Source organism: Actinoplanes sp. NPDC049118, assembly GCF_040648555.1.
Taxonomy (GTDB): Bacteria; Actinomycetota; Actinomycetes; order Mycobacteriales; family Micromonosporaceae; genus Actinoplanes.
Map to the genome: position 1 here is coordinate 1 of NZ_JBEZDY010000045.1, position 40,731 is coordinate 40,731.

Below are 40,731 nucleotides of genomic sequence, written 5' to 3' on the forward strand. Positions count from 1 at the left end.
GCCCTGCGTGCCCGCCCTGCGTGCCCGCCCTGCGTGCCCGCCCTGCGTGCCCGCCCTGCGTGCCCGCCCTGCGTGCCCGCCCTGCGTGCCCGCCCTGCGTGCCCGCCCGCTCTGCGCGGGCTGGTTGCACGCCTCACCGGTTTGGTTTGGGTGGGTGGGGCGGTGGGGTCGTTATTGCGGGCGGCCGGGCGTGCGCGTCGGTAGCTCCCGGCTGAGCCGGCCCGGTGGCATCCGGCGTCCACAGAGGACCAGCAGCAGGTCCTGCGCCATCCCCCGGACCGGTGTTCCGCTGCCGTGGCCCCAGTCGAGGTCCGTCGCCCGCAGGGCGATGCCGTCCAGGTCCGCGCCGAAGAACGCGATGTTCCTCGGGCTCAGCCCGGCCAGTACCAGGGCGACCCGCTCCGGCGGCACCCTTCGGTCCAGGCCCAGCCCGACCGTGATGTCGAGGCCGTGGATGACGTCGTGCGAGAGCGCTCCGCGGACACCGCCGCCCGGTGGCGTCCACGGGTGGTCGATGTTGTCGCGCAGCGAGGCCAGCAGCTCCGCCGCCGACAGCCGGGCGGCGTCGCGGCGTGCGCAGCGGTCCGCCATGCGGTTGACGTTGCCGCGTGCCCGCGCCAGTTCCAGCATGGTCCGGCCGAGGGTGGCCCGGAACGGCATGGTGGTGTGTGCGACGACCTCCCGGACCCGCCAGCCCGCGCACAGGGTCGGCGCGTCCCACTGGTCCGGCCGCAGGCCGGCGAGCAGGTCGGCCTGCTCGGCGCGTTCGGCGGCCACCGCTTCCCGAAGTTCTCTGAGCTGGTTCATGCGGGGTATACGCGGCGGGGGCCGGAAACTGATCGGGTACGCGGTCACCAGAGCGGGCGCACGCGCCCGGGGGTGGCCAGCCTCGACAGGTCCGCGCGCAGCGCCGCCAGGCGTTGGGGTCCCAGGGTGTCCGCCCACGGGCGCAGCACCTCGGTCGCGGCCTCGTCGGCCGCGCGGGTGCAGGCCCAGCCCTTCGGGGTCAGCACGACGAGCCGCGCGCGGGCGTCGTCGGGGTGCGGGCGCCGGGTCACGTAGCCCTTGGTCACCAGTTCCTCGATCATCTGGCTGGCCGCCTGCTTGGTCACGTTCAGGTGCTCGGCGAGCTGGCCGACCGTCGCGCCGTCGCCGGAGAGGCGTACGAATGCGAAGCCGTGTGCCGGGCGCAGGTCGGCGAAGCCGCGGGCTCGTACGCCGGCGTCGATGCCGTCGACCAGTGCGCGGGCGGCGCTCAGCAGCAGCACCGGGAGGTCGAGGAGGTCACGTTCCACGAAAAGGAGTTTGACAGCTTGGTCAGGCTCCTGGACTATTTCGTCAAGCAGCTTGACTACCTTCCCGAAGGGATCATCATGCCAGTGGTTCGCGAGCACGACGCCGTCGAGCACCAGCTGCACGGCGTCACCTTCAACTCCTTCGTCGCGCCGTCGTCGGGCAGCACCGAGCTCTGTGCCTGGCGGCTCGAGGTGGCGCCCGGCACGACCGGTGTCCCGCACCGGGTGAGCCACGAGGAGGTGCTTCTCATCATGTCCGGCGAGGTCACCGTGACCATCGACGGCACCGTCACCGCGTTGCGGCCCGGGGAGGTCGCGTTCGTGCCCGCGGGCGCGATGTTCGGCCTCGACAACACGTCCGGCGCCCCGGCCACCGCCTGGGTCACCACCAGCGTCGGACTCGAGGCCACCCTTCCCGACGGCTCCTCGATCAGCCCACCCTGGGTGCGGTAGCCACCCCGGGCTGACCCGGGGACACCGCGTACGAGCCCTTGCCGTCGCGTTTCACCGCGTACATCGCGTGGTCCGCCTCGCGCAGCAGGGCCTCCCCGTCGGGGAGGCATCCTGCCGCGCCGGGGCGGGCGAACGCGACGCCGACGCTGGCGCCCACCCGCGCCGAGCCGCCGTCGACCGGCACCGGTGCCTCGATCTCGCGGACGATGCGGGCGGCGATCTCCAGCGGGTCGTCGCCGGGCAGCGACGACAGCAGCACCGCGAACTCGTCGCCGCCGATGCGGGACACCGTGTCCGAACTCCTCACGCAGGCACGCATCCGGTCGGCGATCACCTTCAGCAGGCGGTCGCCGGCCGCGTGGCCGTGCGCGTCGTTGACCAGTTTGAAGTCGTCCAGGTCGATCAGCATGACCACGGCCGGCCCGCCGGCGGCGAGCGCCGCGTCCAGCCGTTGCGAATACAGCTGGCGGTTCGGCAGGCCGGTGAGGCCGTCGTGGAAGGCCTGGTGCTGCAGGCGGGCCGCGAGGGTCTCGCGCTGATCGAGGGAGCGGTGCAGCTCGGCCAGCAGTTGCGCGTTCTCCCGGAACGCGTCCAGCTGGCGAAGCACCACCAGCAGCGTGCTGACCGCCGCGCCGGTCAGCGCGATCGGAACGGAGGCCGCCTCGTGCCGCCAGATCGCCACCGTCAGCAGGCCGTACGTGACCACGATCGCCCCGTAGGGCAGCAGGCTGTACGGCCGCTGCCGGGTCCGCCGCTCGAGCGCGAGGGGATTGCGGGCGAGCTGCATCTGGGTGACGCGCACGGCGATCGTCAGCATCGCGTTGGCGGCGATCGTCAGGGCCAGGAACCAGTGCAGCCGCCCGGCGTCGAGGCCGTCGCCGATTAGCAGGTCCGCGCCCGACTTCATCGCCGCGGCGGCGGTGCCGATCACGGCGCAGGCGCGGGTGAACAGCGTCGTGCCCGACATCGTCAGCTTGGCGACGACGAAGACGCACAGCAGCAGGATCACCGGGCCCGACAGGACCGGGGCCGCGGCGTCCAGCAGCGCGGCGGGTCGGTCGGGTACCACCAGGTACCAGCCGACGACGACGGCCGCGACCATCACCGTGGCGACGTCCAGCCAGAAGCGCAGGCGCTCGCGGCGGGTGGTGAGGCCCAGCGGGGCCGCGAGCAGGGCGAGCATCAGCCAGGCGCTGCCGGCCGACAGGGTCGCGATCCGCACGGCGCCGCCGGTCGCGGCGCAGGCGAGGCCCGGCTGGGTCGCCGCCAGCACCAGCTGGGCCACGTCGCCGACGAGGTAGGCGACCCCTCCCACCAGGACGGCGCGCCAGAAGCGCCGGGCCACGACCGGCAGTCCGGGTGTGCGCGTGAACGACCGGGTGATCCAGATCAGGCAGGCGTGCATCGAGGCGACGAAAACCCAGGCCGTGACGACCTGGGCGGTGCGGCTCTGCGGCGCGGTCGCGTACCAGAGGAACAGGCCGGCGGTGGCGGCGAGCAGGGTGAGCAGCAGCGGGTCGGAGCGCACCACGCGGAACCCACGTCGCATCATGGCCGCTGCCCGGGCGGAGGCAACGGTGCCGCCGCTCTCACACGAGCGGCGGCACCTGCGTGGGACGACACAGCGCCGGGCACCCAGTCAGGCTAGGCGCAATATCCACGCCGATCTACTTCGACGGCTCCGGGATGTCGCACGTGATTTTCGGGTTGACGCCCAGCCAGTTGAGCGGGCCGGCGACCACGGTGACGATGACAGTGCCGGCCTCCGCGCAACTGGCGTCGCCGCTGTCCTTGAAATAGCCGCGCTCGACCGCGGCGATGACGCCGAGGACGAGCCAGATGACGACGATGACGCCGCCGATTGATCCTGCGCGCATCGGGGGGCTCCTAGGTCGTTGGGGGACTGGACGCCAGATACCCCGAACCCGTCGATCTTTAAACCGCGGTGCGGACCGCCTGCAGCGTGTAGGTGTGCGGCAGCCGCTCGGGGCGGTCGGTGAGCTGCCATTCGTCGTTGCCGACCCGGCGCATGTGGCCGCGCAGCGCCTCCCACGGCACCGAGTCGTGCTCGGCGAGCCCGGTCACCGTCATCCCGGCGTCGATCAGCGCGGTGACGATCTCGCCGAGGCCGTGGTTCCACTCGTGTGTGGTGTTGTGGGTGAACTCGGCGTCGGTCTCGACGTAGGTGCCGCCCTCGTTCCAGACCAGCGGTTCGGCCTGCTCGAAGTACGGGTACTCGAGCGTCAGCGCCCCGCCTTCGGGCAGCGGGTCGGCGAGAGCCCACAGGACGGGATGGCCCTCCCTGAGGAACAGCCGGCCGCCGGGGCGCAACAGGTCCGCGACGACGCGCGCCCAGCGGCGGATGTCGGGCAACCAGCACAGGGCGCCGATTCCGGTGTACACCAGGTCGAAGCCGCCCCTGCCGAGCCGGTCGGCCGCGTCGTAGACGTCCGATTCGACGAACTCGACCGGATTGCCCGCCAGCGCGGAGACGCGCCGCGCCTCCGCGAGCGAGGCCGGGGAGAAGTCGACGCCCGTCATCGTCGCGCCGAGCCGGGCGAGCGACACCGTGTCGGTGCCGATGTGGCATTGCAGGTGCACGCCGCGCAGGCCGTTGACGTCGCCGAGCAGCGGCAGGTCGAAGCGGACCACGTCGCTCAGGTGTGCGGGGTCGGCGGCGAACGAGCTCACCCGGTAACCGGCGGACGCGGCGTGTGCCGGGGCCCGATCGTCCCAACTGGCACGGTTGAGCGCTCGATAGTCGGTCACGGCGCGACGGTAACGCAGGTACGCCCCGGGTGCGCGTGGTGGTTTCCGTGTCAGTAACACATGATGTCAGTGGCATAGCGTTAGACGGCAGCTCGACGGGGCTGAATGCGAAGGCGGTAGCGGTTTGGAGACCAGGCGTACGACGGTGCGGGATGTCCGCCGCGCGAACCGGGCCAGCCTGCTCACGGACCTGTTCCACGGCGGCCGGCAGAGCCGCCAGCAACTCGGCGAGACGACCGCACTGAGCCAGGCGAGCGTGAGCAACCTGATCGGCGAGATGATCGACGAGGGTCTTGTCGAGGAGGCCGGCCTGGTCGGTTCGGACGGCGGCCGGCCGCGTGCGCTGCTGCGCGTGGCTCCCGGGTACGGCTACGTGGTCGGCGCCGACGTCGGCGAGACCCGGGTCCTGGTCGAGCTCTACGACCTGGCGATGTCCCGGCTCGCCGTGGCGCAGTACTCGCTCGGCGCCGAGGGCTCGGACCCCGCGGTGGCGGTGGCGAAGCTGCTGCAGGGCCTGGCGGCGGTCATCACGGAGGCCGGCATCCGGTGCTCCGAGGTGCTCGGCTTCGGGGTGGGCGTCGCCGGCGTGGTCGACCAGTCCGGCGGCTCGCCGGTCGTCCATTCCCAGACCACCGGCTGGGACGCGGTGCCGCTGGGCGAGTTGCTGCGGGCTGGCACCGACGTGCCGGTATTCGTGGAGAACGGCGCGAAGGCGGTCGGCCAGGCGGAGATGTGGTTCGGTGCGGGCCGGGGCGCGCGGCACGCGGTGATAGTGCTGGTCGGCACCGGGGTCGGCGCGGCCGTGGTCCTGGACGGGCGCAGCTATCGCGGCGCGTTCAGCAACGCGGGGGAGTGGGGGCACACCACGATCGTCTACGACGGGGACCTGTGCCGGTGTGGCGCGCGCGGGTGCCTGGAGGCTTACATCGGGTCGGCGAAGGTCATCGCCCGGATCGCCGCGGCGACCGGCCAGGAGCCGGAGCCCAAGCTGCTCGGCAGGGTGCTGGCGGCCGACGGTGCCCTGGAGGGCGCGGCGGCCGACATCATCGCGGAGACCATCGGCTATCTGGGCGCGGGCATCGGGGGGCTGATCAATCTCTTCTCCCCGGAGCGCATCGTGCTGGGCGGGCCGCAGGGCTTGGCGCTGGGAGAGCGCTTTCTTCCCGACATTCGGGCCGCAGCCGCACGAAACGCGCTGAAGCAGCCGTACTCCCGTACCCGGATCGATCTCTGTCAGCTGGGGCCCGACGCCGTCGCGATGGGCGCGGCCACGCTGCCGATCGCGCGGCTGCTCGCCGACGGCGGCCTGCCGCCGGCGTCGGACCCGTCGGCGCCGCCGTCGCGCGCCGCCCACCGCCGCTCCACGGCCCGGGGCCGCGGCTGAGGGCCCGCCGGCACCGGCCGGCGGGCCCACCCTGACGGGAGCGCGTTATGCGGGCACGGTCCACTTCTGGTTGGCGCCGCCCGTGCAGCTCCAGAGCTGGAGTTTCGCGCCGTCGGCGAGGTTGTTGTCCTTGATGTCGAGGCACTTGCCGGATGCGGCGTTCACCAGGTCGCGGCCCGCCGTCGCCTGCCACTGCTGGCTGGCCACGCCGGCGATGCAGGACCACAGGTGCACGGTGGCGCCGTCGTTGGTGGCGTTGTTCTGCACGTCGAGGCACTTGCCGAGGCCGCGGACCGTGCCGTCCGACGCCCGCTGCCAGGTCTGGTTCGCCGAGCCGGCGTAGCAGGTCCACATCTGCGGCAGGTTGCCGTCCGCGGTCGAGCCGTCCGTGACGTCGAGGCACTTGTTGTTGGCCGCGCTGACGATGGCGCCCGAGCCGCCGCCCGGCGGCGGCGTCGTGGGCCCGCCGGTGCCCGGGGTGCCGCTCCAGGTGAACGTCGCCGTGGTGCGGGCCGGCAGGCTGTAGGTGAACGACTGGTTGCCCCACACCACCTTCACCGACTGCGCGGAGGTGCCGCCGTTGTGCGCGATCAGGGCCTTGGACCCGTCGGCGTTGCGGTAGGCCACGTTCGGCACGGTGCCGCTCGCGGTCGAGTCGATGCGGTACGCGCCCGGCCGCACGAACTTCGTCAGATGCCCGGTCGTGAAGTACTCGACCGTGTAGTCGACCTGCCCGGCCCGGGAGCCTCCGTTCTGCACGGTGATGAGCCCGGTGCAGGTGCCGCAGCCGCCGTTGTGCGGGCCCATGGACTGGTCGACGGCCAGGCTCCACTTGACGAGGCTGCCGCTCCAGTTCCGCGCGTAGTTCACGATGTCGGCGAGGTCCTCGTTGTGCTGGTTGGAGATCCAGGTGCCGCCCGAGTGCTCGGTCGAGAACTGCGGCACGTTCGGGTACTGGTTGTGCACCTGGGTGCCGACCGCCGGGTCACCGAAGTAGCCGTGCCACGCGATGCCGCCGAAGAGCGGGTCGTTGCGCACCCCGGCGTCGGCCAGGATCGCCGCGCCCATGCCGGCGTAGTCGCCGTAGTTCCAGTCGTGGATGAGCACCTTGGTGGTGATGCCGGCGGCCCGGAACGCGGGGTAGACGAAGTTCTTGGTGAACTCGACCAGCCCGGAGGAGTTCCAGTTCATCCCCGGGTACGTCTGGTTCACGGGGTTGTTCGCGTTGCAGCAGTTGGGCTCGTTCTGCACCGAGATGTAGTTCACCGGCACGCCGGCGGCCTGATAGGACTGGACGTACTTCACCAGGTACTGCGCGTAGGTGGGGTAGTACTCCCACTTCAGCCAGCCCATCTGGTCCATCCGGCCGTTGTCCTTCATCCAGCCCGGCGAGCTCCACGGCACGCCCTTGACCCGCAGTGCCGGGTTGAGCGACCGGGCCTGCTGGGTCAGCAGCCGCACGTTGGTGTCGTAGCCGTTGGACCCGAAGTCGTTGAGGTCGCAGCAGGTGTCGTCGAGCGACACGTTGCCGGGCCGCGACAGGTCGGAGGCGCCGATCGGGTTGCGCACGAAGGACAGGCCGATGCCGTCGGCCGGGCTGAACAGCTTGCGCATCACGGCGTCGCGGGTGGCGGCGCTGACCGGGCCGCCGCGCAGCAGATAGGCGGTGGTGTCCGTGATGGACGCGCCGCCGCCCTGAAACTGCTGATATTGCGTGCCCTCGTTGACGGTGACCGTGACATTCGCGCCGGCGCTGGTGGACGCGAAACCGATCGGGGTCTGCTGCTGCAGGCCGCGGGTGACATTGACGCCGCGGGAGTCGTTGGTGGTGGTCAGGTAGATGTTGACGGCTTCGGCAGCAGCCTCGGCGGGGGGTCCGAGGAGCACGGCTGCGCCGGTCGCGACGAGCATCGCGGTGGCGGTTGCGGCCACGGAGACTTTCCGGGGAGTGGTCACGGAACAGATTTTCCCGCCGCCGGAACAACCGGTAAAGCTTGTTACATAATTTACATGGATTAATGAAAGGCCCGGCCCCGGCCGGGCCTTTCCATTCCCCGATCAGGCCCCGCGGATGCGGCCGATCGTGTCGCGGAACCAGAGCGCGGACTGCTTCGGCGTACGCACCTGGGTCTCGTAGTCGACGTGCACGATGCCGAACCGCTTCGCGTAGCCCTCGGCCCACTCGAAGTTGTCCATCAACGACCAGGCGAAGTAGCCCTGGATGTCGGCGCCCTGCTCGCGGGCCGCCGCCACCGCCGCGATGTGTTCGGCCAGGTACGCGGTCCGGTCGTCGTCGGCGACGAAGCCGGAGGCGTCGGCGGTGTCGTCGAACGCGGCGCCGTTCTCGGTGACGACCAGCGGCAGGCCCGGGTAGTCGCGGTGCAGCCGGACCAGCAGCTGGGTGAAGCGCTCCGGCGTGATCGGCCAGTCCATCGCCGTCCGCGGCCGGTCCGGCAGGACCACGCGCACGATCGGGTGCCCGTCGGCGTCGTGCGTGTTGCCCTGCTCGTCGGTGCCGCTGAAGTCCTGTCCGAAGTAGAAGTTCACGCCCAGCAGGTCGAACGGCGTCGAGATGATCTCCAGGTCGCCGTCGTGCACCGGGAACGCCGAGCCGCGCGCAGCCAGATCCTCGATCATGTCCGCCGGGTACTCGCCCTTGCACAGCGGGTCGAGGTAGACCCGCAGGCCCATCCCGTCCGCGCGGCGCGCCGCGTCGCGGTCCGCCGGCGACTCGGTGGCCGGGTCGGCCGTACCCATGTTGAGCGTGATGCCGAACTTCATGTCCCGCGTCGCCGCGGCCTGCATCCGCCGGGTGGCCAGGCCGTGGCCGAGCAGCAGGTGGTGCACGGCGGAGATGGCGGCGTCGAAGTCCCTGCGGCCCGGGGCGTGCACGCCGACGCAGTAGCCCAGCCAGGCCGAGCACCACGGCTCGTTCAGCGTCGTCCAGGTGTCCACCCGGTCGCTGAGCCGGTCGAAGACCAGCATCGAGTAGTCGGCGAACCGGTACGCCGTGTCGCGGTTCGGCCAGCCGCCCGCGTCCTCCAGCTCCTGCGGCAGGTCCCAGTGGTACAGGGTGACCCACGGGTCGATGCCGGCGGCCAGCAGCTCGTCGGTGAGCCGGTCGTAGAACGCCAGGCCGGCCTCGTTGACCGGGCCCCTCCCGCCCGGCTGCACGCGCGGCCACGCCACCGAGAAGCGGTAGGCGTCGACGCCGAGGCTCTTGATCAGTGCGACGTCCTGCGGCATCCGGTGGTAGTGGTCGCACGCGACGTCGCCGTTGTCGCCGTCCACCACGGCGCCGGGTACGCGGCAGAACGTGTCCCAGATGGACGGCGTGCGGCCGTCGTCGGCGACGGCGCCCTCGATCTGGTACGAGGAGGTGGCGACGCCCCAGGTGAACGACGGGGGCAGGGCGACGGTGGGCAGGAGCAGGCCGGGTGCTCCGGTGGCGGTGGGGTTCATGGTTCTCCTGGCAGAACTCGGCGATGGGGATGGATATGAAGACGGCCCCGGCTGGTGGGCCGGGGCCGTCGGCGTCGATCTCTCAGCCGACCGGCTGCTTGACCGGGTGCAGCCAGCAGGCGACCGTGCGGGTCGCCCCGTCGGGGGTGCCGGGGTTGCCGAGCACGGGGATGTTCTCCGCGCACGGCTCGAAGACCTTCGGGCAGCGCGGGTGGAAGGAGCATCCGGTCGGCATGCCCTTGAGGTCGGGCGGGGAGCCCGGGATGCCGGCCAGCTCGCGGCGCGGCCCGCGCAGGGCGGGGAAGGAGCCGAGCAGGCCCGCGCTGTACGGGTGGAGCGAGTCCCGGTACAGCGCCGACGCCTGTGCCTCCTCGACGATCCGGCCGCCGTACATGATGGCGATGCGGTTCGAGAACTCCACGAGCAGCGACAGGTCGTGCGTGATGAAGATGACCGAGAAGCCGAGCCGCTCGCGCAGCTCGATGAGCTGACCCAGGATCTGCCGCTGCATCACCACGTCGAGCGCCGTCGTCGGCTCGTCCATGATGACCACCTGCGGCTGCAGGATCAGCGCCATGCCGATCATCACGCGCTGGCGCATGCCGCCGGAGAGCTGGTGCGGGTAGGCGTCCATCCGGTCCGGCGAGATGCCGACCAGCTTGAGCATCTCGCGGGCCCGGGCGTTGCGGCTGTGCGCGGACATCTGTGGCTCGTGCGCCGCCAGCACGTCGGTCAGCTGGGTGGAGATCTTGTGCACCGGGTTGAGCGAGTTCATCGCGCCCTGGAACACGATCGCCGTCTCGGCCCAGCGGAACGCCTGCAACTGCTTGTCGCTCAGCCCCAGGACGTCGTACGGCTCGGCGTTCTCCGGGTGGTAGATGACCTCGCCGCCGGTCACCACGCCCGGCGGGGCGAGCAGCCGGGTCAGGCCGTACGCCAGGGTGGACTTGCCGCTGCCGGACTCGCCGGCCAGGCCGAGTACCTCGCCGCGGTGCAGGGTCAGGTTCACGTCCCGGACGGCGTGCACCGCCTCGTCGCCGAGCCCGTAGTCCACATTGAGGTTCTTGATCTCCAACACGGGCCGGCTCATGCCATCGCCTCCGCTGGCGCTCCGGCGATGTCATGGGTCAGACCCTGAGTTGATGATTCGCTCGCAAGCTCGCTCATCGGGTGACCTCCTTGCGGTTCACCGGGGTCGGCTTGCCGCCGATGACCGGGATCGGGCTGGCGTGGGTGTGCGGCGTGGACGAGTTGTCGAGGACCGGCGTGAAGCCGACCCGCATCCGCACGGTGCGCCCGGACGCGGTCTTGAGCTTCGTCTTGCCCATGCTGCGCAGGCGCGGGCTGACGAACTCGTCGATGCCGAAGTTGATCAGCGAGAGGGCGGTGCCGAGGAACGCGATCGCGAGACCGGCCGGTACGAACCACCACCACGCGCCCTGCGCCAGCGCCTGCTGGCTCTGCGCCCAGAACAGGATCGTGCCCCAGTTCCACGAGGAGACCGAGCCGATGCCGATGAAGGCCAGGGTGATCTCCGAGGTGACCGCGAAGATGACCGTGCCGACGAAGCCGGACGCGATGATCGCGGTGAGGTTCGGCAGGATCTCGAAGATGATGATCCGCCAGGTCGACTCGCCGTTGGCCCGGGAGGCCTCGACGTAGTCGCGTCTGCGCAGCGACAGGGTCTGCGCCCGCAGGATCCGGGCGCCCCAGGCCCACGACGTGAAGCCGATGATCAGGGCGACCAGGGTGTCGCCGCCCTCCGGAACGGCCGCCGTCACGATGATGATCAGAGGAAGCGCCGGGATCACCAGGAAGACGTTGGAGAGCGCGGAGAGGCTGTCGTCCCAGCCGCCGCCGAGGTAGCCCGCGGTGACGCCGATGAGCACGGACAACAGCGTGGCGATGACGCCGGCGGCCAGGCCGACGACCATGACGGCCCGGGTGCCGACCAGGATCTGGCTGAACACGTCCTGGCCCAGGTGCGTGGTGCCGAACCAGTGTTCCGCCGACGGCGGCTGCACGAGCTGGTCGCCGCGCGCGTCCGGGTCGTACGGCGCGACCCATGGGCCGATGATCGCGAACAGCAGGTAGAGGCCGAGGACGATGAGGCCGGTCATGGCCTTGCCGTTGGAGACGAACCGGAACCGGCGTCGTTTCGCCCGGGCGGGCGTCGGCGGCTCCAACTGGGCGTTCGCGCCCTGGCCGAGGATGACCTGGTCGATGCTGGAGGTGGGTATGGTCACCTGTCAGCCCTCCTTGCGGGTGCGCGGGTCGAGCAGCAGGTACGCGATGTCCGCGATCAGGTTCGCGACCAGCACGGAGATCGTGATGACCAGGAAGATGCCCTGCATCAGCGGATAGTCCTTGGCGCCGACCGCCCGGAAGAGCAGGTAGCCCAGGCCGGGATAGGAGAAGACGATCTCCACCAGCAGGGTGCCGCCGACGATGAAGCCCAGCGCCAGCGCGAAGCCCGAGACGTTGGGCAGCAGGGCGTTGCGGGCCGCGTAGTTCAGCGCCACCCGCCGGTCGGAGAGGCCCTTGGCGTGCGCGACCGTGATGTAGTCCTCCGCCGCGACGGTGACCATCATGTTGCGCATGCTCAGGATCCAGCCGCTCACCGACGAGATCAGGATCGTCAGCGCGGGCAGCAGGCTGTGCTTGATGGCGCTGGGGATGAAGTACATGTCCCAGGCCGGCACGTAGGCGCTGTCGTATCCGCCGGACGACGGGAAGAAGCTGTCCGGCCCGGCCAGCAGGTAGATCGCCAGCAGGCCCAGCCAGAAGTACGGCACCGAGGACAGGAACGTCGTCACCGGCAGCAGGCCGTCGATCCACGAGCCGCGCCGCCAGCCGGCGAGTACGCCGAGGCTGGTGCCGATGGAGAAGCTGATGATGGTCGTGATGCCGACCAGCGCCACGGTCCACGGCAGGGCGCTGCCGATGATCTCGGAGACCGGCGTCGGGAACGCGGTGAACGACAGCCCCAGGTCGCCGTGCAGGAGTTGCTTCCAGTAGTCGATGTACTGGTCCCAGAGGCTGGCGTCCTTGTCGAGGCCGAACAGGACGTAGAGCGAGGCGATCGCGTCGGTGCTCATCTGCCCCTGGAAGCGGGCCAGCAGCGACTTGACCGGGTCGCCGGGGATCATCCGGGGGATGAAGAAGTTGATGGTGATGGCGGCCCACGCCGTGAACAGGTAGAACAGGGTCCGCTGGAGCAGGAATTTCATCGGACCTCCTCCGGGTGCGCGTTCTCGGCGACCGCGACGGCCTCGGGGGAGTAGTCGACCGCGGCGGAGCCGGGGGTCTCGGCCGCGACGGTCGCCGGGTCGTAGAGCCAGCAGGCGGCCCAGTGGCCGGGCTTGTCGCCGATCTCGAGGCGCGCGGGCAGGTCCCGCGAGCAGCGCGGCATGGCCATCGGGCAGCGCGGGTGGAAGCGGCAGCCGCTCGGCGGCTTGATCAGGCTGGGCGGCTCGCCGTTGCCCCGGTCGGCGTGGTCGCCGAGCAGGTTCTCGATCCGGTCCGGGTCCGGCGCGGAGTCGATCAACAGCTGGGTGTACGGGTGTGCCGGCGACTGCGTCACGGTCTCGCTGTCGCCGCCCTCGACCATGCGGCCCGCGTACATCACCATCGTGTCGTCGGCGAAGTAGCGCGCCGAGGCGATGTCGTGGGTGATGTAGAGGATGGCGAGGTTCAGCCGCTCCTTGAGGTCGCGCAGCAGGTTGAGCACGCCGAGGCGGATGGAGACGTCCAGCATGGACACCGGCTCGTCGGCGAGCAGCGCCTCCGGGTCCGCGCCCAGCGCCCGGGCGATCGCGACCCGCTGCCGCTGGCCGCCGGAGAGCTCGTGCGGGAACTTGTCGAAGTACCGCTCCGGCGGCGTCAGGCTGACCCGGTTGAGCAGGCTGCCCAGGGCCGCCTCGAGCTCCTCGGCGGTGTTACCGGCATTGCCGTGGATCTTCAGCGACCGGGTCAGGTGGTACCGGATCGTGTGCACCGGGTTCAGCGACGCGAACGGGTCCTGGAAGATCATCTGGACCCGGGCGGCGTACCGGCGGAACTGCCTGCCGCCCTTGACCTTCGTGCTCAGGCCGTGCAGCTGGATGTCCCCGGCGGTACGGGGATAGAGCTGCGCGAGCAGCCGGGCCACCGTGGACTTGCCGGAACCGGACTCGCCGACGAGGGCGGTCACGTGGCCCCGCCGGAGGGTGAGGTGTACGTCATCAACGGCGTGCACGGCGTCGTGCGTGCGGTTGAAAAGGTCGCGCAGCTTCCGGCGGACGGGGAAGTGCTTGGTCAGGCCGATCGCCTCAAGCACCACCTCGTTGGCCGGCGCCTCGGCCTCTTGGCTCAACGTCATGCCGAGTTCCTTCGCAGGGGTGTCGGAACTGCCGCGTGCCGTGCCCCGGACGGGATGGCCCCCGTCCGGGGCACGGCGGTGCGGATCAGGAGGTGGCGGACTTGAGGTGCAGGACGACGTCCAGGGCGTTGGCCTGCGTGGGCTGGCCGGCGCTGTAGGGGTTGGTGTCGTCGGGCCAGCCGACCCAGTTCTTCGTGCTGTACGCCATGCCGATGTTGTCCGCGCCGACCGGGATCATCGGGGTCTGCTCCACGAAGATCTTCTGGATCGTGTTGAGCGCGGTGGTGCGGGCGGCGTCGTCGGAGGCGTTCGCGTACGCCGCCAGCGCCGCGGTCGCCTCGGGGCTGTTGAAGCGGCCGAAGTTGCCGCCCGGAGACGCCGTGCCGACCGGCTTGAGCAGCTTGCCGTCCATCACCGTCTGGTAGATGTCGTACGGCGTCGAGCCGCCGTTGGTCCAGCGGAAGGTGGCGTCGAACTTGCCCTCCTCGACGTTGCGGAACCAGGCGTCCTGGTTCGCCTTGTCGACGGTGGCGGCGATGCCGATCTGGGCGAGGTTGTCCTTCACGATCTCGAGCGAGGTCTGGTAGTCGGACCAGCCGCTCGGGTCGGTCAGGGTCAGCTTGACGGGCTTGCCGCTCGGGTCGGTCAGCGTGGTGCCGTTGAGCTTGAAGCCGGCCTCGGTGAGGACCTTCTTGGCGCCGTCGACGTCCACGGACTGGTTCTGGCCCTTGTACTCCGGCGCGACGTACGCGTCACCGGCCGGCGACGGCAGGCCGGTCACGCTGGTGATCAGCGGGTGGAAGTAGCCGGCCTCGGCCTGGTTGAAGATGTCCTCGCGGTTGACGACCATGTTCATCGCCTTGCGCAGGGCCGGGTTGTCGAACGGCTTCTTGGTGGTGTTGATGTAGAGGCCGTGGATGCCGAGGACCGGCGGCGCCCAGACCTTGTAGTGCGCCGGGTCCTTGTCGATGAAGACCGTCTTGTAGTTCGGGATGAAGACGAAGCTCCACTCGTTCGAACCGTCCGACAGGGCGGTGGTCTGCGCGTTGTTGTCGGTGTACGACGTGTAGCGCAGCTCCTTGACCTGCGGCAGGTCCTGCCAGTAGCCCTCGGTGCGCACCGAGAGCGTGGTGGTCTGCGGCGTGAAGGACTTCAGCGTGTACGGGCCCGAGCCGACCGGCGTCTTGTTGGCGTCGGTGGTGGGGTCCTTGATGGCCGACCATACGTGCTTCGGCACGATCGGGGTCTGGCCGAGCCACTTGTCCTTGTAGACGAACATCGAGCTGGTGAACGTGACCGTCACCGTGTTACCGCTCGCGGTGATCTCGCCGTACGGCGTGGCGGCCTGGTTCAGCGCCTCGTTCGACTTGATCAGGTTGAACGTGTACGCGACGTCGTCCCCGGTGACCTTCTGGCCGTCCGACCAGGTCGCGTTGTCGCGGACCGTGATGGTGACCTTCTTGAAGTCCGGCGACCACTCGGCGCCGGTGGCCAGCCAAGGCCGCGACGCGTCCGCCGGCTTGACCGGGTTCCACATCATCAGGGGCTCGTAGATCATCCAGCGGTAGCCGAGGGAGGCGCCCGCCGAGGTGGTGAGGAAGGGGTTGTGGTTCTCCGTCTGCGGACCGTTGGGCATGCCGACGGTCAGGAACGTGGCACCACCGGAAGCGTTCTTGTTGCCCGCGTTCGGCGATTCGCTGCAGGCGGCGAGCCCGCCCGAGGCGAGCACGCCCGCGAGGGCGACCGCGAACAGTTTCCTTCTCTGCATCTCTAGTTCTCCTCAGGTGTTACGGATTTGGGGTGAGAGGGGTGCCCCGAGGCAGGGCGAAGTGCGCCGGACGCCGGAGCGCCGGCCGGAAGGTGCGGGTTTCTATCGGGATCTGCGAACTTCGGACTACGAGGGTTCGGCGTAGGGGCCCGCGCCGGTGGAGCCGCGGACGGTGAAGGTGGCGGGAATGACGGTCGGGCGGTTGGGCAGGGGTGAGCCCTCGAAGTGTGCGAGCAGCGTGCGTGCCGCGGCCTCGCCCATCTCGCGCAACGGTTGGTGCACGGTGGTGAGCGGCGGCTGGGTGTGTGCCGCCATCGGGATGTCGTCGAAGCCCACCACCGCGACGTCCTGCGGGATGCGCCGTCCACTGTCGAGCACGGCCTGCATGGCGCCGGTGGCGGAGAGGTCGTTGTGCGCGAAGATCGCGTCGAACTCGAGGCCGGCCTCGATGGCGGCCTGCACGCCCTCGAAGCCGCAGGCGATGGTGAAGTCGCCGGGCAGCACGCGCTCCGGGGTGATCGGGTGGCCGGCCTCGGCGTACACGGCGGCGAAACCGTCGAGGCGCTGCGCGGTGCAGCCGAAGCGCTCCGGCCCCGTGATGACGATCGGGTTGAGCCGGCCGATCTCCAGCAGGTGCCGGGCGGCGGCGCCGGCGCCGGTGTGGTTGGTGGTGCCGACGCTCGGGATCTGCACCGGCTGCACGTCGCGGTCGTCGATGAGCACCACGGGCAGCCCGCGGGCGTGCAGGGTGGCGATGAAGTCGAGGGTGCCCTCGGGCTCGATCACCAGCAGGCCGTCGAAGCTCTTGGCGGAGACCTGGGCGCCGAACTGGCGCATCGACTCCTCGCCGCGGTTGCAGGTGAACAGCAGCAGGCCGTAGCGCTCGGTCTCGAGCACGTCGACCGCGCCCTGCAGTACCTCGCCGATCCAGGGCCAGGTCAGCGAGGGCACCAGCATGCCGACCACGCGGGTCCGGCCGCGGGCCAGGCCGACCGCGCGCGAACTGGGCACGTAGCCCAGTTCCTCGATCACCTTGCGGACCCGGGCGGCGGTCGACTCGTCCAGCTCACCCTTGCCGTTCAGCACCCGGGACACGGTGGTCTTGCTGACCTTCGCCCGGGCCGCCACATCGGCGATGGTGATTGGCACGTGTCCTCCGACTTTGTTACCGGATCATTGAACCGCGGTTTCGGAACCGGTTTCGGGAGCGGTTCCGGGCAGTAAACTCCGGTGAGCCGGGTCACGTCAACGAGTCGGAAGCTTTATTTAGGTTTCGAGACGATATCGAAGGGGTGTATCGATGTCTCCGGGCCGGAGAAGCGGCAGCTTTACCGGAGGAATCCGCCCCAATCAGCTCGGTATCGCGGCGCTCTCGACCCGGCCGACCAGCTCGGGCAGGACCTCGCCCAGCGCGGCGTCCACCGTCAGGTCCGCGTACTGCGCGCCGCGGGTGACGCCCTGGTTGACGATCACGACCCGGATGCCGTCCCGGGCCGCCCGCACCACGAACCGCCGCCCGGACATGACCGTCAGGGAGGAGCCGAGCACGAGCAGGGTCCGCGCACCCGCGACCAGGTCGAAGCCGCGGCTCACGCGCGCGGCCGGCACCGTCTCGCCGAAGTAGACGACGTCGGGCTTGAGCATGCCACCGCACGAGGCGCAGTCGACCACCGCGAAGCCGTCCAGGGCGGCCTCGTCGATGTCCACGTCGCCGTCCGGGTTGACCCGGGTCACCGCCGCCGCGAAGCCCGGGTTCGCGGCGTCCAGCCGGGCCGAGTGCTCCGCGCGGGCGGTCAGCGCGCCGCAACCGAGGCAGACGATCCGGGCCAGGTTGCCGTGCAGCTCGACGACGCCGTGCGCGCCGCCGGCCTGATGCAACCCGTCCACGTTCTGCGTGATGATGCCGTCGACGCGGGCCAGCGCCTGCAACCGCGCGACGGCACGGTGGCCGCCGTTCGGCCGCGCCTCGCCGATCGTGCGCCAGCCGAGGTGGCTGCGCGCCCAGTAGCGCCGCCGGGCGGCCGGGTCCCGGGTGAACGCCTGGTAGGTCATCGGCGCGGTGCTGCGCCGGGCCGCGCCGGTCGGGCCGCGGTAGTCGGGGATGCCCGATTCGGTGGAGAGGCCGGCCCCGCTGAGCACGACCACGCCGCCGTCGCCGACCCACTCGGTCAGCTGCTCGATCCGTGTCACCCACCCATGGTCCCTCACCCGCCGGAGTGGGACGAAGAGCGCAGTCACGCCTATCTGTGCACGGACGGGCCGAGAACGGTAAGTTGATCGGGTGACTGCCGTCGCGCGCCTGCTGCCCCGTCACTGGGACGGGCGCCGCCTGCTGCAGTTTCTTACCGGCCTGGCCCTGATCGCGCTGTCCTTCGCCGCCCCGGCCCTGGCCGCCGCCCCGGCGGTCGAGCCCGCCGAGCCCCCGGCCGCGATCATCACCACGGTCGACACCCCGGCCGCGCCGGAGCTGCCGGTGGAGCGCGATCTGGCCGGTCGCGTCGAGGTCGAGAGCGCGGCCGCGGCCGCGCTCAGGCCGGCCGGCCAGGGGAGCGCGGCGGCGCCGGCCGAGCCCGTCGCGGCGCTGCCCGTCGACGTGGCGCGGCCCGGCACGCGGATCTGCGTCGAGGCCGGCATTCCCGCGGGCGCGGCCGTGCGGGGCGCCAACGGCGAGCGCGCGCCACCGCGCGTCTGAGCCGGTCACCACCCCGCGTCCCGTGACGCCGCCGCGTGCCCGACTCCGCCGGGACGCCGCACCGTGGCTTCGGGCACCCATCGCCGCCGCGGGTGCAAGGAAACCGGCGGTCGGCCGCGGCCGGAGTCGCCGCTGCCGACCGCCACCCACAGCTGATACCCCGAGAGAGGCCGGTGTTCATTGTGGAAACCACCGCAACCGTCTGGTTGGTCCTGCTGCTCGCCCTCGCCGCCGCGACGGCGGTCCTCGCCGCGCCCCGCCGCGCCGCCCGCCCCGCCGGCTGGCCGGTCGAGGAACTCTACGCCGACCAGGTCGCGCTCGCCGCCGAGCAGGCCGCCGCCATCGCCCGCCGCCGCCGTGCCGACTGGGTGTGCGCACAGGACGAGGTCGACGCGGCCTGGGCGGCATTCGACGCCGCCGACCGCGACGCCCGCAAGTCCGTCACCGCGGCCGCCTTCCCGATCCTGCGTCAGCGCCGCACCCGCGCGGAGCTCGCCGACCGGGAGCGCAACCTGCACCGCCGGGCGACCGCCGCCTGCCGCCGCCGGGAGCTGTCCATCGCACAGCTCAACGAGGTGCTAGCGCACCGCGGCGGGTGGAATCCGCGCCGCCATCCGGTCGCTCAGGAGGCCGCCCTGCGTGCGGCGGTGCGGGAGCACCGGTTCGCCGCCTACCAGGCCGCGACCGGCCGGGAGCGGCGGGCCTGGCAGGACGCCGAGCGGGCCGCGGCCACCGTGCGCAGTCTGCGGACCGAGGCGCTCGCCGTGCAGGCCCGCGCCGGGCGTGACGTGCGGCACCCGCAGCGGTGGACGCCGGTGCGACCCGCGAAGGCCCGGCTCGCGGTGCACTGAACGGTTTCGGACACGGTCCTGAGTGGATCCGGGTCACCCGTGAGCCGCCCGCGCACCCCGTTGCGCCGCGTAACACCGGCAGGCCAGGTACCGTCACAGGGTCGCTCATGAGGGATGGCAGGAGGCTTTGAGTGTCATTGACCCCGGCGGGTCGACCGCCCGCCGTGCGCCTGCACCGGGCCGCGCGCATCGAGGACGCCGTGCACGAGGTGATCGAGCGACGGCTGCGCCAACGCGGCTGGCAGCCCGTGATCACCGCCTACACGGGGTACGGGGCGCCGGGCTGGGCCCGTGTCATGGGCCGCGTCGTGCTGACCCGGCGCGTGGGTGCGGTCAGGCGCCGCCCGGAGAAGACGCGCGGCTGGCGCAGCTTCACCACGTCCCCGGTGAACAACGCGCCCGTGCGGCTCCGGATCGGCGACCGGATACACGAGACCCGGACCGACCGCAGCGGCTACATCGACACCCGGATCAAGGGCGACCTCGAGCCCGGCTGGGCGCGCGTGCGGATCAGCACCGAGGGCGCCGAGCCCGTCGAGGCGCCGATCCGCGTGGTCGACCCGGCCGTCAAGTTCGGGGTATTGTCCGATATCGATGACACCGTGATGGTGACCGCGCTGCCACGTCCGCTGCTCGCGGCGTGGAACACCTTCGTGCTCGACGAACACGCCCGCGCGGCCGTGCCGGGCATGGCGGTGCTCTACGAGCGCCTGGTGACGGCGAATCCGGGCGCACCCGTCTTCTACCTCTCCACGGGCGCCTGGAACGTGGCGCCGACGCTGACCCGCTTCCTCTCCCGGCACCTCTATCCGGCCGGTCCGCTGCTGCTCACCGACTGGGGACCGACCCCGGACCGGTGGTTCCGCAGCGGGCAGGAGCACAAGCGCAACACCCTGCGCCGGCTCGCCGCCGAGTTCCCCGACATCAAGTGGCTGCTGATCGGCGACGACGGGCAGCACGACCAGGAGATCTACTCCGAGTTCGCGCACGCGCACCCGGAGAACGTCGCAGCGGTCGCCATCCGCCGGCTCTCGCCGACGCAGGCGGTGCTGGCCGGCGCGATCCCCGGGCCGACAGGCGACCCGGAGGCGGTCGGCTCCGGCGGCAAGACCTGGTTCGCCGCACCGGACGGCGCAGGTCTCTGGTCGCTGCTGCGGGACACCGATGTCGTGTAGGTGTCAGGACGAACTCGCCTGGGTTTTCCGCCGCGGGTGGGCTCAGTCCTCACCGGCCGGGGACGGCGACGTCCCGTTCGCCGCCTCGGTGAGCCGCGCGTGCAACCGCTCGCGGATCTCCTCCGGCGTGTACGCCCGGCGCCGGCGCTCCGAACGAGCCAGCACAACACCCGTGGCGGCGACCCCTGCCAGCCCGGCCAATCCCGCTACCTTCCACCAACGCATCTGCTGAGGATAGACAAGTGGTCGCCGACATCAGCCTCGACGAGGCCATCGATCTGACGCGTACGGGTGACATCTGGATATTCCGGGGCCGCTCCGGCCCCGACCGTGCTATCCAGGCCATGACCAACAGCCCCGTCAACCATGTCGGCATGTCGCTCGTGATCGAGGACATGCCGCCGCTCATGTGGCACGCCGAGCTGGGCAAATCGCTGCCGGACCTCTGGTCGGGGACGTTCCAGCGCGGCGTGCAGCTGCACGACCTGCGCGACGCGGTCACCGTCTGGGCGCACCGGTACGGCCAGCGCGGCTGGCTGCGCCAGCTGGAGCAGCCGGTCACCCCACAGATGGAGGACCGGGCGCTCAAGACGGTCGCCCGGCTCGACGGCACGCCGTTCCCCTCCAGCGCGCAGCTCGCCTGGCGGTGGGCGCGCGGCCGGGTGCCGCAGCTCCGCCTGCCGTGGCAGGAGAAGCGCACCGACGACGCGGACCTCGAGACCGCGTACTGCGCCGAGGTCGTCGCGGTGACCTACGAGGACATGGGGCTGCTGGCACCCGGCAAGCAGCCCAGCTGGTACGACCCCGGCCGGTTCTGGAGCGGCGACGACCTGGAGCTGTGCAACGGCTACCGGCTCGGCGCGGAGATCGCGGTGCGCACGCCATAGGGTTGTCCCGTGGGACTGGTGGGCCGGGTACCCGAGGTGGTCGCCCTCGACCGGCTGCGCGCCGCCGCGGCCGCCGGGAAGGGCGCCGCCGCGCTGCTCGTCGGCGAGGCCGGGATCGGCAAGACCGCGCTGGTCGAGGAGGCGGTGGCCCGGGCCGCCGCGGCCGATGCCACGGTGGTCACCGGCCGGGCGGTGCCCGACGAGGGCGCGCCCGCTTACTGGCCGTGGCTGCGGCTGCTGGAGGACGCGCCGGGACTCTCCCCGGACCTGCTGACCGCGTCCGCCGCCGAGGGGGAATCCCCGGCGGCGGTCCGTTTCCGGGTGGCACAACGGACCGTGCGCGCCCTGCGCGAGGCCGGCCACCTCGTGCTGGTGCTCGAGGACCTGCACTGGGCCGATGCGCCGTCCCTAGCGCTGCTGCGCCTGCTCTGCCGCGAGCTGCCCCGCACCCGGCTGCTGGTGATCGGCACGGCGCGGCCGCCGTTCCCGCTCGATGACCTGCCCGGCGCGGAGGTGCTGCGGCTGGAGCCGTGGGAGCCGGCCGCCGTCGGCGCCTACCTGACGCAGGAGGCCGGGCCCGGCGTGCACGGCTCCTGGCCGGCCGCGATGCACCGGCTCAGCGGCGGAAACCCACTCTACGTAAGGGAATTGACCCGGCAGCTGGAGCGTGCGGACCGGCTGCGGCGCCCGGCCGGCGGCGTCGGGGTGCCCACGGAGCTGCGGCGCCTGGTCGGCCGGCGCACCGCGCAGCTCGGACCGGCCTGCCGCGAGCTGCTCGGCGGTGCCGCGGCCCTGGGCGCCGAGATCGACGTGGCCGTGCTGCGGGCGGCGGCCAGAGATCCGGCGGCCGTGGACGACCTGCTCGCCGAGGCCCTCGACGCAGGCGTGCTGATCGAGGACCCGTGGCGGCCGGCGCTGCTGCGCTTCGCGCACGAACTGGTCCGCCAGGCCCGCTACGACGATCTCGCCCGCGCGGAGCGGATCGCCTGGCACGGCGGCCTGGCCGACGCGCTGACGGCCGCCGGCGCCGCCCCGGCCGATGTGGCCCGGCACCGGGTCCGCTGCGCCGTCGACGCCCGGTCGCGCCAGGCGGGCGTCGAGGCCTGCCGGGCGGCGGCGGCCGCGGCCCTCGACCTCGGGGAGGTGGTCCGCTGGTTCGGCCACGCCGTCGACCTGGCCGACGAGCCGGTCGATCGCCTCGCCCGGGCGACGGCGGCGTACGCCGACGGCCGCCTCGACGTGGCGATCGCCGACTGCGCGGCGCTGCTCGACGTCGCCGAACGCGCCGGGCGGCCGGATCTCGCGGTCGAGGCGGCGCTGGTCGTGCGCGGTGTCGCCGGTCCGGTGGCCCCGGCGTTGCTGCTGCTCTGCGAGCGGGCCCTGGCGCTGGCCGGACGGCACCCCCGGGTCCTCGCCCAGTTCGCCTTCCTGCTCGCGGAGAGCGGCGACGCGACGCGGGCGGAACAGATCGGTGCCGAGGCGATGGCGCTGGCCGAGGAGTCCGGGCGCCCCGACGACCTGGCCGCCGCGGTGCACGCCCGGCATCAGGTCATCGACCCGTTCGAGCAGCCCGGCCTGGTGCTCGAGCTCGCCGACCGCAGCTGTTCGCTCGGCCGCCCGGACGCCGAGCTGTGGGGCCGCATCTGGCGCATCGACGCCTACCTGATGCGGGGCGACAACGCCGCGGCCGAGCAGGAGACCGTCCGGCTCGGCACGCTCGCCGACCGGCTCGGCTGGCCCCTCGCCCGCTGGCATCTGCTGCGGGCGCGGGCCGCGCGGGCGGTGCTGGCGGGCCGGTTCGCCGAGGCCGATGAGCTGGCGCTGGAGGCCCGGGAGGTCGCCGTCCGGATGCAGGATGGCACCGCGGTCCCGCTCTACCACGCGTTCGCGGGCGGGCTGGTGCTGCACACCGGGGACTCCGGGCGGTACCTGGCCGCCATCGCGGAGCTGATCCCGGCCGCGCTGTCGCTGCCGGTCGCGGCGGCCCAGCTGGCCCGGACGGCGATGGACGCCGGCGCCGACGAGACGGTCGAGCTGTGCTGGCAGAGCCTGCGGCCGGTGCTCGCGGACCTGCCGGCCGATGCCCGCCGCTCCTACGTGCTCATCACCGCGGGGGAGGTGGCGGCCCGGCTCGGCGACCTCGACGCGGCCCGCGACTGCTACGACCGCGCGGTCCGCTACGAGCACACCTATCTCAACAACACGACGAGCTGCTACGGCGCGACGGCCCGGTCGCTCGGCACCATCGCGTCGGCGCTGGGCGAGCACGACACGGCGGTCGGCCATCTGCGCACCGCGGTGACGATGGACGCGGGTTCGCCGCCGTTCCTCGCGCACGCCCGGCTTGGCCTGGCGCGCGCGTTGATCGCGCGGGCCGCGCCGGGCGACCGCCACCAGGCCCGGGACCTCGCGGCGGCGGCCGCGCGCGACGCCCGCCGGCTGGGCATGCCGGGCGTCGCGGCGGCGGCGCGGGCCCTGGCCGAGGAGGCGGCGGGGGTACGCGCCGGAGCGGCCGCGCTGACCGCCCGCGAGCGCGAGATCGCCCAGCTGGTCGCCGAGGGCCTCGCCAACCGGGCCATCGCGGCGAAGCTGGTGCTCTCCGAGCGCACGGTGGAGACCCACGTCCGCAACCTGCTGGCGAAGCTCGGGCTGAGCAACCGGACCCAGGTGGCGTCGTGGGTACGTACCGTTTCTCAGCGGTAGCACTGAGTGCCCGCGCCGCCGGGGCGGCGAGGCTTGAAGGCATGACACCTGACCTGGAAACCGACGTCCGGCCCGGCACCTACCGCATCGATCCTCGCCGCTCGACCGTCCGGTTCACGGCGACGCACGTCTTCGGCCTCAAACCGGTCGACGGCACCTTCACGGTCCGCGCGGGCACGCTGGTCGTGGCCGAGAGACCGGAGCAGTCCACGGCCTCCGCCGAGCTGGACTCGGCCAGCTTCACCACCGACGACAAGCGGCGGGACTCCGATGTCCGCGGCCGGCGCTTCCTGGCCGCGGACACCTACCCGGTGATCGGGTTCCGCAGCACCGGCCTGGCCCGTACGGCCGGCGGCTGGCGGCTGACCGGCGTGCTCGGCGTCCGTGGCGGCTCCGCCCCGATGGTCCTCGACGTCGTGGACGCCGCGCCGGCCGGCGACGGCTACCGGTTCCGGGCGACCGCGCTGGTTGACCGGGTGGCGGCGGGCGTGACCGCGGGTCGCGGGATCATCGCCCGGCAGGTCCGGGTGACCGTGGAGTGCTGTGTGGTCCCCAGCGGCGCCGGGTGATCCTTGAGGGCGCGCATCCGGCATGACAGCGCAGAGCCCGCCGCGGCCGGGACCGTGGCGGGCTCTGCTACTGCCGGATCCCCGGGGATCCGGCGATGACTTGCTAGCGGGCCGCCCGGCTGCGTGCCGAGAAGGCGGCCGCGCCGCCGCTCGGCGACTGGCTGGTGTGCACCGCGGTCGATCCGGTCCCGCCGCGGCGTCCCCGGGAGGACCCGCCCTGCGAGTGGCCGGCCTGCGCGTGACCGCCCTGCGACCGGCCGCCGCCGCCCTGGCCGCGGCCACCGGACCGGGCGGGCTGCTCGCCGCTCCCGCGTGCGGCGCCACCGGTGCGTGTGCCGCCCGCGCCGCGGGTGGCACCCGCGGTCCGGGTGCCCGCCGGGTGGGCCGCTCCGCGCGGGCGCCGCGAACGACCGCCGCCGCCACCGCCGCCGGTGGACTCGGACTCCGGCTCGGCCACCGGGGAGACCGGCGCGCTGAACGTGCGCTCGCCCGGCGCCAGCTGCGCGAGCAGGGCGTCGCCCGGGCGGGCCTTGGTCGTGGTGGGCTTGATGCCCGCCTTGCGGGTCAGGTCGCGCACGTCGCTCTGCTGGTCGTCGGTCATCAGCGTGATGACCGTGCCCTGCGCGCCGGCCCGTGCCGTACGGCCCGAGCGGTGCAGGTAGGCCTTGTGCTCCACCGGCGGGTCGGCGTGGATGACCAGCGCGATGTCGTCGACGTGGATGCCGCGGGCCGCGATGTCCGTGGCCACCAGCGTCTGCGCGCTGCCGTCCGAGAACGCCGACAGGTTGCGGTTGCGCGCGTTCTGCGCCAGGTTGCCGTGCAGCTCCACCGCGGGCACGCCCGCCTGGACCAGCTGACGCGTGAGCGTCTTCGCCCGGCGCTTGGTGCGGGTGAAGATGACCGTGCGGCCCGGCGCCGCCACCAGGTCGACGAGCACCGGGAAGCGGTCGTCGTGGCGCACGTGCAGCACGTGGTGGGACATCTCGATCGGCGCCTCGGCCGCCGAGTCCACGTGGTGCGTGACCGGCTTGTGCATGAAGCGCTTGACCAGCACGTCCACGCCGCCGTCCAGCGTCGCGGAGAAGAGCATGCGCTGGCCCTCGCGGGGCGTCGCGTCCATCAGCCGGCGTACCACCGGCAGGAAGCCGAGGTCGGCCATGTGGTCGGCCTCGTCCAGCACGGTGATCTCGACGGAGTCGAGGCTCGCGTAGCCCTGCTGCAGGTGGTCGGCGAGCCGGCCGGGGCAGGCGACGAGCACGTCGACCCCCGCCTTGAGGCCGCGGATCTGCGGGTTCGCGCCGACGCCGCCGAAGACGGTGAGGGTGCGCAGGCCGAGGACCTCGGCGAGCGGTGCGAGGGTCGCCTCGATCTGGGTAGCGAGCTCGCGGGTCGGCGCCAGGATCAGCGCGCGGGGCCGCATCGGGCGCCGCGGGGCGTTGCTGGCGGCGAGCCGGGCGAGGACGGGCAGCACGAAGGCGTACGTCTTGCCGGAGCCGGTGCGGCCGCGGCCGAGCACGTCGCGGCCGGCGAGCGAGTCGGGCAGCGTGGCGGCCTGGATCGGGAAGGGGGAGCTGATGCCGCGGGCGGCAAGGGCCGCGGCGAGCTTGGTGGGCACGCCGAGGTCGGTGAACGAGGCCATGTAGGTGTGAACTCCGAAGTTTGAAGGGGTCGTCCTGCCCGGCGCAGACCTACACGGTCGCGGCGCGTGGTGGTCGATCCAAAGGCGGCCCGAGGCAGAACTGGGCGGGCCGCGAGATCAAGTGTACGCGGTGATCCGCTGCAACCTCGCTGCACCCGTGTGTGACCTGTCGTGCACCTGTGGGCGGCCACCTTTCTCCTCAGTGCCGGACTCCCCCCGCCGGCCAGGTACTGCGAGGAGTGACCCCCATGAGCGGAGAGCTTGCCTTCGACCGTCGTCGCGAGGATGTCGTACGGGCGCACATGCCCCTCGTCGGCCACCTCGTACGGGAGATGCTTGCCCGGGTCCCGGCCCATGTGAACCGCGACGACCTGCTCTCCGCGGGTTACGCCGCGCTGGTGGCGGCCGCCCGTGGATTCGACGACGGGCGTGGCGTTCCGTTCGCCCGGTTCGCCGCCGCGCGGGTACGCGGTGCCCTGCTCGACGAGCTGCGCGGCCTGGACTGGGCGAGCCGGTCGGTGCGGCAGCGGGCCCGGCGTACCGACAGCGCCCGCCAGGAGCTGACCGCCGAGCTGGGCCGAATGCCGTCGGCCACCGAGGTGGCCGCCCGCCTGGGCTGTTCGGTGGAGGACGTCGAGTCGGCCGACGACGACGTGCAGCGCGCGGTCGTGTTCAGCCTCCAGGGCTTCGCCACGGCCGGCGCGGACGACATGGTCACCGAGCCGAGCGCCGGTCCGGAGGAGATTCTGATCCGCCGGGAGCGGCTGGGCTACCTGCGGCACGCCGTCGAGGTGCTGCCGGAGCGGCTGCGCGCGGTCATCACCGGGTACTTCTTCGACGAGCGCCCGATGGCGCAGATCGCCGTCGAGCTCGGCGTGACCGAGTCGCGGGTGTCGCAGCTGCGCGCCGAGGCGCTGGCGCTGCTCAAGGACGGCCTCAACACCCATCTGGACCCGGCCCTCGCGGCCGAGAGCCCGGCCAAGGAGGGCTGTGTCGCCCGCCGCCGGTCGGCCTACTTCGACGAGATCGCCACGCACGGCACCCTGCGGGACCGGCTCGCGGTCACCGGCGTCGACGGGCTGCCGGTAGCGGCCTGAGGCCGGCCACGATGGACCGGCCTCCTAAACCGAACTTGCGGGGTTACGCGTTGGCGCAGGTGCCGGCCTTCTTCTGGGCCGCGATCGCCTTGTCGGCGCCCTTCGAGTAGAGGTCGAGGCCCTCCTTGGCGGGCTCGAGCTTCCAGGCGTCGACCTCGTAGACCATGGTGTACGACTGCGCCGCGACGAGCTGCTTCGCGATCACGACCGCGCGGTCGGCGCCCTCCATGCGGGCGCTGGTGAGCTGGATCGCCAGACCCTTGCGGGAGCAGGCGGTGTTCAGCTTGACGTAGTCGTCCTTGCTGATGGCCTTCTTGCCGGCCGCGGTGTAGAGCTCCCAGGCGCCGGCGAAGTCGCCGCCGCTGAAGCGGTCGAACACGGTCTGCGCGGCGGCCTTGGCGCCTTCGATGTTCTTGGGCTCGGGGCCGCCGGGTGCGGCCGCGGCGGCGTTGCCGGCGGGGGCGTCGGCCTTGTCGTCGGAGCAGGCGGACGTGAGGGTGATAGCGGCGACGGCGATGAGCGCCAGCGCGCCGAAGCGTCGGAACGGGTGGCTGTGGTTCATGCACCGCTTAATGTCGATGGGCCGCCCGGCGTAACGGGCGAAGGCCTGCGGTGACGGATTCCTTACACTTGCCCGCACGGGCCGTAACCCTCGTGGCCGTGTCGCCGCCCGACATAGACATCAGCTATTCTGAGCGTTTCCATGGAATCAAAAAAGCCACCCTCAAAGGGTGGCTGACCTCGGAATGCTACCACAACAGGGAGTAGCTTTGTCAAGCTCCGCCGGCAGTACGGAAACACTGCGGAACGACGACATCGAGTCTGAAAAGGCCTACCTCGCGACGCTCTACGACCGCCTCGACCTGCTGCGTGAGCAGGCCGACGAGCGGTTGCGGGCGATCCTGCTCGAGGCGGGCGGCACGCCGCAGGGCCGCTCCCAGCGGGAGGCGACCCGCAGCCACTGGGCCGAACAACTCGCCCAGATGAATGCGGTCGAGAATGGTCTGTGTTTCGGCCGGCTCGACTTCGCCGCCGACAATCCGCGCTACATCGGCCGGATCGGGCTTTTCGCCGAGGACCGCGGGCGGGATCCGCTGCTCGTCGACTGGCGGGCCCCCGCGGCCCGGGCGTTCTATCTCGCCACCGCCGTGTCACCCGAGGGGGTGACCCGCCGGCGTCACCTGCGTACCCGGGGCCGCGAGCTGACCGGCATCGACGACGAGGTGCTGGACCTGGCGGCCGGCGCGGCCGGTGGCCGGGAGGACGTCACCGGCGAGGCCGCGCTGCTCTCCGCGCTCACCGCCCACCGCACCGGGCGCATGCGCGACATCGTCGAGACGATCCAGACCGAGCAGGACGAGGTGATCCGCGCCGGGCTGCCGGGCGTGCTCGTGGTGCAGGGCGGGCCCGGCACCGGCAAGACCGCCGTTGCGCTGCACCGCGCCGCGTACCTGCTCTACACGCACCGCGCCCAGCTGACCAAGCAGGGCGTGCTCATCCTCGGGCCGAACGCGACGTTCCTGCGCTACATCTCCCAGGTGCTGCCCTCGCTCGCCGAGACCGGTGTGTTGCTCGCCACCCTCGGCGACATGTTCCCGGGGGTGACCGCCCGGGCCGCCGAGGCGCCGGCCGCGGCCGCCCTCAAGGGCCGCACGGACATGCTGGAGGTGCTCGCCGCCGCGGTCGCCGACCGGCAGACCGTGCCGGACGACCACGTCGAGATCGACCACGACGGCTTCCCGCTGCGCATCGAGCGGGCGGTCTGCGAGGACGCGCGCGCCGAGGCCCGGCGTTCGGGGCGCCCGCACAACCTGGCCCGGTCGATCTTCGTGACCGCGGTCATACACACCCTGTCGCTGCAGATCGCCGAGCGCATCGGTGCCGATCCGCTCGGCGGCGACAACCTGCTCGAGGAGGCCGACCTCGCCGAGACCCGCCGCGAGCTGCGCGAGGACACCGACGTGCAGGCCGCGCTCTTCGACCTGTGGCCGGTGCTCACCCCGCGGCAGGTGCTGCGCGATCTGCTCAGCGACGCCGACCGGCTGGCGTCGGCCGCGCCCGCGCTCACCGACGACGAGCGCGGGCTGCTGCTGCGCGGGCGCCGGGCCGGCTGGACGCCGGCCGACGTGCCGCTGCTCGACGAGCTCGCCGAGCTGCTCGGGGTCGACGACACCCTGCGGGCCCGGGCCGTGGCCCGCGAGCGCGAGCAGGCGATCGAGTACGCCGAGGGCGTGCTCGAGATCGTCGAGGGTTCCCGCTCGCTGGACTTCGAGGACGAGGAGGAGGAGGTGCTCTCCGCGATCGACGTCGTGGACGCGAGCGCCTTCGTCGAGCGCCACGAGGTGATCGACACCCGGACCGCGGCGGAGCGTGCGGCCGCGGACCGCAACTGGGTCTTCGGCCACGTGATCGTGGACGAGGCGCAGGAGCTGTCGCCGATGGCCTGGCGGCTGCTCATGCGCCGCTGCCCGAGCCGGTCGATGACCGTGGTCGGTGACGTGGCGCAGACCGGCGAGCTGGCCGGGACGACGACCTGGGAGCAGGTCTTCGAGCCGTACGTCGCGCAGCGCTGGCGGCTGGCCGAGCTGACCGTGAACTACCGCACCCCGGCAGAGGTGATGGCGGTGGCCGCGGACGTCCTCGCCGCGGTCGACCCGTCGCTGCGGCCGCCGCGGTCGGTGCGGACGGCCGGCGTCGAGCCGTGGGCGGCCCGCGTGCGGCCCGCCGAGCTGGCCACGGACCTGATCGCCGCGGTACGCCGGGAGGCCGCCGCGGTGGCGGGCGGCCGCGTGGGCGTCCTGGTGCCGGCGGCGATCGAGGACGCCCTCGGCCGCGAGCTGACGGCGGCGATCCCGGAGGCGGCGGTCGGCGAGCAGCCCGACCTGCTCAACCACATCGTGCTGATGACGGTGCGGCAGGCGAAGGGCCTGGAGTTCGACAGCGTGATCGTGGTCGAGCCGGACCAGATCATCGCTGAGAGCCCGCGCGGCCTGAGCGACCTCTACGTCGCGGTGACCCGTTCGACCCTCGCCGTCGGCGTGCTGCACACCGCCGACCTGCCGAAGGTCCTGAACGCCCTGGCCTGAACGGCGAAGAAGGGGCCGGCGCGATCGCGCCGGCCCCTTCTGTCGTGCGTAGCTCAGGCGGCCGCCGGGTTCTGGACGGCCAGCGGCGACAGGCCCTGCACGTTGGTCAGCGCCAGCCGCGAGTGCAGGTTGGTGTTGCCGGCGATCGTCGCGTAGTAGGTGGCGCGGCGGCGCGCGACGATGCTCTCCGGGTTGGCCGGGTCCGGCGCCAGGTCGGGGTCGAGGTGCGTGTTGAGGCCGTCCTTGAGCAGCGACAGCGCCTCGGCGCGCAGCTGGCTGATCCGGCTCTCGGTCACGCCCAGGTCGGCGGCGATGTCCGCCATCGGCCGCTCCCTGAGGAAGTACTCGGTGACGACGGTCTGCAGGCGCTCCGGCAGCGACGCGATGGCGTGGTGCAGGTAGCCGATCTGCTCGCGGCGCAGCAGCATGTCCTCCGGGCCGGGGGTGCGCTCGGTGACCAGGTCGTCCGCGCTGCTGGTGGTGAAGCCCTGCAGCGAGAGCACGGTCGCGCGCTGCACGTCGTTGTCGGTCTGGTGCAGGTCCGTCGTGGTGGTGCCGAGCGCCTGCGCCAGCTCCTCGTTCGTCGGCGTGCGGCCCAGGGTGGTCGTCAGGTTCTGCCGGGTGGTGTCAGTCATCCGGGCCTTGGTGCGCACCGAGCGGGTCGCCCAGTCCAGCGAGCGGAGCTCGTCGAGGATCGCGCCGCGGATGCGGGTCGTCGCGAAGCGGTGGAACGGGATGCCGCGGGTCGGGTCCCAGCCGCGCGCCGCGGTCACCAGCGCGTGCAGTCCGGCACTGGTGAGGTCGTCGCGGTGGATGTGGTTGGGGATGCGGGAGAGCATGTCGCGCACCAGGTGGCCGACCAGCGGCATGTGGGTGCGGATCAGCTCCTCCTGCTCGGCGGCGGAGAGAGCCGGCACCGCGGTCGCGTTGTCGGCAGTGTTGTCGGCAGCGGTCGTCATGGTGCTGGTCATGTGAATCCCCCGTGTGTTGTCGGTGGCCCGCGGCTGGTGGCCCACCGGCTGACAAGGGGAACTTTGGGTGACTACGGGTGCATGGCCCGGTGGCGCAGCGTTGCCGCCTGGTTGCTTCGTCTCATTCGCTCAAGTCGCCCTCGCGGCGATGTCGGCCGTCGCCAGGTCCCACACGAAGCGGGCCGGCGCGAACGCCTCCGCGTAACGGACCCGGGCCTGTGCGCCGAAGTGCCGGGCCGTGCCGGTCGGCAGCTCGGGGTCGACCGGGTGCGGCGCCACGGCGAGCGCGGCCAGCTTGCGTCCCAGGTACGGCGAGATGTCGACGAACAGCGCCGGGGCGAAGCTCAGGGTCGAATCGACGGCGTAGTGCAGGATTCGGCCGCTGTGCCGGGCGGCGGCGAGCGTGGCCACGGCGGCGGCCCGGTGCTCGGTGTCGGCGTCGTCGGGCGCGTGCACGTAGATCACGTCGGCGTCCACGCCGGTGAGCACGTTCTCGATGGCGGCGACGGTCATGCCGTCGGGGGTGACCGGGCCGGATCCCCAGGGCTGGTCGGGGCGCGGGCGGTGGATGCGGCGGTCGCCCGGGCCGCGGCTGAGCGCCCGGCGGTCCCCGGAGCGGCGCTCGGCGGCCTGCGGTCCCCAGACGAGGAGGCAGTCCAGGGCCCGTGCGGCGGCCTCCGCCTGCCTGCTGCGTTCGGTGTCCGGCCCGTCGCAGGTGAGCACCAGCATCGTGACGGAGTCGCCGGCGGCCCGGTGTGCGGCCAGGGTGCCGGCGCAGCCGAACTCTATGTCGCCGGGGTGGGTGCCGACGGCCAGCACGCTGCGTGTCATGCCGCGCCCTCCTTGGGGATGCCCTCCCGGCCCTCGCTGCGGTCGGTCCGCGGGGCGAATGCTCGGCGCATGTCGGCCTCCGGGGCGACTCAGCGCCGCCGAGGGGGTTCGGCGACGCTGAGTCCCATCGGCCGGTGGGTGCGCGGCTTGAGGGTTGTGGCGCGGCTGCGGCAGGCTGGTCGGTATGGATCTGACCGATACCGGCACCGTCGTCACCGTGATCGCCGGGGTGGCCATGCTCGCCGGGATCCTCGGAGTGGTGATCCCGGTGCTGCCGGGCCTGCTGCTGTGCTGGCTGGCGGTGCTGCTCTGGGCGATCCTCGGCGAGGTCGGCAGCGGCCGCTGGGTGGTGCTGGGGCTGGCCACGGCCATCGCCGTCGGCGGCACGGTGGTGAAGTACCTGTGGCCGGGCCGCCGCCTGAAGAGCACCGGCGTGCCCACGTCCTCGATCCTCGCCGGTGGCGTGCTCGGAGTCGTCGGCTTCTTCGTGGTGCCGGTGGTGGGCCTGGTGCTCGGCTTCGTCCTGGGCCTCTGGCTGGCCGAGCGGGCGCGGCTCGGCCCGGGCCGAGCCTGGCCGTCGAGCCGGCAGGCCCTGGCCGCGGTGGGCCTGTCCCTGCTGGTGGAGTTCGCCGCGGCGCTCGGCATCGCGGTGATCTGGGTCTTCGGCCTCGTCGCGGCCTAGGGGGACATCACACCCGTATCAGCGCGAAAGCGGACGCCGCCGCACCCGACGGCGCCGGCGCTGGGTGAGCAGGAGCAGCAGCGGGGTGGCGGCGAGCACCACCGCGATCACCGCGGCCATGCCGAGCGACAGGCCGGGGTCCGTCGCCGCCCGGGCGGCCGCGGCGGCCGGCCGGCCCTGCGCCGGTGCGACAGGTGCGGCGCTCTCGTCGGCGGCCGTGCCCGGCGCGCCGGCGCCGTCGGGCGCGACGAGCTTGCCGACCGAGGCGTCCTCGGGCAGCGCGAAGCCCCAGTCCAGCAGCGCGGCGCCCTGCTGCCAGCCGCGCAGCGGTGCGGCCTCGGCGCCCAGCACGGTCGCGACCAGGCGGCGGCCGTTGCGCTCGGCGCCGCCGACATAGCTGTGCCGGGCCAGGGTGGTGAAGCCGGTCTTGCCGCCCAGGGCGCCCTCGTAGTTGTAGATGAGCTTGTTCTCGTTCTGGATCTGGAACCCGCCCTTCTTCAGCTTCTTCTGGGCGGGGATCCGGGCGGTCTCGGTCAGCGCGTACTTGCGGAAGCCGGGTTTGGCGAAGCAGGCGCGGGCGATCAGCGCCAGGTCGTAGGCGCTGGTGAACTGCCCGGGCCCGTCCAGCCCCGACGGGGTCACCGCATGGGTCTGGTACGCACCCAGCCGCTTCGCCTCGGCGTTCATGTCCTCGATCGTGGCCGGCAGCCCGCCCGTACCGCCGCCGAGGCGGGCCAGCGCGTTCGCCGCGTCGTTGCCGGAGTTGAGCAGCAGGCCCAGCCAGAGCGTCTCGATGCTGTACCTGCCGCCCTTGAGCAGGCCGACCGCCGAGCTGTTCACCTCGATGTCGAGGTCGCCGTCCGTGACGGTGATGACCTGCTTCGGGTCGAGCTTGTCCAGGACGGTCGCCACCAGCAGCAGCTTCTGCACGCTGGCCGGGGTGCCGTACACGTGCGGGCCGCACCCGCCGAGCACCTCGCCGCTGTCCAGGTCGGCGACCAGCCAGCTGGTGGCGGTCAGCGCCGGAGGCCGGGGACTGCCCGCCGGGACGACGAGGCCGTCGGTGGCGAGGCCGTCGCCGCCGACCGCGCGCAGCACCGGGTCGTCCGGTGGCGGGCTGGGCCGGGCCGGGCGTCCCTTGGGCGGCTTCACCTTGGGCCGGGGGCAGGGGATGGTCTCCACCCTGCGAACGCCGGGCTGGGCAGCGGGCTGGGCCGCGCCGGGTAGGGCCGCATCGGCCGGGCCCGGGAGGGCGGCGGCCGCCGGGAACGCGGTCACGGCCGCGGTCAGTGCCGCCACGACGCGCTGCCGGACCGTGGGAGGGGCACAGCCCCGCATCACGGTCACCCGGCTTCCGCGTCGAGCCGGCGCCGCAGCAGCTCGGCCAGGGGCATGGTCTCGCCGTCGCCGCCGCCGGCGCCCACGATCAGCCGCGGCGTGCTGGGTGACACGTCGGCGCCCGTGAAATAGGCCCGCAGCGACGAGGGCACGGTAAGGACGTAGTAGCGGCCGTCCTCGCCGACGGCGACCGAACGGTTCGCCTTCAGGTACCAGCCGCGCAGGCGCGTCCGGTAGGTCGCGCGGCCGTCGAACGAGCGGGCGCTGAGGCCGGCGGGCGGCAGGCCACGCTCGGCGGCCGCCCGCACGAAGTCGGCGAGCAGCCTGCCGGCCTGCTCGGCCTCGGCGGCGCGGCCTGCCTCCAGCGCGGCGGCGTGGCCCGCGACGGCCTGCCGGCGCTGCTCGTGCCAGACGGCACGGTCGTCGTCGGCGTTCATGGCGACGACCCTAACGGCATCCGGGCGTACTCAGCCACCCGGGTTTTGCCGCCGCCCTTCGCGGATCGGGTCCGGCGGCGATTCACCCTGGAATAGCAAGGTCGCAATTAGTGAAGGTCGCGCGCTAATTGCCCCGAGTCGCCGATATTCTGTGAAATCCCGGAGAACTGTTGCGCGCGGAGTCGTGACAGGCGAGACTGAGCGCGGTTCTTCGGATTACGTCAGGAGTCGTTATGGCGCGGCAGGTAATCACCACCCTCATCGACGACCTCGACGGAAAGCCGGCCGACCGGACGGTCGAGTTCAGCCTCGACGGGACGAGCTACACCATCGACCTTTCCGAGGCCAATGCCGGCAAGCTCCGTAAGGCGCTGGACCCGTTCATCAACGCGGGTACCCGTATCGGTCGCGGTGGTTCCGGTCGGGGCGCGGCCCGGCCGGCGAGTGGGACCCGCACGGCCGGCAGCCGCGACGAGAACAGGCAGATCCGGGAATGGGCGGCCGAGCACGGCCACCAGATCTCCGAGCGCGGACGGATCCCGCAGAGCGTCAGCAGCGCCTACCGGGCGGCGCACGGCCGCTGACCGCCGGCGCACCCTGATCGCATCGACCGCGGCAATGCCCGCGGTCGATGCGTCGTATCCGGGTACCAGGGCGCCGAATGCCGCGCCGGGCCCGCCGGCGGGCCCGCGGGTCACCGGCACCCGGCCACACGCGCGTGGCGCGAGCCGGCTCCGGCCGCGCGGTATCGCCGCGAGCCCGGCAAGGGCCGTCCCGGCCGCGCCGCAAAGGTGCGGACGCACCCGCATAGGGCCGGTACCGGTGCCGGAAAGGCCCGCCGCCTAAGGCCGGGAAAGCCTTCGCGAGCGTTAAGGCGGCTCGTGGTGCGTTAAAGCCCGGCCCAGCGTTCGTTAAGGATGGCCCAGCGTGTGTAAAGCATTGCCCAGCGTGGCGTAAAGGGGACGACCGGGCGTGCGTATTGGGCCGGCCCGGTCCGGAAAGTCCGGGCCCGGGCCGAAAGGCCGCCGCCGCACAGTGGCGCCCGGGACCGGGCCGGGTGGCGGTGCCGCCAAAGACCCGGGCAACGCCCGCCGGATGGGTCGCCGCCGGGTGCCGGTGCGCGGGAGCCGCCGGGGATTCCGGGCCGGCGGTGAAGTGCGCACTCCGCCCGATCCGGCGCCGCGCCCCGGCGGGAAAGGGCCGCAAGGATTCCGGCCAAGACGCGCGGGCGGCTCAGGAAGTGCGCAGTTCCGGCAGCATCGGCGCGACCATTTCCAGCACCTTCTCGTCGCCGGCATACCACCCGCTCGGCCGTGGCCAGTGCGCGATGACGTCGGTGAAGCCCAGCCGCGCCGCCCGGCCCACCGCGTCCGCGAAGGCATCCGGGCTGCTCAGCGAGAGGACCGGCGACGAGTCGAGGTTGAGGTAGCGGTCGAGCGTACGGCCCGCCTCCGCCTCGGCCTCGGTGAAAGCGGCGCTCACCTCGGCGATCGAGCGCCACCAGGCCTGCTCGTCGTCCAGCGCCTGCGCCCCGGTGGTCACCCAGCCGTCGCCGTACCGTGCGGCCAGGCGCAGGGCGCGCGGTCCGTTCGCCGCGACCACCAGGGGCGTCCGCGGGCTCTGCGCCGGGCCGGGGGTGCTGCGGGCGTCGACCGCCTGGTAGTAGTCGCCGGCGAAGTCGACCCGGTCGTTGCTCAGCAGGAGGTCGAGCAGCGTCAGGAACTCGGCGAACCGGTCGACCCGGCGGCGGGGTGTCAGCTCGGGCCGGCCCAGCACCTCGGCGTCGAAGCCGATGCCGCCGGCGCCGACACCCACCAGCAGCCGGCCCCGGGAGATGTCGTCCAGCGCGGTGATCTCCCTGGTGAAGTGCACCGGGTGCCGGAAGTTCGGCGATGCCACGAAGGTGCCCAGCCGGATCCGGTCGGTCACCATCGCCGCGGCGGTCAGCGTCGGCACCGCGTCGAACCACGGCCCGTCCACGAGGTCACGCCAGCCCAGATGGTCGTAGGTCCAGGCGTGGTCGAAGCCGTACTGCTCCGCCCTGCGCCAGCGGCCGGACGCCACGGACCAGCGTTGGTCGGGGAGGATCACGATGCCGATGCGCACTTCAGGACGCTACCTCACGCCGAACGCAGGCCCTCCACGCCGTCCGCGACACCGGGTTCGGCGGCCGCGTCGAACGCCTCCAGGGCGAGGACCAGGTCGGCGCGGCGGGCCGGGCTCATCCGCTCCAGCACCTCGGCGAGGGCCGCGCGGCGGCGGTCCCGCAACTCGTCCAGCAGCCGCCGGGCCGCCGGGGTGAGCAGCAGCCGGACCTCCCGGCGGTCCCGGGGATCCGGCACCCGGCGCAGCAGCCCGGTCGCCTCGAGGCGGTCGCAGAGCCGGCTCGCCGACGAGGGGACCACGTCGAGCGCCTCCGCGAGGCGGCTCATGTTGGTCTCCGGGTTACGGGAGAGGATCGTGAGGACACGCAACTGCGCCGGGGGCACCACCGGCGACTGCGCCAGCCGGGCGCTCTCCAGGACGCCGAGCAGTGACTCGACCGTCGACTCGACCGCCGCGGCGACGTCTGTGAGGCGCTCCATGCCGGTCCTCTGAGTTGCGGGAACTGTCAGCGTCACCGTACCGACTGCCCGGGCGACCGGCGGCGGTAGCGTCCGGATCAGTGCGGTCGCGCCCCGGATTCACCGCGCGGGCTCAGGGCGAGGCGGGCCTCGCGGCGAGCGCGAACGACTTCTCGAAGTGGATCAGGCTGCCGCGGCGCGGGGTGGACTGCATCCGGACGTTGTCGCTCAGCGCCCTGATCAGGAACAGGCCCCGTCCGCGGTCGCTGTCGCGGTCCGGCCCGGCCACCGCGGACGCGTCGAAGCCCGCACCGTTGTCGGAGACGTCGATCGCGCAGCGGTCCGCCGCGACGTCGAGGCTGACCTCGATCCCGTCGGCGCCCGCGGCGTGCTCGACCACGTTGGCGCAGGCCTCGGTCAGCGCGAGTTCCAGGTCGTCGCCGTCCTGGCGGGGCACGTGGCACAGCGACAGCGTGCAGCGCAGCAGCCGGCGGACCGTGGGGACGCTGCCGGCCTCGCGGGGCAGATTCAGTCGTACCGAGATGCGCATGCTGCTCCCGTCCCGCTCGTGGTGCGGCTCTCGCCATCTGTCTGTGCCCGCTCAGCCCCGGGCTAACCCCGGGTGTGGCCGGCAACGCGCCGCGTGGATCCGGAACCGGCCGCCCGAAGTTCCTGTTATCGCGGGCCGTTCGGCCGGTCTCCCTTCCCGTGTTCGGCAAAACGCCGCACCCGAGCGATGATCGATGCCCCACGGAGAGGTCACGACACCAATGGCGTTTCAACCGGACACGGCGACGGTGGTCGCCGCCCGCGCGGGCGACCCGGCCGCGGTCGACCGCCTCGTCGCCGGATACCTGCCGCTGGTGTACACGATCGTCGGCCGGGCCCTGGACGGGCACGCCGACGTCGACGACGTCGTGCAGGACACCATGCTCCGGGTGCTGCGCAACCTCGGCGACCTGCGCGACCCCGAGGCGTTCCGGTCCTGGCTGGTGGCGATCACGGTGCGCCAGGTCCGCGAGCGCTACCGGATCCGCCGCTCGGCGCCGGACGTGCTGCTGCCCGACGACCTCCGCGACCCCGGCGCCGACTTCACCGACCTGGCGATCACCCGCCTCGAACTGGCCGGGCAGCGTCGCGAGACCGCCGAGGCGACCCGCTGGCTGGACGAGGACAACCGCGAGTTGCTCTCGCTGTGGTGGCTGGAGGCGTCCGGCGAGCTCACCCGCGACGAGATCGTCTCGGCGATCGAGGTGTCCCGGCAGCACGCCGCGGTCCGCATCCAGCGCATGAAGGGCCAGCTGGAGACGGCCCGGGTGGTCGTCCGGGCGCTGGCGGCGACGCCGCCCTGCGCAGAGCTGGGCCTGGTCACCGCCGACTGGGACGGGCGGCCCGGCGCGCTCTGGCGCAAGCGCATCGCCCGGCACACCCGGGACTGCCGGCAGTGCTCGCCGGCCTGGTCGGGCCTGGTGGCGGCGGAAAAGCTCCTCGTCGGCATGGCGCTCGTACCGCTGCCGCACACGTTCGGCGGCGGCGGACCGGCCGTCCTCGGCGGAGCGCACGCCGCGCCAGCGGTCTCCGGGAAGGCGCTGGCCGCGGTCAAGGGCGGCGTCGGCGTCGGACGGCGGGTGCTGACCGCCCTGCTGGCGACCGGCGCGGTGGCCGGTACCGGCGCGGCCGCGGTCGTGTTCACCGGCGGCGACGAGCCGGTCGTCGGCGCGGCGGCGGTGTCGACCGCGGCACCCGCGCCGAGGCTGTCCCTGCCGGCGCCCACCGCCGCCCCGGCGTCGCCGTCGGCCCGGCCCTCGGCGGCGAGGACGAGGACCAAGGCGCCCGCGGTGCCGGTACCGCCCGCCGGCCACTCGGCGAAGAAGGGCGTCGGCACCTGGCGGTTCGACGGGATCAAGGGCGCGCTCGGCGACGTCGGCGCGGGCTGGTACTACAACTGGTCGCCGGACGACGACTCCATGCCCGGGCCCGCGGACGTCGAGTTCGTCCCGATGATCTGGGGCAGGGCGAACGTCACCGCCGCGACCCTGGCCAAGGCGGAGCGGGAGGGCGAGGTGCTGCTCGGCTTCAACGAACCGGACATGCCCGGGCAGGCCGACCTGAGCGTCGAGGACGCCCTCGCCGCCTGGCCGCGGCTGGAGGGCACCGGCATGCGGCTGGGCAGCCCCGCGGTCGCGTACGGCGGTGACACCGCGGGCGGCTGGCTGGACCGGTTCATGAAGGGCGCCGAGGCCGGGGGCCTGCGCGTCGACTTCATCACCCTGCACTGGTACGGCTCCGACTTCAGCGACGCCGCGGTCGCCCAGTTCCTCGGCTACGTCGACGCCGTGCACGCGAGATACGACCTGCCGATCTGGGTCACCGAGTACGGCCTGACGAACTTCACCGGCGCACCGAAGTACCCGACGGGCAAGCAGCAGGCGGCGTTCATCAAGGGCACCACCGCCGGGATGCAGCGACGCTCCTACGTCGAGCGTTACGCCTGGTTCGGCCTGCCCGCCGTCGGCGACAGCATCGACTTCGGTCTTTACCGCGACGCCGCGACGCCGACCGAGGCGGGTAAGGCGTACCGGGCCGCGGGATAGGTCCGCAGGATAGGGTCGGATCATGATTCGGTTCGGCTACAAGGCATCGGCGGAACAGTTCGCCCCGCGCGAGTTGCTCGGCTACGGCGTCCAGGCGGAGCAGCTGGGCTTCGACTCGGTCTTCGTCAGCGACCACCTCCAGCCTTGGCGGCACGACGGCGGGCACGCGCCCGCCGCACTGCCATGGCTCGGCGCGCTCGCGGCGGGCACCGAGCGGGTGCTGCTCGGCACGAGCGTGCTCACCCCGACCTTCCGCTACCACCCCGCCGTCGTCGCGCAGGCCTTCGCCACCCTCGGCTGCCTCGCGCCCGGCCGGGTCATCCTCGGCGTCGGCTCGGGGGAATCGCTCAACGAGGTCCCGCTCGGCCTGACGTGGCCGGACGGCAAGGAGCGCTTCGCCCGCCTCAAGGAGGCGGTCACCCTCATCCGCCGGCTCTGGACCGAGGACCGGGTGACGTTCGAAGGCGCCTTCTACCGCACCGAGGTGGCCACGATCTACGACAAGCCCGAGCAGCCGGTGCCGATCTACATCGGCGCGTCCGGCCCCGCCGCGACGCGGCTCGCCGGGCGCATCGCCGACGGCTTCATCACCACCAGCGGCAAGGGCCACGAGCTGTACACGCAGACGCTGCTCCCGGCCGTACGGGAGGGCGCGGAGAAGGCGGGCCGCCCGCTGGACGACCTCGATCTGATGATCGAGGTGAAGGTCTCCTTCGACCCGGACCTGGAGAAGGCGCGCAACGACACCCACTACTGGGGTGCGCTGGCGCTCTCGCCCGAGGAGAAGACCGGCGTCGAGGACCCGATCGAGATGCAGCGTCGCGCGGACGCGCTGTCGGTCGACCGCACGGTGACCCGCTGGATCGTCTCGTCCGACCCGGAGGAGCACGCGGCGAAGGTGGCCGAGTACCTCGACATGGGCTTCAAGCACCTGGTCTTCCACGCGCCGGGCCCGGACCAGGACCGCTTCCTGCGCGTATACGGCGAGGAGATCCTGCCCCGGCTGCGGGACCGGGCCAAGAACGCCTAGGGGTGTCTCGCGGATCACGGCGTCGCCGAGCCGAGGTCCAGGTTTCGCGTCGCAAGCGGGGTGGAAGGTCGAATACCGGTGTTGTATTCGGCCT

38 protein-coding genes are annotated in these 40,731 nt (G+C 72.6%); 14 read left to right on the plus strand and 24 right to left on the minus strand.

Translation table 11 applies throughout. The annotated features are described in order from the left end of the window. Positions 1-171: 171 nt before the first annotated feature. Both AB0B58_RS40440 and AB0B58_RS40445 read right to left on the minus strand, forming a co-directional pair. The gene (locus AB0B58_RS40440; protein WP_360236033.1) at positions 172-807 is read right to left on the minus strand and encodes a maleylpyruvate isomerase family mycothiol-dependent enzyme; all 636 of its coding nucleotides are present in this window, start codon (positions 805-807) and stop codon (positions 172-174) included. 44 nt (positions 808-851) lie between these two features. Next, positions 852-1,295 carry a MarR family transcriptional regulator gene (locus AB0B58_RS40445; protein WP_360236036.1) on the minus strand — a complete coding sequence of 148 codons (444 nt, stop codon included), beginning with the start codon at positions 1,293-1,295 and terminating at the stop codon, positions 852-854. A gap of 18 nt (positions 1,296-1,313) precedes the next feature. On the opposite strand from AB0B58_RS40445, the gene AB0B58_RS40450 reads away from it, so the two are divergent. Then, positions 1,314-1,748 (plus strand): cupin domain-containing protein, encoded by a 435-nt coding sequence (locus AB0B58_RS40450; RefSeq protein WP_360236039.1) that lies wholly within the window; start codon positions 1,314-1,316, stop codon positions 1,746-1,748. On the opposite strand, the gene AB0B58_RS40455 is transcribed toward AB0B58_RS40450, so the two are convergent. The 3 genes from AB0B58_RS40455 to AB0B58_RS40465 all read right to left on the minus strand — a co-directional run bounded on the left by AB0B58_RS40455 (position 1,726) and on the right by AB0B58_RS40465 (position 4,517). Continuing rightward, positions 1,726-3,300, minus strand: a complete 1,575-nt coding sequence (locus AB0B58_RS40455; RefSeq protein WP_360236042.1) for a GGDEF domain-containing protein — start codon at positions 3,298-3,300, stop codon at positions 1,726-1,728. The two genes, AB0B58_RS40450 and AB0B58_RS40455, sit on opposite strands and share 23 nt — an antisense overlap. 115 nt (positions 3,301-3,415) lie before the next feature. Then, the gene (locus AB0B58_RS40460; RefSeq protein WP_360236045.1) at positions 3,416-3,625 is read right to left on the minus strand and encodes a hypothetical protein; all 210 of its coding nucleotides are present in this window, start codon (positions 3,623-3,625) and stop codon (positions 3,416-3,418) included. A 58-nt stretch (positions 3,626-3,683) separates the two neighbouring features. Further along, a complete protein-coding gene (locus AB0B58_RS40465; RefSeq protein WP_360236048.1) occupies positions 3,684-4,517 on the minus strand; it encodes a class I SAM-dependent methyltransferase in 834 nt (277 codons plus the stop codon). Between the two features lie 124 nt (positions 4,518-4,641). Here AB0B58_RS40465 and AB0B58_RS40470 point away from each other — a divergent pair, with 124 nt between their 5' ends. Beyond that, entirely contained in the window at positions 4,642-5,901 is a 1,260-nt protein-coding gene (locus AB0B58_RS40470) for an ROK family protein (protein ID WP_360236051.1), read from the plus strand. Positions 5,902-5,946: 45 nt separating this feature from the next. Here AB0B58_RS40470 and AB0B58_RS40475 read toward each other — a convergent pair whose 3' ends face one another. The 9 genes from AB0B58_RS40475 to AB0B58_RS40515 all read right to left on the minus strand — a co-directional run bounded on the left by AB0B58_RS40475 (position 5,947) and on the right by AB0B58_RS40515 (position 17,681). Continuing rightward, complete coding sequence (locus AB0B58_RS40475; protein WP_360236138.1) at positions 5,947-7,812, minus strand: ricin-type beta-trefoil lectin domain protein; 1,866 nt, start codon at positions 7,810-7,812, stop codon at positions 5,947-5,949. Between the two features lie 147 nt (positions 7,813-7,959). Next, on the minus strand, positions 7,960-9,363 hold the full coding sequence (locus AB0B58_RS40480; protein WP_360236054.1) for a GH1 family beta-glucosidase: 1,404 nt from the start codon (positions 9,361-9,363) through the stop codon (positions 7,960-7,962). Positions 9,364-9,445: 82 nt separating this feature from the next. Beyond that, positions 9,446-10,453 carry an ABC transporter ATP-binding protein gene (locus tag AB0B58_RS40485; protein ID WP_360236057.1) on the minus strand — a complete coding sequence of 336 codons (1,008 nt, stop codon included), beginning with the start codon at positions 10,451-10,453 and terminating at the stop codon, positions 9,446-9,448. A 73-nt stretch (positions 10,454-10,526) separates the two neighbouring features. Next, on the minus strand, positions 10,527-11,609 hold the full coding sequence (locus tag AB0B58_RS40490; RefSeq protein WP_360236060.1) for an ABC transporter permease: 1,083 nt from the start codon (positions 11,607-11,609) through the stop codon (positions 10,527-10,529). 3 nt (positions 11,610-11,612) lie between these two features. Then, positions 11,613-12,593, minus strand: a complete 981-nt coding sequence (locus AB0B58_RS40495; protein ID WP_360236063.1) for an ABC transporter permease — start codon at positions 12,591-12,593, stop codon at positions 11,613-11,615. Beyond that, positions 12,590-13,723 carry an ABC transporter ATP-binding protein gene (locus AB0B58_RS40500; RefSeq protein WP_360236066.1) on the minus strand — a complete coding sequence of 378 codons (1,134 nt, stop codon included), beginning with the start codon at positions 13,721-13,723 and terminating at the stop codon, positions 12,590-12,592. Before AB0B58_RS40500 ends, AB0B58_RS40495 begins: the two co-directional genes overlap by 4 nt. Positions 13,724-13,808: 85 nt before the next feature. Further along, on the minus strand, positions 13,809-15,491 hold the full coding sequence (locus tag AB0B58_RS40505; RefSeq protein WP_360236069.1) for an ABC transporter substrate-binding protein: 1,683 nt from the start codon (positions 15,489-15,491) through the stop codon (positions 13,809-13,811). Between the two features lie 126 nt (positions 15,492-15,617). Next, positions 15,618-16,640 carry a LacI family DNA-binding transcriptional regulator gene (locus AB0B58_RS40510; protein ID WP_360236072.1) on the minus strand — a complete coding sequence of 341 codons (1,023 nt, stop codon included), beginning with the start codon at positions 16,638-16,640 and terminating at the stop codon, positions 15,618-15,620. A gap of 201 nt (positions 16,641-16,841) precedes the next feature. Beyond that, entirely contained in the window at positions 16,842-17,681 is an 840-nt protein-coding gene (locus AB0B58_RS40515) for an NAD-dependent protein deacetylase (protein ID WP_360236075.1), read from the minus strand. Positions 17,682-17,772: 91 nt separating this feature from the next. Between AB0B58_RS40515 and AB0B58_RS40520 the strand changes: the two genes are divergently transcribed. From AB0B58_RS40520 to AB0B58_RS40530, 3 genes are all read left to right on the plus strand, one after another. Further along, positions 17,773-18,183: a hypothetical protein gene (locus tag AB0B58_RS40520; RefSeq protein WP_360236078.1), complete on the plus strand. Its 411-nt coding sequence runs from the start codon at positions 17,773-17,775 to the stop codon at positions 18,181-18,183. Positions 18,184-18,365: 182 nt separating this feature from the next. Next, the gene (locus tag AB0B58_RS40525; protein WP_360236081.1) at positions 18,366-19,034 is read left to right on the plus strand and encodes a hypothetical protein; all 669 of its coding nucleotides are present in this window, start codon (positions 18,366-18,368) and stop codon (positions 19,032-19,034) included. Between the two features lie 131 nt (positions 19,035-19,165). Continuing rightward, the gene (locus AB0B58_RS40530; RefSeq protein ID WP_360236084.1) at positions 19,166-20,209 is read left to right on the plus strand and encodes a phosphatase domain-containing protein; all 1,044 of its coding nucleotides are present in this window, start codon (positions 19,166-19,168) and stop codon (positions 20,207-20,209) included. 42 nt (positions 20,210-20,251) lie between these two features. Here AB0B58_RS40530 and AB0B58_RS40535 read toward each other — a convergent pair whose 3' ends face one another. Beyond that, a complete protein-coding gene (locus AB0B58_RS40535; protein ID WP_360236087.1) occupies positions 20,252-20,434 on the minus strand; it encodes a hypothetical protein in 183 nt (60 codons plus the stop codon). Between the two features lie 17 nt (positions 20,435-20,451). On the opposite strand from AB0B58_RS40535, the gene AB0B58_RS40540 reads away from it, so the two are divergent. From AB0B58_RS40540 to AB0B58_RS40550, 3 genes are read left to right on the plus strand one after another with little or no spacing between them, the layout of a single operon-like run. Next, positions 20,452-21,096, plus strand: coding sequence for a hypothetical protein (locus AB0B58_RS40540; RefSeq protein ID WP_360236090.1), 645 nt, complete (start codon positions 20,452-20,454; stop codon positions 21,094-21,096). Positions 21,097-21,105: 9 nt separating this feature from the next. After that, on the plus strand, positions 21,106-23,799 hold the full coding sequence (locus AB0B58_RS40545; protein WP_360236093.1) for an AAA family ATPase: 2,694 nt from the start codon (positions 21,106-21,108) through the stop codon (positions 23,797-23,799). Between the two features lie 41 nt (positions 23,800-23,840). Continuing rightward, positions 23,841-24,368 carry a YceI family protein gene (locus AB0B58_RS40550; protein ID WP_360236096.1) on the plus strand — a complete coding sequence of 176 codons (528 nt, stop codon included), beginning with the start codon at positions 23,841-23,843 and terminating at the stop codon, positions 24,366-24,368. Positions 24,369-24,471: 103 nt separating this feature from the next. On the opposite strand, the gene AB0B58_RS40555 is transcribed toward AB0B58_RS40550, so the two are convergent. Further along, complete coding sequence (locus tag AB0B58_RS40555) at positions 24,472-26,007, minus strand: DEAD/DEAH box helicase (RefSeq protein WP_360236099.1); 1,536 nt, start codon at positions 26,005-26,007, stop codon at positions 24,472-24,474. Positions 26,008-26,255: 248 nt separating this feature from the next. Here AB0B58_RS40555 and AB0B58_RS40560 point away from each other — a divergent pair, with 248 nt between their 5' ends. Further along, positions 26,256-27,104: a sigma-70 family RNA polymerase sigma factor gene (locus tag AB0B58_RS40560; protein WP_360236102.1), complete on the plus strand. Its 849-nt coding sequence runs from the start codon at positions 26,256-26,258 to the stop codon at positions 27,102-27,104. Between the two features lie 43 nt (positions 27,105-27,147). Here AB0B58_RS40560 and AB0B58_RS40565 read toward each other — a convergent pair whose 3' ends face one another. After that, positions 27,148-27,666, minus strand: coding sequence for a hypothetical protein (locus AB0B58_RS40565; protein ID WP_360236105.1), 519 nt, complete (start codon positions 27,664-27,666; stop codon positions 27,148-27,150). A 184-nt stretch (positions 27,667-27,850) separates the two neighbouring features. On the opposite strand from AB0B58_RS40565, the gene AB0B58_RS40570 reads away from it, so the two are divergent. Beyond that, positions 27,851-30,190, plus strand: coding sequence for an ATP-binding domain-containing protein (locus AB0B58_RS40570; RefSeq protein ID WP_360236141.1), 2,340 nt, complete (start codon positions 27,851-27,853; stop codon positions 30,188-30,190). A gap of 53 nt (positions 30,191-30,243) precedes the next feature. On the opposite strand, the gene AB0B58_RS40575 is transcribed toward AB0B58_RS40570, so the two are convergent. After that, positions 30,244-31,161 carry a FliA/WhiG family RNA polymerase sigma factor gene (locus tag AB0B58_RS40575; protein ID WP_360236108.1) on the minus strand — a complete coding sequence of 306 codons (918 nt, stop codon included), beginning with the start codon at positions 31,159-31,161 and terminating at the stop codon, positions 30,244-30,246. 129 nt (positions 31,162-31,290) lie between these two features. Beyond that, positions 31,291-31,992 (minus strand): PIG-L family deacetylase, encoded by a 702-nt coding sequence (locus tag AB0B58_RS40580; RefSeq protein ID WP_360236111.1) that lies wholly within the window; start codon positions 31,990-31,992, stop codon positions 31,291-31,293. Positions 31,993-32,176: 184 nt separating this feature from the next. Between AB0B58_RS40580 and AB0B58_RS40585 the strand changes: the two genes are divergently transcribed. Next, positions 32,177-32,674 carry a DUF456 domain-containing protein gene (locus AB0B58_RS40585; RefSeq protein WP_360236114.1) on the plus strand — a complete coding sequence of 166 codons (498 nt, stop codon included), beginning with the start codon at positions 32,177-32,179 and terminating at the stop codon, positions 32,672-32,674. Positions 32,675-32,692: 18 nt separating this feature from the next. Here the strand turns inward: AB0B58_RS40585 and AB0B58_RS40590 are convergent, their stop codons facing one another. Both AB0B58_RS40590 and AB0B58_RS40595 read right to left on the minus strand, forming a co-directional pair. Beyond that, positions 32,693-34,012, minus strand: a complete 1,320-nt coding sequence (locus tag AB0B58_RS40590) for a D-alanyl-D-alanine carboxypeptidase (protein WP_360236144.1) — start codon at positions 34,010-34,012, stop codon at positions 32,693-32,695. A 5-nt stretch (positions 34,013-34,017) separates the two neighbouring features. Next, entirely contained in the window at positions 34,018-34,449 is a 432-nt protein-coding gene (locus AB0B58_RS40595) for a hypothetical protein (RefSeq protein WP_360236117.1), read from the minus strand. Positions 34,450-34,682: 233 nt separating this feature from the next. On the opposite strand from AB0B58_RS40595, the gene AB0B58_RS40600 reads away from it, so the two are divergent. After that, the gene (locus AB0B58_RS40600; protein WP_360236120.1) at positions 34,683-35,033 is read left to right on the plus strand and encodes an Lsr2 family protein; all 351 of its coding nucleotides are present in this window, start codon (positions 34,683-34,685) and stop codon (positions 35,031-35,033) included. 649 nt (positions 35,034-35,682) lie between these two features. Here the strand turns inward: AB0B58_RS40600 and AB0B58_RS40605 are convergent. From AB0B58_RS40605 to AB0B58_RS40615, 3 genes are all read right to left on the minus strand, one after another. Next, positions 35,683-36,555: an LLM class flavin-dependent oxidoreductase gene (locus tag AB0B58_RS40605; protein ID WP_360236123.1), complete on the minus strand. Its 873-nt coding sequence runs from the start codon at positions 36,553-36,555 to the stop codon at positions 35,683-35,685. 14 nt (positions 36,556-36,569) lie between these two features. Further along, a complete protein-coding gene (locus AB0B58_RS40610; protein ID WP_360236126.1) occupies positions 36,570-37,034 on the minus strand; it encodes a MarR family transcriptional regulator in 465 nt (154 codons plus the stop codon). Between the two features lie 112 nt (positions 37,035-37,146). Continuing rightward, entirely contained in the window at positions 37,147-37,563 is a 417-nt protein-coding gene (locus tag AB0B58_RS40615; RefSeq protein WP_360236129.1) for an ATP-binding protein, read from the minus strand. Positions 37,564-37,783: 220 nt separating this feature from the next. Here AB0B58_RS40615 and AB0B58_RS40620 point away from each other — a divergent pair, with 220 nt between their 5' ends. Both AB0B58_RS40620 and fgd read left to right on the plus strand, forming a co-directional pair. After that, positions 37,784-39,607, plus strand: coding sequence for a sigma-70 family RNA polymerase sigma factor (locus tag AB0B58_RS40620; protein WP_360236132.1), 1,824 nt, complete (start codon positions 37,784-37,786; stop codon positions 39,605-39,607). Positions 39,608-39,629: 22 nt separating this feature from the next. Beyond that, positions 39,630-40,637: a glucose-6-phosphate dehydrogenase (coenzyme-F420) gene (gene fgd, locus AB0B58_RS40625; protein ID WP_360236135.1), complete on the plus strand. Its 1,008-nt coding sequence runs from the start codon at positions 39,630-39,632 to the stop codon at positions 40,635-40,637. The last annotated feature ends 94 nt before the right edge of the window (positions 40,638-40,731 follow it).

Coding starts and splice junctions, on each gene's coding strand:
- AB0B58_RS40440 (WP_360236033.1), bottom strand. CDS start 807: ATGAACCAGCTCAGAGAACTTCGGGAAGCGGTGGCCGCCGAACGCGCC.
- AB0B58_RS40455 (WP_360236042.1), bottom strand. CDS start 3,300: ATGATGCGACGTGGGTTCCGCGTGGTGCGCTCCGACCCGCTGCTGCTC.
- AB0B58_RS40460 (WP_360236045.1), bottom strand. CDS start 3,625: ATGCGCGCAGGATCAATCGGCGGCGTCATCGTCGTCATCTGGCTCGTC.
- AB0B58_RS40475 (WP_360236138.1), bottom strand. CDS start 7,812: ATGCTCGTCGCGACCGGCGCAGCCGTGCTCCTCGGACCCCCCGCCGAG.
- AB0B58_RS40480 (WP_360236054.1), bottom strand. CDS start 9,363: ATGAACCCCACCGCCACCGGAGCACCCGGCCTGCTCCTGCCCACCGTC.
- AB0B58_RS40485 (WP_360236057.1), bottom strand. CDS start 10,453: ATGAGCCGGCCCGTGTTGGAGATCAAGAACCTCAATGTGGACTACGGG.
- AB0B58_RS40495 (WP_360236063.1), bottom strand. CDS start 12,593: ATGAAATTCCTGCTCCAGCGGACCCTGTTCTACCTGTTCACGGCGTGG.
- AB0B58_RS40500 (WP_360236066.1), bottom strand. CDS start 13,723: ATGACGTTGAGCCAAGAGGCCGAGGCGCCGGCCAACGAGGTGGTGCTT.
- AB0B58_RS40505 (WP_360236069.1), bottom strand. CDS start 15,491: ATGCAGAGAAGGAAACTGTTCGCGGTCGCCCTCGCGGGCGTGCTCGCC.
- AB0B58_RS40535 (WP_360236087.1), bottom strand. CDS start 20,434: ATGCGTTGGTGGAAGGTAGCGGGATTGGCCGGGCTGGCAGGGGTCGCC.
- AB0B58_RS40550 (WP_360236096.1), top strand. CDS start 23,841: ATGACACCTGACCTGGAAACCGACGTCCGGCCCGGCACCTACCGCATC.
- AB0B58_RS40555 (WP_360236099.1), bottom strand. CDS start 26,007: ATGGCCTCGTTCACCGACCTCGGCGTGCCCACCAAGCTCGCCGCGGCC.
- AB0B58_RS40560 (WP_360236102.1), top strand. CDS start 26,256: ATGAGCGGAGAGCTTGCCTTCGACCGTCGTCGCGAGGATGTCGTACGG.
- AB0B58_RS40565 (WP_360236105.1), bottom strand. CDS start 27,666: ATGAACCACAGCCACCCGTTCCGACGCTTCGGCGCGCTGGCGCTCATC.
- AB0B58_RS40570 (WP_360236141.1), top strand. CDS start 27,851: ATGCTACCACAACAGGGAGTAGCTTTGTCAAGCTCCGCCGGCAGTACG.
- AB0B58_RS40575 (WP_360236108.1), bottom strand. CDS start 31,161: ATGACCAGCACCATGACGACCGCTGCCGACAACACTGCCGACAACGCG.
- AB0B58_RS40580 (WP_360236111.1), bottom strand. CDS start 31,992: ATGACACGCAGCGTGCTGGCCGTCGGCACCCACCCCGGCGACATAGAG.
- AB0B58_RS40585 (WP_360236114.1), top strand. CDS start 32,177: ATGGATCTGACCGATACCGGCACCGTCGTCACCGTGATCGCCGGGGTG.
- AB0B58_RS40590 (WP_360236144.1), bottom strand. CDS start 34,012: ATGCGGGGCTGTGCCCCTCCCACGGTCCGGCAGCGCGTCGTGGCGGCA.
- AB0B58_RS40595 (WP_360236117.1), bottom strand. CDS start 34,449: ATGAACGCCGACGACGACCGTGCCGTCTGGCACGAGCAGCGCCGGCAG.
- AB0B58_RS40600 (WP_360236120.1), top strand. CDS start 34,683: ATGGCGCGGCAGGTAATCACCACCCTCATCGACGACCTCGACGGAAAG.
- AB0B58_RS40610 (WP_360236126.1), bottom strand. CDS start 37,034: ATGGAGCGCCTCACAGACGTCGCCGCGGCGGTCGAGTCGACGGTCGAG.
- AB0B58_RS40615 (WP_360236129.1), bottom strand. CDS start 37,563: ATGCGCATCTCGGTACGACTGAATCTGCCCCGCGAGGCCGGCAGCGTC.
- AB0B58_RS40620 (WP_360236132.1), top strand. CDS start 37,784: ATGGCGTTTCAACCGGACACGGCGACGGTGGTCGCCGCCCGCGCGGGC.
- fgd (WP_360236135.1), top strand. CDS start 39,630: ATGATTCGGTTCGGCTACAAGGCATCGGCGGAACAGTTCGCCCCGCGC.